The sequence below is a fragment of the Janthinobacterium sp. Bl 1 genome (assembly GCF_058215535.1).
On record NZ_CM177086.1, the window covers coordinates 4727957 to 4782906 of the forward strand.

Genomic DNA, 54950 nt, shown 5'->3' on the forward strand with positions numbered 1-54950 from the left:
CCAGGCTGGCCGAGGTGCAGGCCGAACCGGACGACACGGCGATATCCTTGATCGCCATGATCAGCGACTCGCCTTCGACGTAGTTGAAGCTCACGTTCAGGTTGTGCGGCACGCGGTGATCCATGTCGCCGTTGATGTAGACTTCCTCGATCTCCTGCAGGCCCTTGGCCAGGCGGTCGCGCAAGGCCTTGATGCGGCCGATTTCGCTGTCCATTTCTTCCTTGGCGATGCGGAACGCTTCGCCCATGCCGACGATCTGGTGCGTTGGCAGGGTGCCCGAGCGCAGGCCGCGCTCATGGCCGCCACCGTGCATCTGCGCTTCCAGGCGCACGCGCGGCTTGCGGCACACGTACAGGGCGCCCACGCCTTTCGGGCCGTAGGTTTTGTGCGCGGTGAAGGTCATCAGGTCGACCTTGGTCTTTTGCAGGTCGATGACGACCTTGCCCGTCGCTTGCGCGGCGTCGCAATGGAAGATGATGCCTTTCGAGCGACAGAACACGCCGATCTCGTCGATCGGCTGGATCACGCCGATTTCGTTGTTCACCAGCATGACCGACACGAGGATGGTGTCCGGGCGCACGGCCGCGGCCAGCTGCTCGACGGTGATCAGGCCGTTGTCCTGCGGTTCCAGATACGTCGCTTCAAAGCCGATGCGTTCCAGTTCGCGCACCGTGTCGAGTACCGATTTGTGCTCGGTCTTGACGGTGATGATGTGCTTGCCCTTGGTCTTGTAGAACTGTGCCGCGCCCTTGATGGCCAGGTTGTTGCTTTCCGTCGCGCCGGATGTCCAGATGATTTCGCGCGGATCGGCGTTCACCAGGGCCGCCACGTGGCCGCGTGCCTCTTCCACGGCTTTTTCCGCCGTCCAGCCATACATGTGGCTGCGCGATGCCGGATTGCCGAACTGCTCGCGCAGGTAGGGAATCATCTTGTCGGCGACGCGGGGATCGATCGGCGTAGTGGCCGAGTAATCCATGTAGATCGGGAAATGCGGTGCGGTTTCAAAGTGCACTTGGCCTACGTTTTTTTCTGGGGCGTTCATCAATAACTCCTGCAATCAGCAACTTAGTATTTTGTAATATTCAACCGATGGCGGCGTGGTTACGATGCATCACCATCACGCTTTGTTCGGCAATCTTTTGTCTCTGCTGGTCGACCAGGTCCTGCAAGGACACAGAATCCAGATAATCGACCATTTTTTCGTTGAGTGTGGACCACAATTCATGTGTCATGCAGCGCGCACCCGTAGCCGCGTCGGCGCCGTGGCAATGTTCCTTGCCGCCGCACTGCGTGGCGTCCAGCGGCTCGTCGACGGCGATGATGATGTCGGCCACCGTCACCTTGTCCGCACGGCGCGCCAGGCTGTAGCCCCCGCCCGGACCACGGATCGATTCGACGATCTCATGGCGGCGCAGCTTGCCGAACAGCTGTTCCAGGTAGGACAGGGAAATCGACTGGCGCTGGCTGATGCCGGACAAGGTGACCGGACCTTTACCCTGGCGCAGGGCAAGATCGATCATCGCAGTCACGGCAAAACGGCCTTTTGTAGTCAGACGCATACATCCTCGGTTCAACTAGTTTAAAATATTGCGGCTTTTCAACTTCTCAAACCCTGAGTAGTTGAATGATTTAGTCAAGTATAACAAATTCGGCGGGGTTTGTCAGAGCGCCCCTCGATGACCACAGGGCTGGCAGGGGCATGGCCGGCCGCGCCGGGCGCGGCGGCATCAGGAAAACAACAGTACCGCTCAAGCACGTAAGGCGCTGCGCACTTTCATCAACTCGAAACCGAGCAAGTTCAAGCCGTCCCAGCTGGCGGGATCGTCGATGCGCGGATTGTCCGACGCCAGGCCCACACCCCAGATGCGGTCGACGGGACTGGCTTCGACGATGACCCGCTCGCCCGTGCCCAGCAAAAACTTGCGCAGCGCGGCCTTTTGCGAAAACTTGGCAAAGTTGCCATCGAAGACGATGCCGGCACGTGCCGCTTCCCACACCTTGGCGTCAAAGTTCGCCACTTCGCGCCCCAGTTTTTTCACTTCCGACGGCCGCGCGGCCGCCACGATGCGCGCTTGCACGGCCGTGTCGCCAAACAGGGCCGCCTTTTGCGCCATCATGTAGTGCTCGGCCGTCGCATACGTGACGCCGGCCAGGCTGAACGGTGACGGGAACCACTGGCTGAAGCAGCTTTTGTCGGGCACCTGCGGCTGCGCCGGCGTGTGGCCCCAGAAATACAGATAGTCGGGTACGCCGCCCGCCGCGATCCACGCCTTCAATTCTTCCACGTTACTGATTTGCATATTCCCCGCACTTCCGCCAGATGGCGTCAATTCAATCTCAAGCACGCAATAGTTGCATCGGGCCAAACAAGGCCTGCATGTCACGATTGCCGATAAAGGACAGATTATACGGATGTTCGGCCGTCACCTGCGGCAAGGACGCCGCCACCGGCAGGCGTTTGATGAGCTCGGCAATCTTGCCCCACAACACCAGCTGCGGCAAGGCCGCCCCGCCCTGCTGCGCCAGCGCTTCGAGCACCACCTGCAGGAAAGGCAGCCAGCCGCGCGCATCCTGCACGGGCGGCACGTGGGACCGGAACACCAGCGCCGCGTTGAGCAGCAGGAAGCCCTGCTCCGTCATCTTGCGCTGCAGGTCGGGCAGGGTCTGGATCACGCCGCTGCCCGGCAGTAGCGCGGCGGCCGCCACGGGCGCCATGGCCACGCCGGACGTGTCGCCGCCCTGCAGCTGGCCATCGGCCACCAGCAGCATCTTCATGAAGTTGCGCAGCGAAGTGGCGCGGTTGACGGGCTTCGACAGCCCCGTGGCCGACCACAGACTGCCGACGGCGCCATCCATGAAGCACACGCCCGTGGCACTGTCGGCGCGCGGATACGGCCCCTCGCCCACCAGCACGTAGCGCACCTGCGCCAGCGGCAGGGCAAAGGCGGCGAACAGCCGGCCCTGCGTGGGCAGGTAATCGTCGATGGCCAGCGCCGGCAGGTAGGCGGGATCGGCCGCCATCACGGCGTGCAAGCCGCGCAGCAGGATGGGACGCCAGGAAGCGTGCGCCAGGGACAGGGCATCGGTGATGCTGGCAGGAACGGTTGTTGCAGTCATGGCGCGTGAAATATTTGGGCAAACGCAAATTGTAGCGCACCGGTACGCCTGCATTGTTGAATGCACACCCCCCACATTTCACGACAATACCAATATCGCAACAACCGTATCAAAAATTGCATGCCACCTGCACCAATCGAGGCCGGCAATGCTAGACTGGTTTCCTTGGAACTTGAGCCACATCAAGAAATAGTGCTTACCGGATTCTTCAATCCACTAACGCTCATTGCGCCTGGGCAAGTTCTCAACACACTGCCCTGTCCATGCCCCGTCCCTACCTCACACGATTGCGCGCCGCGATACGCCTGCCCTGCCTGAGCTTTCTGTTATGGCTATGCGGCAACGCCCCCATCCATGCGCAAGACCTGGCGGAGCTCAGCGCACCGCGCTTTGCGCCAAGGCAAGTGCTGGTACTGTATTCGCTGGGCAGCGATGCCTCCTCGCAGTGGCAAACGCTGATCCACAAGGGCATGAGCGCCGAACTGGCCAACGAGAACTGGCGCCTCGCGCCCGGCATCTATGAGGAGCGGCTCGATTCCGTGCGCGTGGGCGAGCAGCCTGCCATAGCCGGGCTGGAAACCTATCTGCACACCAAGTACAGGATGGTGCAGTTCGACGCCATCATCACGGAAAACTACCTGGCGGCCCAGTTCCTGAGGCAGCACCCAAATCTGTTTCCCGGCGTACCCCGCTACTATGTAAATCAGGGACGGCAGGACTGGGTACCTGCCGACGGCATCAATCTCGATGTGCGCCACGATTTTGGCAAGGCCATCGCCGTCATGCTGCAAGTGACGCCAAGGCTGCGCCATATCGCCGTCGTCGGCGACGGCAGCGCACGCGGCCAGGCGTGGATCGCCGCCATCCGCACCGCCATTGCGCCCTACCAGGACCGGCTCAAGGTCGAGTTCTGGGATCACCTGAGCCAGGAAGAGTTGTGGCGCCGCACCGGCACGCTGGGAGAAGGCAGCGCCATCTATTTGCTGCCCGTCTACCGCGACGAACTGGGGCAGCGCACCACGCCGCCGGTCATGGCGCGCGACCTGGCCGCGCGCAGCGCCGTGCCCATTTTCACCAGCGTGGAATCGCTGATACTGCCCGGCGTGGTGGGCGGCTATGTCATCAGCGGCGAGAAAGTCGGGCGCACCATTGCGCGCATCCTGCTGGGCAGAACGCCGGACCCGGATGGCATGCAGGCGTACATCTTCGACGATGCGGCGGTACAGCGTTTCGGCTTGCGCAACCTGCCCGGCGAGGCGCGCATCCTGAACCGGCCACAGGGAGTGTGGGCGCAATATCACTGGCAGATCATCGCCGGGCTGTCGCTGATCGCGCTGCAAGCGGCGCTGATCACGGCCCTGCTGCTGGCCCAGCGCAGCCGCCGCGCCAGCGTGGCGGCCCTGCATGCGGAGCGCGACATGCTCGAGGAGCGGGTCTTGCAGCGCACGCTGGAACTGCTGGTGGCCAACTCCCGGCTGGAGCAGCAAGCCACGACCGACCCGCTGACGGGCCTGGGTAACCGCCGCATGATGACCCTGCGGCTGACAGAGGAGCTTGAGCGCGCCCAGCGCTTTGGCCACACGCTGTCGCTGCTGATGATCGATATCGACCACTTCAAGCGCATCAATGACGGCCATGGCCACGCCGCGGGCGACCGTGCCATCGCCGCCGTCGCGCAAGTGCTGCGCAGCGTCACGCGGGGCATGGATACGGCGGCGCGCTTTGGTGGAGAGGAATTCGTGCTGCTGATGCCGGAGACGCCGCTGCCAGTGGCGCTGGAAGTGGCCGAGCGCCTGCGCCTGGCGGCTGCCAGCTTGCGCGTGGAATGCGATGATGGTCAACTGGTCAGCCTGACCATCAGCATCGGCGTGACATCCAATACGCCGCAATCGACCGCACCAGCCAGGCGGGAAGCGGACCACTTGACCGATCTGCTGATCCGCGCCGACCAGGCCCTGTACCGCGCCAAACATGGCGGACGGGACAGGGTTGAGTGGAGCTGAAACTGCTCCCCTTGTTGACCGGATGCCCTATTCGGCGTCAGGTTGCTGCGACGGATGCGCGGCGGCAAACGCGGGCAGGCCGGCGCAATGCGCATGGATGCGCGCCACGCGTGGGTATGGCGCCAGGTCGATGGCGAAACGCTGCGCATTGAATACCTGCGGCACCAGGCAGCAATCGGCCATCGTCGGGCTGTCGCCATGGCAGAACAGGCCCGTGCCGGCAGGGTCGCCCTGCGCCAGCAGCGCCTCCACGGCCGCCAGCCCCTCGGCCATCCAGTGGCGATACCACTCCTGCTTGGCCTCATCCGACAGCCCCAGGGTATTTTTCAGGTATTTCAGCACGCGCAAATTCGTCAGCGGGTGGGCATCGCAGGCGATCGCCAGCGCCAGCGCGCGCACCCTGGCCCTTCCCAACGCGTCCGTCGGCAGCAGCGGCACGGCTGGACGCGTCTCGTCGAGGTACTCGAGCATGGCCAGCGACTGCGTCAGGATGGCGCCCTCATCATCGAGCGCAGGCACCAGAGCCGACGGGTTGACGGCGCGGTAGGCGGGCAGCAGCTGCTGGCCGCCATCCTGCAGCAGATGCACGGGGATGCTGTCGTAGGCGATGCCTTTGAGATTCAAGGCAATGCGCACGCGGTAGGCGGCCGAACTGCGGAAATAGGTGTACAGCTTCATGGGGCGCCCTCCCCTCAGGCGCGGCCGGCGTACAGGGCCACAGTCTGCTCGATGCTGCCGAAGATGCTGGCGCCGGCCGCGTCGCGCATCTCGATGCGCACCGTGTCACCGAACTTCAGGTAGGCCGTTTTCGGCGCGCCGTGTTCGATGGTTTCATACATGCGCACCTCGGCCAGGCAGCAATAGCCCACGCCGCCGTTCTCGATGCTCGAGCCAAACAGGTTGCCCTGCTTGTTCGACACGGTGCCGGAACCGACGATGCTGCCGGCGCCCAGTTCGCGCGTCTTCGCCGCATGCGCGACCAGCTGGGCAAAATTGAAGGTCATGTCCTCGCCCGCATTCGGCTTGCCGAACGGTTTGTCGTTCAAGTCCACCAGCAGCGGCAAATGCAGCTTGCTGTCCGCCCAGTCGGCACCCAGTTCATCGGGCGTGACGGCGACCGGGGAAAACGCGCTGGCCGCCTTCGACTGGAAAAAGCCGAAACCCTTGGCCAATTCGCCCGGGATCAGGTTGCGCAAGGAGACGTCGTTGACCAGCATGACGAGGCGAATGGCTTTCGCCGCGTCGTCCACGCTGGCGCCCATGGCGACGTCGCCCGTAATCACCGCCACTTCCGCTTCCAGGTCGATGCCCCACTCTTCGGACAGGGCGAAGATCGGGTCGCGCGGGCCGATAAAGCTGTCCGAGCCGCCCTGGTACATCAGCGGGTCCGTGTAGAACGAGGCCGGCACTTCCGCGTTGCGCGCCTTGCGCACCAGTTCCACGTGGTTGATGTAGGCGGAACCGTCGGCCCACTGGTAGGCGCGCGGCAGCGGCGAGTGGCACAGCTTTGCATCAAACGGCTGGGCGTCCGGCGCCTGGCCCACGTTCAGGTCGGCGTAGGCCTGCTCCAGTTTCGGTGCGACCGCGTCCCAGTTGTCGAGCGCGGCCTGCAAGGTGGGCGCAATGGCGGCCACGCGCTGGTACTGGCGCAGGTCGCGGCTGACGAGGATCAGGGCGCCGTCGCGGCTGCCGTTTTTCAGAGTTGCGAATTTCATGATGTTCCTTGTTCGGTGTATTAGTCAGAAAGTGTCGGTCCGGTGCGCTCAGGCGTCGGCTGGCGCGTGCATCCAGGCGGCGTGCTTGGGCGCGCGGCGCGTCTGCGACCATTCTTCCAGCATTTCCCATTTGACGGCGTCCAGTTTGGCCATCATCTCCGGCGTGCCCACGTTGGCCGCCAGCTCCAGGCGGTGGCCGTTCGGGTCGAAGAAATAGATCGACTGGAAGATCGCGTGGTTGACGGGACCGAGCACCTCGATGCCGCCGGCGACCAGGCGCTCCTTGGCGGCCAGCAGTTCTTCCATGCTGCCCACTTCCAGCGCCAGATGCTGCACCCAGGCCGGGGTATTGCGGTCGCGGTCCATCGGCGGCTGCGTCGGCAGCTCGAAAAAGGCCAGCACATTGCCATGGCCCGCGTCGAGGAAAACGTGCATGTACGGGTCCGGCGCCTTGGTCGACGGTACCAGGTCTTCGGCGATGGCGAGGACGAAATTCATGTTCAAATGCTTGACGTACCACTCGACGGTTTTCTTCGCGTCGATGCAGCGGTAGGCGACGTGGTGGATTTGCTTGATCTTCATGTGCTTGTCTCCAATGGATGGCGCCGTGGGCGCGTTGGCTGGCCTGTTTTTCAGCTTTTCACCATTAGAATCGAGTTACAGCTATCATACAAACAATTTTTAACCATTGATTTATCGGATTATCTTATGAGTCCCAGCCTGCGGCAAATGCGCGCCTTCGTGGCGCTGGCCAAGACCGGCAGTTTTACCCTGGCCGCCGAATACCTGCACGTAACGCAATCGGCCTTGAGCGGCTTGATCAAGGAACTGGAAAGCGTGCTGGGCGTGCGCGTGGTCGAGCGCAGCACGCGCAAGACGCAGCTGTCGGAAATCGGCCGCGAACTGTATCCGCTGTTTGAAAAGATGATCGAGGACCTCGACGGCGCCATGGCCGGCATTGCCCAGCGCAAGGCCCTGAAAACGGGCATGGTGCGCATCGCCGCGCCGCAGATGATGGCGTGCACCCTGCTGCCGGAAGTGATCGCCGCCTACCGCCAGGCCCACCCGGACGTGCAGCTGCGCCTGGTCGACTGCCCGGTGGAGAATGTCTCGGCGCGCGTGTTCAGCGGCGAAGTCGATTTCGGCATCGGCCCCGAACGCGATCCGACGGCGGAAATCGCCGCGCAAGCGCTGTTCGAAATGCCCTTCGTGCTGGTCTTCCCCGAGCAGCACCCGCTGCAGCAGAAGGAAAGAGTCACCTGGGCAGACGTGGGCGACTACCCGTTCATTTCGCTGCAGGGCCAGTTCACGGAACGCCTGCTGCGCGACATGCACGGCGCGTTTCGCGAGTTGTCGCTCAACCCGTATAACGAAGTGACCTTCATGACGACGGCGCTGGCCATGGTCAGCGCCAACCTGGGCATCACGGTCTGCCTGCCGTACGCGGAACCGATGGTGAAACTATATCAATTGCACATGCGCGCCCTGCACGAGCCGGAATTGACGCGGCGCTTTTTCGTCTACACGAAGACGGGCCGTTCGCTGTCGCCGGCGGCCGAAAGCTTCATGGCCTTCCTGTTCCGCTTTGTCGAGACGCACGAGTGGAACGTGGGAGCGGCCAGCGGCGCGGCACGCGACGCCCTGCCGGCAGGCGGCCCGGCTGGCGCCGCTTTATAATGGCGCATCGCACTTTGCCGCCTACGCCATGACCCAGCCTGCCCAGAACGACCTGTCCGCCATCGACGCCGCCACCATCGCCATCAACCAGCGCATGAACAAATTCGACGGCCATGCACAGGTCTGGCTGTTCGGCTATGGCTCGCTGATCTACAAGGCCGATTTCCCCTACATCGAGCGCCGCCCCGCCAGTATCGCCGGCTGGACGCGGCGCTTCTGGCAGGGATCGCACGACCACCGGGGCACGCCGATGGCGCCGGGCAGGGTCGCCACCATCGTGCCGCAGGCTGGCGCCGTGTGCGACGGCATGGCCTATCTGATCACGCCCGAAGTCTTCGCCCACCTCGACCACCGCGAAAAGAACGGCTACCTGCGCCTGGCCACCGACATCACCTTCGAGGACGGCGGCAAGGTCGAAGGCCTGGTGTACATCGCCAACGAGGAAAACGCAGCCTTCCTCGGTGCCGCCCCGGAACTGGACATCGCGCGCCAGATCGCCCGATCAAACGGCCCCAGCGGTCCTAACAGCGAATACCTGCTGCACTTGGCCAGCGCCTTGCGCGAGCTGGGCAAGAGCGATCCGCATGTCTTTGCCATCGAGCAACATCTGGCGCAGATGCAGGCACCTGCACAGGATAACGCTGCAGGATAATGCTACACGCTAGCCCTACACGATAGCGCCGCAGCGCCTCCGCCCCAGCAGCGGTAACGACGACTTAACTTGGCTTAACTTCTTAAAACAAATCCAGCTGTCCCGCATTGCCCCTTTTGCCTTTGTTTCCCAACGGCGGCACCACCAGCGGCCGGCGGAACTGCGTGCAATCGAGCTGCTTGAAGCGGCCGCCCTTGCCATGCAGCCCCAGCCGGTGCACGGCCTTTTCAAAGCGCTGGCGGATGAGGTCGGCCCACACGCCTTCGCCCCGCATGCGCGCGCCGAACGCGCTGTCGTAATCCTTGCCGCCACGCATTTCGCGCACCCGGTTCATCACGCGCTGGGCACGTTCCGGGAAATGTGCTTCCAGCCATTGCTGAAACAGCGGACTCACTTCCCACGGCAGACGCAGCACCACGTAATGGGCATGGATGGCGCCAGCGTCGCGCACGGCTTCGAGCAGCTGCTCGATTTCCGGTTCCGTCACGAACGGGATGATGGGCGCGATGCTCACGCCCACGGGGATACCCGCCTCCGTCAGGGTGCGGATGGTGCGCAGCCGCCGCGCCGGGGCGGCCGCGCGCGGTTCCAGGGTGCGCGCGATGGCCGGGTCGAGCGTGGTGACAGTAACGGCCACGGCCGCCAGATGCCTGGCCGCCATGGGTGCCAGAATGTCGATATCGCGCTCGATCAGCGACGATTTCGTGATCAGCGCCACGGGGTGGTCGCACTCCTGCAGCACTTCCAGCACGCGCCGCGTCAGCTGCCGCTCGCGTTCGCACGGCTGATACGCATCGGTATTAACGCCGAGGGCGATCGGTTCGGGCACGTACGACGGCCTGGCCAGCTCGCGCCGCAACAGTTCAGGGGCGTTCACCTTGGCGTAGATCCGGCTTTCGAAGTCCAGGCCCGGCGACAGGCCCAGATAGCTGTGCGTGGGGCGAGCAAAGCAATAAATGCAGCCGTGTTCACAGCCCCGGTACGGGTTCAGCGAGACATTGAACGGCAAATCGGGCGAAGCGTTGCGCGTGAGGATGGTGCGCGCCTGCTCGTCGCTGACCTGCGTCTTCCAGCCCGGCGCCACCTCTTCCCCGGCTGCCTCATCCTGGCCGCCCACGCTCCAGCCATCATCGAAACCGGCGCGCGCGTGCACCTCATAGCGCCCTTGCAGGTTCGAGACGGCCCCGCGCCCCTTGTGAGCTTTCAGCGATTGCGGCGGCAGCATGGCTTGCCCGGCGAAGCTGTCATCGTGCTCTGGAATGATTGCTTTCATGAACGGCCCCATCAACTGTATATACGTACAGTATACTATGCCGCTGTCCGGCCAATATCAAGGGCTGCCATGGTGCTATTTCAAGCTTTTTCACCCTGAGGCATGACATAACTCAACTGCTGCGCGACAAAACCGTCAAATGCCGTGATCAGGGGAACGAAGCGGGCCGCATCCTGCTCCAACTGCATCAAGGCATAGCACGTTGCTTCCAGAGTCGATAACTGATCTGGCGCGTGCGCCTTGCGGATCAGGTAATGGGAGGCGGGCGTATCGCGCAGGGGCAGACGCGGCAACTGTTGCAAGGGGGGATTCAGATACAGCATCTTGCGGCTTTTGCGCCAGGTGGCGTCCAGCACCACCAGCCGCAATTGGGTGGGATCGAGCAAGGTGGCGGGGTCGAGCGCTGGCGGCGGCGCGATGCCCAGCGAACGGTCGCCTGGCGTATCCGGGTACAGCAGCACATTGTGCTTGCCGGCCAGCAGCCCGGCGAGAACATCGGGGGCAAACTGCTCGCCCGTCAGCATGCGGCTGTTGGGCAGGCTCAGGTGCAGCAAGCGGGCGCTGCCCTTGGCATTGTGGACTTCCAGCGGATGCTGGAGGATCAGCACTTCCACCGCGTGGGAAACGGGGGCGATCCAGCGGCAGATGCAACTGGACACGGCGCGCAGGCAGGCCGGGCAGCGCGCCCGTTTGGCGGGTTCCGCCAGGGAGGACGATGCAGCGGGTAGGCTGGAGGCATGGCCGACGGTATTACTGGACGGATGGCTGGAGGTACGGCGGGTGGTCATGGCGGAGCGCGTTCGCGGCTGTCTTCAAGCCGCGATTGTAGCGCCCACGCCATGCCAAAGGGAGTTTGCGCTTAAAACTCTTCCCACTCGTCGGCGCCGGATGCCACCGGTGCCTTCGGCGCGCGTGCACGCACGGCGTCCGCTTGCGCAGCCTTGCCCGGCGCGGGTGCCGCCATGGCTGGCACCGGCGCGCGGTGCCTTGCGGGCTGAATGGTGGGCCTGGTGACAGGTCGCGTCGCAGGTCGCATGGCAGCTGGCGCAGACGCCGTCACGGACGGGCCAGCACTGGCCGCAACATAGTGTTGCGTTGCGTCGAGCTTGAACACGCCCACCACCTCGGCCAGCTTGGCCGCTTGCTCCTGCATGGATTCGGCCGCCGCGGCCGCTTCTTCCACCAGGGCCGCGTTTTGCTGCGTCACCTGGTCCATCTGGCCGATGGCCCGGTTGACTTGCTCGATGCCGGTGCGCTGTTCATCGCTGGCGTCGGTGATCTGGTTCATGATCTGCGTCACATGGCTGATGCTTTGCACGATCTCGTCCATGGTGCGGCCCGCCTTGTCCACCAGTTGCGAACCGGCCTCGACCTTTTGCACGGAATCGTCGATCAAGCCCTTGATTTCCTTGGCCGCCGCGCTCGAGCGCTGCGCCAGGTTGCGCACCTCGGAAGCGACGACGGCAAAACCACGGCCCTGCTCGCCAGCCCTGGCCGCCTCCACGGCCGCGTTCAAGGCCAGGATATTCGTCTGGAAGGCGATGGCGTCGATGACGCTGATGATATCGACGATCTTGCGCGAGGAATCGTTGATCGAGCCCATGGTGCTGACCACTTCCGACACCACCACCCCGCCCTTGCTGGCGATCTGCGAAGCGTCGATGGCCAGCTGGTTGGCGCTGCGCGCATTGTCCGCGTTGAGTTTCACGGTGGAGGTCAGCTCTTCCATGGACGATGCCGTTTCTTCCAGCGAACTGGCCTGCTCTTCCGTGCGTGACGACAAGTCCAGGTTGCCGGCGGCAATTTCGCTCGACGCCGTGCTGATCGATTCGGTGCCGGCGCGCACCTGACCCACGATACTGACCAGTTTATCGTTCATATTTTTCAGCGCATGCATCAATTGCCCTGTTTCATCGCGGCTTTCCACGACGATATGGCTGGTCAGGTCGCCAGCGGACACGGCTTCCGCCACCTCGACGGCACGCGTGATGGGGCGCGTGATCGAGCGCGTGATCCAGTACGCGCAGGCGATGCCGAGCAAGATGGCGACCACGCCCAGCGAGATCAGCAGCAGACGGCCGCTTTCATAGCGCGAACGGATTTGCGCGGCCGATTCATCGAGCAATTTGGCTTCCAGCATTTCCAGTTTCTTCAGCGCCGCCAGGTAGATGTCACGCTTGGCGGCCATGTCGCCTTCGTACAGGCGCTTGCCCAGCTCCAGGTCGCCCGCATTCTTGGCCTTGAACACATTCTTGCGCACTTCCGTGTAAGCCTTGCGCGTGCTCAGCACGTCCTGGTATAGCGCTTGCTCTTCGGCGCTCAGCTGGCTCTTGCCGATATCGTTCTGGATTTCCGTGGCGCGTGCCGACGAAACCGCCATTTCCTTTTCAAATTGCTTCTGGTGTTCGGGATCGCTGACCTTCCAGGCGGCCGCTGTGCGCGCCGCGTTCACCTCAATGACTTTGGTCCATTCACCGATCAGGCGCTCGTTGCGCACCTTGACATTGACGAGCGCATCGGTTTCCTTGCTGGCGCTTTGCATCTGCACGATGCCCACCACGGTCAGGCTGGTCAACAGGAGCAGGACGGCGGCAAAACCTCCACCGAGACGTACGCCGATTTTGAGGTTTTTCATTGCGTGATTCCTATCTGAAAAAACAATGCACAGACGCCACGAAACCGACTGACTGCTACGTATCAATATAGCAGTCATCCGCCGTGCGGCAATCACGAACGGTGGCGCGACGGACACTTCGCCACCGGAATGGCAGCGCGCCGCAGCGCACTACTTTGGAGCAGATTGTGAGTGAATCAGAATGGTATTGCAAGAAATAACATGCAGAAAAGCAACAACCAGAAGGTCGTATGCCGCCACGAACGGGCGGCAGGCAAACAAGATCAGTTTTGCTTCACATAGATCAATTTTGACGTATCGAAACCCAGGCTACCGGCTTTCTCGATCAGGCGCTGCTGCAAGGCAGGGTCCATGGTTGGCGTGCGCGACAGCAACCAGAAGTAGGATTTGTCGGGGCCGCTGATCATGGAATAGCTGTAATTTTGCTGGTCGAGGTCGAAGACGATGTAGGAACCATAGAAGGGACCGAAAAACGACACTTTCAGATAACCCACGTCTTTCTTGTCGACGAAATACGCCTTGCCTTCCGCGTCCTTCCAAACAGCGTCCGCATCCTTGTAGCCGCGGTTGAGCACTTTCAGGCCACCATCCTGGCGCAGGCTGTAGTCGGCCGTCACGTGGCTCAGGCCCCGTTCGAACGAGTGGTCCAGACGCGCGATCTCATACCACTTTCCCAGATAGCGGGTCGTGTCGAAGTTGCTAACTGGCACAATATTCTCGGGCCGGCCCACGCACCCGGCCAGCACAAGCACACACAGGAACAGCAGTTTTTTCATGTTTTTCTCCATCGGGTGAAATCAGGCTTGCAAGGTCAGGGTTGCAGTGCGCGATCGACGATGCGGCGGATCGCGCCATTGTTTTGCATGCGCACGATGGCGGCATTGAATTGTTCGATAAAGTCATCGCGATAAGGGTAGGCGGCAGGCCGGCGCTCCGTAAAACCCAGGTGTCCCTGCTGGCTGGCCAGCTGCGCCGTTTCCTGGATCGCCTGCATCGGCGTGCCCGGCGGCCCCTCGCGCCGGATGCGCTGCAGTTCCCACTGCGCCGACAGGCGGTCGCTGACGTAACAATCGATACGCCCGCGCATCAGCTTGAGCAAATTCGTGCGCGTGCCCTTGGCCGTATCGAACACGATGTTGGCCGCTTGCACGGCTGCCCTCTGCTTTGCATCGCCCAGCAAAAAACCCGCATTCACGCCGATGTGCAGGCCGCCGTAATCGGCGGGCCACTGCCGCAGCGTGCGTTTGGCCAGCACATCCTGGTTGCACAGCACCACCAGCTGCTCCATCAGCAGCGGCACGGAATAGCGCACGTACGGCCGCTCGCTGCGCCACGAATACGGCGGATACAGGGCAAACGCCTCGCCCGTCTGCAGCATCAGCACGCCCCGCTTCCAGGGTATGGGACGCAGCTGCACCGCATACTGCGGCATCGATTGCACGGCTTCGCGCACGATCTCCGTGTAGATGCCTTTCAGCTGGCCGTTGTCGACGTAGGAGTATGGCGGATAATCGTCGTCGCCATAGATCACCAGCGGCGTCGGCCCCTCGGCCCGCGCGCTGGCCGCGATGAACAGGCATAGCGCGGCAGGCAGGATGAGCATTCTGGACATGCCCGAAGAGTAGCATGGAAGGGGCAACCACCATCACCCGTTTGCGCTGTTCGTGCCCAGCATTTCGTCGAGCTGCGCCAGGGTGCTTGAATCCTTCACGACGGCGCGCAGCCACAGGTGCAGCGGCAGCTCGCCCCAGCTGGCAGCCTTGTCGGCCAGGTAGGCGACGGGGCTGTGCGGCTCCGTGCGGCGGAAAAAGTCGGCCACCTGGCGCAGCTGGGCCAGCGCCTGCTGGCGCTGCACGATGGCGCCCCCGCCCCCGCTGGCGTCCTGGCCGGCGGCGGGCGGCGCGCCGGCAAAGTCCGCGCCAGGCGACAGCGGCGCGATGAAGTGAATGGCGTTTTCCAGCGCTTCGCGCGCGGCGCGAAAACTCGGGCCATCAACACCGAAACGCGCATCGACGCTGCGTTCGAACGCCAGCAGCGACTGCATGCAGTATTGTGCATCGGCCAGCAAGCCGTCGGAAAATGCGCGCGCGTTCCTTTGCCGCGCCGCCTCCATCTGCGCCAGGGTCGCCCCTTCATCATGGCGCGTATCGCCCCAGCCCTGCTCCGCCGCGCCCTGCGCCAGGCTGGCGGCCGCGCGCTGGCGCGCCGTATCGAAATCCTGCAGCGAATACAGTCCGTTGGCGCCGTCGGTCAGCGGGATCTCGCGCAACAGTTGCGGCGTGCGCGACAGCAGCCAGAAGACATTGCCGATGCGCTGTTCCTGGTCGCCCTCCTCCTCCGGCGGATACAGGCCATCCCAGTAACGCTCGCACAGGCCGGCCAGCAGCGCGTAGCCATCGCCCAGGCCACGGAAGTGGCGCGTTTTCGCGTGCGCCTCGGCCAGCCACACGGCCACGCGCAAATCCTTGCTGTGCGTGGCGATCAGCTGTTCGCAGCGCGTCGCCACGAAAGGCCAGTCCGCCTCCTTCAGCGCCGTCACCCACTCGCCCTGGTCCAGGCTGGGGTCGTCGTGCTGGCGCGCGCGCGCGATGGCGTCGAGCTCCTGGCTGAAGGTGATGTCGTCGCCGCAGGGGCTGACGGCGCTGACGGGATGCAGCAACTGCTCCAGATTGAACATGGCGCTCTCCGGAAGGTGGATTATCGGATCGTGTACTTGAACTGCCCCTGCTTGTTCGCGCTGACGCGTATCGACGCGACCGGCTCTCCTTCGGCCATGCGCGCCAGCACCGCTTCGGCGATCGCCGGCAGCAGGCTGCCGTTGAGGATCTGGTCGACATTGCGCGCGCCCGAATCGACCTCGGTGCAGCGCGCCAGCACGGCGTCGACGAGGCCCGCGTCATGGCTGAACTGCGCCTGGTGGTTGCGCGCGATGCGCTGCCCGATGCGCGCCAGCTTCAGGTGGATGATCTCGGCCAGCACCGCGTCGTTGAGGGGATAGAACGGCAGCACCTTCAGGCGTCCCAGCAAGGCTGGCTTGAAGTGCGCCACCAGTTGCGGGCGCACCAGTTCTTCCAGCGCGGCGGGCGTGGGCAAGTCTTGCGCGACCCGGTTCAGACAGGCGGCCATCATGGCGCCCGAACCCAGGTTCGAGGTGGCGATGATGATGGTGTTGCGAAAATCGACTTCGCGCCCTTCCGCATCATCGAGCACGCCCTTGTCGAACACCTGGAAGAACAGCTCCAGCACGTCGGGGTGCGCTTTTTCCGCTTCATCGAGCAGCACCACGCTGTAGGGCTGGCGCCGCACGGCTTCCGTCAGCACGCCGCCTTCGCCATAACCGATATAGCCGGGCGGCGAGCCTTTCAGGCCGGCCACGCTGTGCGCTTCCTGGTATTCGCTCATGTTGATCGTAATGAGCTTGCGCTCGCCGCCATACAGCAGGTCGGCCAGCGCCAGCGCCGTTTCCGTCTTGCCCGTGCCGGACGGCCCCGTGAACAGGAACACTGCTTGCGGCTTGTTCGGGTCGTCCAGGCTGGCGCGCGCCGTGCGCACGCGCTGCGCCACTGCTGCGATGACGTGATCCTGTCCCAGCACCCGTTCGCGCAGCGCCCCATCGAGGGTCAGCACCGTGCGGATCTCGTCCTTGAGCATTTTCCCCAGCGGGATGCCGGTCCAGCCGGCGACGATGCCGGCGACCACCTGCGCATCGACTTCCAGCGGCGACAGCGGCGCCTCTCCCTGCAGCGCCGCCAATTCTTCCTTCAGCGCCAGCAGGCGCGCCGCGCCGACCTCGCCCGGCCGCTCGCCGCGCAGCTGCGCGCGCAAGTCGCCGATCTGCGTCACCAGCGCCTTTTCGCGCTCCCAGCGCTGCGCCAGCGCCGCGATCTGCGTCTGTCCTTCTTCATGCTCGCGCCGCAGCTGCGCCAGGCGCGCGGCACCGGCTTTATCGGGCACTTCGCCATCGGCCGCCTCGCGGCTCAAGGCGGCGATTTCCGCGCCGATGCGTTCCTGGCGCCGGTGCGCGTTTTCCAGTTGCGCCGGAGTGGCGCACTGGCCCAGCGCCACCTTGGCGCACGCCGTATCGAGCACGCTGATGGCCTTGTCGGGCAGCTGGCGTCCGCTGATGTAGCGGTGCGACAGGCGCACCGCCTCGACGATGGCGGCGTCGCGCACGCGGATGCCGAAATGGCGCTCCATCAGCGGCGCCATGGCGCGCAGCATGGCGCAGGCGATGTCCTCGCTCGGTTCTTCCACCTTCACCACCTGGAAGCGCCGCGCCAGAGCCGCATCCTTTTCAAAATACTTTTTGTACTCGCTCCAGGTGGTGGCGGCGATGGTGCGCAAGGCGCCGCGCGCCAGCGCCGGTTTCAGCAGATTGGCTGCGTCGTTCTGCCCCGCCTGGCCGCCGGCGCCGATCATCGTGTGCGCCTCGTCAATGAAGAGGATGATCGGGTGCGGGCTTTTCGTCACCTCGTCGATGACGTTTTTCAAGCGGCTTTCAAACTCGCCCTTCACGCTCGCGCCGGCCTGCAGCAAACCCATATCGAGCGCGTGGATGTGCGCGCCCTGCAGCACCTCGGGCACGTCGCCGGCGGCGATGCGCAAGGCCAGGCCTTCCACCACGGCCGTCTTGCCCACGCCCGCCTCGCCCGTGAGTATCGGATTGTTCTGGCGCCGGCGCAGCAGGATATCGACGGCCTGGCGTATCTCCGTCTCGCGCCCGATCACGGGATCGAGCTTGCCGTCGCGCGCCAGCTGCGTCAGGTCGGTGGTGAACTGGTCCAGCGCCGGGGTTTTGCTGGCCAGGGCCGCAACAGGATCGTCAGGTGTATCGGAACGTTGCGGCACTGCCGCACGTTCCTCCTCGGAGCCGGCCGTCAGCTTGTCCGGATGGTGTTTCAGCTGCTCCACGCTGAAGCGGGCGAACAGCTTCGAGCCACGGTACGCGAGCTGCGACAGTTCCGGCTCCGTCAGCAGCGCCAACAGCAGATGGCGGCTGCGGATGGGGCCTGGCTGCGCCGTATCGAGCGAAGCGATCAGCCAGGCATGCTCGAACAGCAAGGGCAGATGGGGAGAGAACACGGGCGTGCGCGCGCTGCCCGTCCTGAAGCCGCCGATCTCGCGGCGCAGGTCCGCTTCCAGCGCCGTCAGGCTGATTTCGCTGCGCCGCGCGATGGTGACGAAATCGCTGCGCTCCTGTTCCAGCAGCGCCAGGAACAGGTGCTCGATATCGACTTCATACTGGCCCAGTCCCACGCAGATGGCGGCCGCGCGGGTGGCGGCCGTGCGCGCCGTGTCATTGAGTTTGGCGATCAGGGTTTTCAGGTTATTGCTCATGCGGCGGCTCCCTTGCGGTTGATCGAATAGCGCAGCGACGATGGCTGCAGCACGGCGTCGAAATTGACCATCTCGCCGCCAGCCTTCACGGCCAGGGTGCCGCTGATGACGAAGCCGACCCGGTTGATGGCGCCCGCTTCGCGTTCCAGGCGGGCGCGCACATTGCGCAATCGCGGTTCGTGGCGTTCGATGGCGGCCTTCAGCGCGGCGCAGATGCGGGCGCGGTCATCGCTGCTGGACAAGCACACGCCGGCGAAATCGATCAGGCCATAATTGACGATGGAGGCCGCGCATTCCGGATAGGCGTCGAGCGCGCCAGGCGGCAGGGCCACGCGCGTGTTGAGCAGTTCTTCCAGGTCGCGCGCCACCGCATCCTTCAATTGTTCCAGCGACAGGCGCACCGCCACGCCGCCCGCCGCCGCACCGCCGTCGCCCATCAGGCGGTCGAACAGGCCAGGTACATAACTGTCCATGCGCTCTCCTGAAAAGTCGGCACGGCGCGCGGGCGTTGGTGGCCGCCGCGCGCCGCGCACCATCGATCAAGCCACGCGGTTCGCGGCCAGGTCCCAGCCGCCCGAGGTATTGCCGCCGGCGCCGCCCGTCACTTTTTGCTGCGTGTATTTCCACTTCACTTTCGAGAACTTGAAGCCGACGTGTTCACCGAGGATGTCGCCCTCTTCCACGTTCGGCGTCACGGCGCCGATCAGCACATTCTCGATTTCAATTTCAAAGTACTTGACGCGCTCGCCCTGGCCGTCGGCGCGCATGAATTCGAAGCGCGCCTTGGGAATCGTCTTGCCGGCCGAGCAGGTCTGCAGCAGCACCGGCGAGGCCAGGTCGGCCAGCTTGGAGATGACGATGTCCTTGTGCTCGCAGCGTTCGGCCGTGTGGCCGCCGCCCGTCGACGCGGTGGCGGACTTCGGCTGTTCGACGCTCCAGCTGACCGATTTGCACTCGATCCAATCCTTGTGCTTGTCATCGGTGGACTCGCCCTTGATGCCGTCTATCTGCAGATATACATCGATTGCCATGGTGTGCTCCTGTGGTTGAAAGATGGGTGAATCAGGAATTGGTCGACTTCGGCAACTCCGCGACCAGTCGGAGCGAAACGGATAATTCATCGAGCTGGAAGTGCGGCCGCAGGAACGACACGGCGCGGTACACGCCGGGCCGGCCCGGCACTTCGTGCACCTGCACGGACGCCTCGCGCAGCGGGAACTGCGCTTTCTGTTCCTGGCTGGCGTTATCGTCGAGCAGCACGTACTGCATCAGCCAGCGGTTCAAAAAATCTTCCACGTTGGAGGCGGCGGCAAAGCTGCCGATCTTGTCGCGCATCATGGCCTTCATGTAGTGGGCGATGCGCGAGACGGCGAAGATGTACTGCAGCTGCGACGACAGCACCGCGTTCGCATTGGCCGCGTCGCTGTTGTACTTGCGGCTTTTCTGCGCCGACTGGGCGCCGAAAAACGCCGCATACGCCGTGTTCTTGCAGTGCACCAGCGAGATGAAGCCCAGGTCCGACAATTCCTTTTCGCGGCGGTCGGTGATCGCCACTTCGGCCGGGCATTTCAGGGCCACGTCGCCCTCGTCCGTCTTGAAGGTGTGGGTGGGGAGGTCGTCCACCAGGCCGCCGCCCTCCACGCCGCGGATGGCGGCGCACCAGCCGTAGTCGGCAAAGGCGCTTGTCAGCTTGCAGCCGAACGCATACGCGGCGTTACACCACAGGTATTTGTGATGGTCGCTGCCGTCGACTTCCTCGACAAAATTAAAACCTTCGACCGTGGTGCCATCGACGGGATTGAACGGTAGCCGGCCCAGGAAGCGGGGCAAGGTCAGGCCGACGTAGCGCGCATCCTCGGACTCGCGGAAGGCTTTCCATTTCGCGTACTCGATGGTGTCGAACACCTTGGCCAGGTCGCGCGGCTTGCCCAGGTCGCCGTAGCTTTCCAGGCCAAACAGTTCCGGCGCGGCCGAGGCGATGAACGGCGCATGCGCGGCGGCGGCGATGTGCGACATCTGCTCGACGAAATAGATATCTTCCGGCTGGCGCGAGATGGAAAAATCGCCCAGCAGCGCGGCGAACGGCGCGCCGCCGAAGGTGCCGAATTCCTCTTCATACACCTTCTTGAACATGCTGCTCTGGTCGAACTCCAGCGCGGCCTGGAAATCCTTCACCAGTTCGCGCTTGGTGGCGTTGAACATGCGGATCTGCAAACGCGTTCCCGTATCGGAATTGCCGACCAGGTAGTGCAGTCCCGTCCAGCTTTGTTCGAGCTGCTGGAACGGCGCCGCGTGCATGATTTCGCTGAGCTGGGCCGAGATCAAGCGGTCGATCTCCGCCACGCGTCCGTCCAGCGTCGCCGACAGGCTGCTGGACATCAGCACCGTGCCGTCGAGCACCTGCGCCACCAGCTCGGAGATCAGATCGCGCGCGCGCGCATGTTCGGCGCCGGACTTGGCGACGCGGCTTTGCTCGACGATCTGGTCGAGCAAGTCGGTGGCGGCCGGCGCATTGGCGGCCGATACTGCAAGTGCTTCTGCCTGGGCGCTCATCTCAATCCTCCTGCGCCGGGAACTGCGGCTTCAGGGCGGCCAGGCTGTCCGTGTTGTTCAGCACTTCCGTCAGCAAGTCTTCCAGCTTGTCGTTGCCGGCCAGCTTGTTGCGCAGGTCGGCCAGCTTGGTGCGCGCCTCGAGCAGCTTGCGCAAGGGGTCGACCTGGCGCACCACCGATTCCGGGCGGAAGTCATCCATCGAGCGGAAATGCAGGTCGACGGCGAACGCGCCGCCCGCCTCGCTGAGGCGGTTCGGCACGGCGAAACGGGCCACCGGCTCCACGCCGGCCAGCACTTCGTCGAAGTTATCACTGTCGATGGAAACGAACTTGCGGTCCTTCAGACGTTTTTTCTCGCTGTCCGGATTGCCGCCAAAGTCACCGAGCACGCCGACCACGAAGGGCAGCTCCTTGTTTTCAATCGAGTCGCCAATCTCGACGTCGTAGGTCATTTGCACGCGCGGCGCGCGTACCTTTTGCAAGCGTTTTTGCACGCTGTCGGACTTGGGCATGTCGCTTCCTTTGCAAGGGAATGGTGGGGATGCTCGCTTATTTCAGGCCGCTGAACGGGTCGGCCGTGCTGCCTGGCGCCGCCGCGCCCTTCGCTGCCGGCGTGCCGGAGCCGGATGCGGAAGCGCGCTTGCCGGCCGCCGGCGGGCGCTTGGCCGGCGGCACCAGCACGTCTTCGCCGATGCTTGCGCGCAGCAGCTTGGCCAGGTCCTGCGCTTCCGAGCGCAGCGAGCCATTCAGATTGTTTTGCCGCGACAGGTCGGCCAGCGCCTTGCCGGACAAACGCAAGCCGCTGACGGCGACGATGCTGTTGGCCACCTTGTCGTCCGGGTCGCGCTCCAGCGCTTCGAGCGCATGGCCGATGGCGTCGCCGTACTGGCCGCGGTCGAACTTCATCTGCGCCATTTGCAGCCATGGCGCCTTGTCGGCCGGGTAGCTGGTGCCGCCGCGTTGTAGCAGGGTCATGGCACGCTCGTACTGGCCGGCGCGCGCCGCCGCATCGGCGTCGCTCATCACTTGCGCCAGGGTCGGTGCGGCAGGTTTTTGGGACGCCGGCTGGTCCGGCGTGGCGCAGGCGGCCAGCAGCAAGGCGCTGGCGAGGCAGGCAATACGGGGCAAGATGCTGACTGGCTTCATCGGGGCACTCCTTCACGTGGAGGACGCTACCGCTGGGAAAGATGGGCGGCGCCTTGGTGGAGACTATTATTGATCGGCAATTTTTTGCCAAATTGAGATTAATCAGCAAAGAAGAAGTTCCACATCACAGCCGCGTACAGCGCCATGAATCCTGATCTGGCGCAGTAATTGTCTTGATCGCAGGCCGATCTTGCGCCAACGCAAGCAGGCCGCCAGTGCATGCGCTTAAATGACTGCAACACTTTTATTTCCACCCTTCAATTTACAAAGGTCGCCCATGCCATTTGACGCCATGCTCCGCCCGGCCCGCGCCACCGCGCTACTGTTGCTGGCGTCGTCGCAGGCCGGCTGCGCAGGCGGCGCCATCGGCACCCTGGCCAACGCGGCGCTGCAAATGGCCGGCGTGGCCAAGCCGCCGCCGGAACTGCCCGACGCACAAAAGCCGCCGCGCAATGTCAGCATCCGCCTGCATGCGGCACAGCGCCTCAACACGGATGCCGATGGCCGGCCGCTGGCCCTGGTGGCGCGCATCTACAAGCTGCGCCAGAGCGCCGCCTTCGAACAGGCGCCGTACGACAGCTTCCTCGACACGCAGCGCGAAAAGGCCGCGCTGGGCGCCGACCTGATGGAAGTCAAGGAGGTGCTGCTGGTGCCGGGCCAGCGTTACGAAGTACAGGAAAAAGTCAGCAAGGAAGCGTATTTCATCGGCGTCGTGGCCCTGTTCCGCGCGCCGGCAGCGCAGCGCTGGCGCGCCACCTTTGCCGCCGCCGATGCGGAACGCGGCGGCATCACCGTTGGCCTGCACGCCTGCGCGCTCAGCATCAGCGGGGTGGCCGCGCTGTCGGCCCCGCGCTGCCAGTAACACGAACAGACACGCCACACATACGAGGAGAATCGAGATGGGCATGGCAGCGAAAGTCTTGTGGGGAGAAGGCCTGTTCCTGCGGCCGCAGCATTTCCAGCGCCAGGATCAATATCACGAAGCGCGCCTGCATCACACGGCCAGCGCGCTGCATCCCTACCTGTGGGGCGTGGCGCACATGGCGTGGGACCTGGCGGCGCTGAAGACGGGCACCCTGCGCCTGCAAGCGCTGTCGGCGATCTTCCGCGACGGCGAAGTATTCGAGGCGCTGGGCGACGGCGCGCCCGGCAGCGACACCCTGCCCCCGCCCGTGGATCTGGAAGCGCTGCCGCCGGCCGTGCAGGAAGTGACGTATTATGCGGCGCTGCCCATCCTCAACCGCGAAGGCATGAATTACACGCTGCAGGCATCAACGGCAGGCACGCCGGCCAGCACGCGCTTCGCGCACGCCATGCGCGCCACGCCCGACCTGTTCACTGAGTCCGCCGTGGCCGACGTGGCCTACCTGAAGAAAACCGTGCGCCTGATTCCCGACAGCGAAGCGCGCGGCTCCTACGACTGCCTGCCGCTGATCGCACTGCGGCGCACGGTGTCGGGCGGCTTCGAACCCGTGCCCTCGTTCATAGCGCCCAGCCTGGCGATCGCCGGCGCGCCGCGCCTGCAGGGCGTGCTGGAACACCTGCTCGACGCCTTGCAGGCGAAAGTGAGCGCGCTGCACGGCCACCATCGCGAACCGAGCCGCAACGTGATCGAGTTCCGCTCGGGCGACGTGTCCTCGTTCTGGCTGCTGCACACGGTCAGCACGGCCGCCGCCGCCCTGATGCACTATGTGCGCCATCCGGCCCTGCATCCGGAGCGCCTGTACGAGGCGCTGCTGGGCCTGGCGGGCGGCCTGCTCAGCTACTCCAAGCATTACACCCTGGCCAGCCTGCCCGCCTACGATCACGCGCAGCCGGGCGCCTGCTTCGACGCCATCGACGCGATCATCCGCGAACTGCTCGACACCGTCATCTCGTCGAAGTATTTTTCCATCACCCTGCTCGAAGACAAGCCGTCCTACTACCTGGGCAAGCTCGATTCGGGCAAGATCGACCAGCACACCACCTTGTACCTGGCCATTCGCGCCGCCATGCCCGCCATCGAACTGGTCGACGTGGTGCCGCTACGCGTGAAAGTGGGCGCGCCCGACGACGTGGAAAAATGCGTGCTCACGGCCATGCCCGGCCTGAAGCTGTCGCATGCGCCGCAAGTGCCGGCCGCCATTCCCGTACGCCCCGACACCTATTATTTTGCGATTGAAAACCGTGGCGTCCTGTATGAGCAGATGCTCAAGGCGCAGTCGATTTCCGTCTACGTGCCGGCCGGCATACGCGACCTGCAGCTGGAACTGATCGCGGTGACGGCATGAGCCAGCTCATCGAACGGCGCGCGGCGCCCTCCCTGCTGGGACAACGCGGTTCCGCCCCCGGCGGCACGGCCAGCAGGCATGCCGGCAGCGCCCTGCTGGACCTGATGCACGAAGGCTTTTATATGCTGTTCATGCTGAAGCACGGTTCGGCGCCCGGCGACGAGCAAAGCTTCATGGACCGCATCACGGCCTTCCTCGACGACTTCGAACGCGAGGCGAAAAAAATCCGCGCCGATGGCGACGATATCGAGGCGGCCAAGTATGCGTTCTGCGCGGCCGTCGATGAAATCATCCTGGCCTCGCCTTTCGCCCTGCGCAAACAGTGGGAGCGGCGCCCGCTGCAGCTGCTGATCTTCGGCGACCAGCTGGCCGGCGAACACTTCTTCGACCGCCTCGACGCCTTGCGCGGCAAGGGCGCCATGCGTGTGCAGGCGCTGCAGGTCTTCCACATGTGTTTATTGCTGGGATTCCAGGGCAAGTATGCGATCGACGGCGGCGAAAAACTCAGCTACCTGACGGCGCGCCTGGGCGACGAGATCGCCCACATCAAGGGCAAGAGCCGTGGCTTCGCGCCGCGCGCGGAACGCCCCGACCAGGTGGTCAACAAGCGTGGCAGCGACGTGCCGCTGTGGGCGCTGTCGAGCTTTTTCGCCCTGCTGGCCATCTGCGCCTACCTGGGTCTGAAAACGCATCTGACGCGCGGCACGCAAACGACCCTGGCCGCGTATGCAGACCTGGTCAAGCTGGCGCCACGGCCGGCTCACCTGACCATCACCCTGCCCTGAACACCTCACAAAACCTACTGCGCGTCGGTATAGGCGGCCTGCGATGCTCACCGTGCTCTAGCACGGTTGCGCTTCTCGACCGCCTCTCCCTTCCGCTCGCTACGGTTTTGTGAGGTGTCAACCCAATCTACTGCGCAATCCTGAACTCGATGCGCCGGTTTCGCGCCCGGCCATCGGCCGTGGCGTTGCTGGCCACGGGGCGGTCCGGCCCCTGGCCCGACACCAGCACCGAATCAGCCGCGATGCCCTTGCCGGCCAGGTAGGCGCGCACGGCTTCGGCGCGCGCCTGGCTCAGGGCCACGTTACTGGCGCGCAGGCCCGTGTCGTCCGTGTGACCGATCACCTCCACCTTGCGTCCGCGCAGCTTGAGCATGACGGCCGCCATCTCGTCGAGGATCGCCAGGCCGGCCGGCGTGATGGTGGCCTTGCCGCTGTCGAATTCGACGATGCGTTTATCGAGCGCCGCATCGAGCAAGCCCTGCTCGGCCTCGGCCGCCCTGACCCGCAAGCCGTTGTTGACGATGTAGGTGGGATTGAGGCTGGTGGCGATGTCGCTGGCGATCTGCTGGCGCTGCGCCTCGTTCGCCACCTCGCCGCGCACGCTGACGTTGTTGCCGTCGACGGTGATCTGGCCCCGTGAAATGAGCTTCAGGTTCGGCGCGATCAGCTTGTGCACGTAGGCGTTCCAGTTGGCCGGCACGGCCACGTTGCCGATGGTGATCTGGTCGACCACGCGCTCGGCGCCATACAGTTCGCGCAGGCGGGCCAGCACGGCCGCCTTGCCCGCCTCGTCGGCCAGAGTGCCCGTGACGAGGATCTGCCCCGGCATCGGCGTCTGGGGTACTTGCGCTTGCGCGCGGCAGGGAACGGCCGCGGCAAGCAGCAGGAAAATGGCAGGTGATTTCATCGCGGTCCTTCAGGCAAAGGTGTCGGCAAACATGGCGCAGGCCGAGCGCAGCGACAGCTGCTCCTGCTGCAGGCAAGCGGAAAACTGGCGCCGCGCCGCGCCGTGTCCCAGCTGCTCCTCGACCCAGTCCAGCTGGTCGAACACGATCAGCCGTTCGCTGCCCGCCTGCGGGTCGATCAGCGCGCGCAAGCCATCCGGGTCGGCGCCGCAAAAGCCGATCACCAGCACGGGCGCCTCGTCGAGGTGGGGAAAAAACAGCGCGAGTTCGAAATCGGCCTGGCGCAGGAAAGGCGCGATCAGGTGCAGCCAGAAACTGGCCACCAGTTCGCGCTGCTGCCCGTCTTGCGGCAGCGGCAGCACCAGGCTTTTCTCCAGGCGCGGCAAGCCGCTCTGACGCACAGGCCGCAGCAGCAGGCCCAGGCCCAGCAGCAATTCGCGCACCGTCACGGGGAAGGCAGGCGAAGCGAGCATCGCTTGCAGGCCATGCACGGTCTGCGCCTGCAAAAAGGCGGCCAGCCGCGCCGCATGGCAGGCTGCGGCCGGTTCGACTTCGACCACGTTGCCGGCCAACGCCAGCAACGCCGGCCCCGGCTCGGTGCTGGCCACGATACCCTGCGACAGCTGCTCCACCCGCTGCCACAGGGGCGCCAGCGCCAGCGGGCTGCAAGCAACAAAGGCTTCGGCGTCATCGACTTCGAGCGCGCCCATGGCCATGAAGGGAAAGCGCCGCAGCGACTGGTCGTTGCTCGCTTCCAGGCGTCCGGCGATGGCGCGCCGGCTGCGCGTGCCGACGAAGGCAAAGCGCAGCGGCGGCAGGGCGTCGTAATTGAGCTTCCAGCGCGGTTCCACCGTCAGCGCGGTCATGACCTGCGCCAGCCAGTCGTCAAGCAGCTGCACCAGCGCGTGATTGTCGCAAGCCTTGATGAAATCGCCGCGCGCGGGGATCTTGCCAAAGTAGCCGAGGCGCACCTGCTGCGCCGCGCGCATCATGGCGCCACCCCGGTCGCCGCAACTGCGGCGATGACTGGCACGGGAACGCCCGGCATGCCGACGATCGTCTCGGGCAGCTGCATGCCGCGAAAGCCCTGATCCTGCACCGCCGTGGCAGATCCGGCGCCTGTCGTCTCGGCGCTGCTGGTGATCTTCAGGTTGACCGCCACGGCCACGTCGCCGCGCGTCCAGCGCAGTTCGAACACGCCGCCATCCTTGCGCTTCTTGGCCGCCGCATCGATCATGCGCTTCAAGCCGAATTGCCCCGGCTCGTTGAATAGTTCCACCGTGCGCCCGTCGAAGGTGACGGCCGTGATGCGCGCGCCTTGCTGGCCCGCCGCGCCTTGCGGCCCCGGATGGACCATGTTCGTCCACTGCGCCGGCGTATTACGATAGCGCAGCTGCTGGCCGTCGATTTCCACCGTGTATTCCAGGGTGCCGGGCGCGGGCGACGGCTGGATCTGGAACACGGTTTGCGCCGCCGTCGAGGTGGCCGCCACGCCGCCCGCACCCAGCGGCGCAATCCAGCCGGGAAAGCGCGCCACCACCTGCGGCGCCAGGCTGATGCCCATGTCGGCCCAGGTGCGCGGCGCCAGCACGTCGCCACGCCGCACCACCAAGGGGCCCATGGATGTGGTGACGAATTTCGCCACCAGGCCTTCCGGACCGAAGAACTGGCCGATCTCCAGGTTGCTCGCCTCGATGCGCGCCGTGGGCGCAAACGGATATTTGTTGGCCAGCGATTTCTGGAACGGTTCGTACACCTGCGCCGCCCAGGTCTTGTTGATATCGAGTTCGGCCGGCGTGACGATGACGGCAAAGGTCTGCATCAGCGGGCGCACGAGGATGGGGCGTATCGCCTGCTTCTGCGCGTCGCTCATCCCCGTGAGCACCTGCTCGTCGACCAGTTTGAGGGCGTCGGCCAGTTCGGAGCCGCTGCCCTCCAGGGTCTGCTGCATGAACTGGCGCGCGCCCGGCCCCGCGTCGCCCTGGTTCTTCAGCTGGTTCAAACGGCTGCGCAGTTTCGACAGCGCTTCCAGGTAGGCGCGCATCAGCGAGGCATTGTTGTCCCTGGCCGCCACCAGCTTGCCCACGCCGGCAAATTCGCGCCCCACGGGGCCCATCGGTTTATCCAGGCGGGCCGGGTCAATCTGCGCATTGAGGCCGGGATTGGCCGTCAGCTGCGACGGCGCGCGACGCAGCACGGTTTCCTTGAACCAGGCGATGATGCCCCGCTCGGCCTTGCGCAGTTGCGCATTTTGCAGGGCCGGGTTGTCCCACGAGGTTTCCTCGTAAATGGTCGTCAGCAGCTTGGCGATCGGCGACGACTGCGGATCGCCCAGGCGGTTCATTGCCTGCACGGCGCCGTCAAAACCTTTCAGGTCGGCGACGGCCACGCCCTGCACAAATTTTTGCCACTCGCGCGCGTAATCGGCCTTGTACATGGCCACCAGATTTTTCTCGATCTGCTCCGGACTGCCTTCCAGGGTCAGGTCGTCGGTGGAGGCGCTTTTCAGCACCCAGTCGGCGCTTTGCAGTTCGCGGTTGGCGGCGTCGCGAAACGCGCCCTCGACGAACTTTTCCCAGGCCTGGCGCGTAAAGGCGCCGGAGACGGCATAACTGCCCGCAAGCAGGGCCTGATCCTGCTCGCCGACGATGCGCGCCACCGTCATGCCGGGAAAACGCGTCGAGGCGCGTGCCTTGACGTCGGCATACACGCGCTCGCGCGCCGGCATGCCGCGCACGACGCGGCGCAGATTTTCGCGCGCCTGGTCGACCAGCGCCAGCTTCTGTTCGATGCGCGGCCAGGACGGGTCGCCGATCTGCGCCAGGTAAAACGTCAGCAGCCGTTCGGCGCTGCGTATCATCTGCTCGCGCGGCATGGCGCCCCGGTTACCCTCCAGCCAGCCGCGCCAGAAGCGCGTCATCTGGTCGTTCAGGTGGCTGCTTTCCGCATGCGTTTTGTCGGCCAGCATCAGATAGGTTTTCAACGCGTTGTAGGCGTCCTCCACATTCGTCGCGCTGGCCGCCTGGTACTGGACATTGCGCGGGGCGGAAGGCGTTGCGAGCGCAGCGGCCGGCGTCTGCGGCGTGCGCGCCGTGGGCTGCAGCTGGTCGGCGCTGGCATTCATCTCGAACAGCAAGGCTTCCAGCGCACCCGCCACGGGGGCCAGCATGACCTGGCGCGCGCCGGCAAAATACTCCTCGCGCAGCTTGCGTTCGAGCAGTTCACCCTGGTACAGGCCCAGACGCAAGGACCACGGCCGTTGCGTGCGGTACGCTTCCAGCTGCTCGATGCGGTCTTGCAATATCTCGAGCGCTTCCAGACGCGACTGCAAGTCCAGGCGCCGCTCCTGCAACTTGACCACTTTATTTAAATCGGCCTCGACATTGGCCACCAGTTGCCGGTTGCCCAGGTAGGACCAGCTCCAGCCGCCCAGGCAGGCGCCCAGCGACACCGTGGCGGCGAAGAACACGGCATATTTGAAGCGCAGCTTGGCCCGGTTGGCATAGTTGGCCACCAGGTGCTTGTCGGCAAAAATCACCTTGCGAAACAGCTCCAGCAGGAAATAGCCATGCTGGCGCGCACCGGACGGCGCGGCAGCCGGGGCCGGCGCGAAGGCCAGGTCGAAGCGGCGCGCCACCTGCTGCGAGGAAGCGCTGACGGGCTCGCCCTCCTGCAGCGCGCTGGTGAAATAGAAGCCGCGGAACACGGGCTGGAACTGGAACGGGTTTTCCTCGAACAGGGTAGCGATGAAGGCGCGCAGGGCCGGCTTGATGGCGGCAAATTCCAGCGGAAAGGTGAATACGCCGGGCGCCATCGTCTTGCGTTGCCGGTGCGCCATGTTGGCCAGGCTCAGCTCCGTCAAGCCATCGTGCAATTCATCGAAGCTCTGGTCGAAAAACGCCAGCAAGTCGGCCGTGGGCAACTTGCGCTGGTAGGGCATGGTGGCGCCCCATACGCGCTCGCGCTCGCTGCGCTCGGCATCGGCGAAAAACTCCGTAAAGCCGGCGATCAGGTCCGCCTTGGTAAACACGATGTACAGGGGTGCAAACACTTCCAGGCGTTCGATGACGTCCTGCACGCGCTTGCGCAGGCTGCGCGCCAGTTGCATGCCGACATCAGGATCGCCGCCCAGCTCGGCGATGCTGACGGCGATGAGGATGCCGTTGATGGGCGCCTTGCGCCGGTATTTTTTCAGCAGGTCGAGAAAGCCGAACCACTCGCCGCGGTGCTCGTCGACGACGGAGTAGCGCCCCGCCGTGTCGAGCACGATGCCGTCCGTCGTGAAAAACCAGTCGCAGTTGCGCGTGCCGCCCACGCCTTGCACGATCTTGCCGTCGGCGAAGGGGAATTGCAAGCCCGAATGCAGGATGGCGCTGCTCTTGCCGGCCGCCGGATTGCCGATGATCATGTACCACGGCAATTCGTACAGGGCGGCGGCGCCCGACTTGAGGCCCAGCTTGGACGTCTTGATGGTCTCGATGGCAGCCAGCATGCCCGTACGCACGGCGTCAAGTTCGCCCTGTTGGGTGTTGCTGGCCGTTGAGGACGAGGCCGCCTGCGCGGCGGCGATCTCGGCCTCGTTGAGGATGGCCTGGCCCAGCGCCTGGGCATCGCGCCGCGCACGGCGCCGGCGCCACAGCCACAGGCCCAGCCAGGTGGCAAAGGCCAGCAGCAGCAAGATCAGGGCCCAGATCAGCGCCACTTCGAGCACCTCGGCGCCCAGGTACAGGAACACGGCCAGCGCCACGAAGCCGAGGATGGTCAGTTGGCGGCTGTCGGTGAGGAAATGCCAGATTCGTCGCAGCATGATAAGCCCAGGGTGAGGTCGCAAAGCAAGGCGGATTCGGCCCATGCTGACAGCAATGGCGCGCGCCTTTGTTGACATACGACAAGTACCGGGCGCCAGCGCGCGGCAGGCAGCGGCAAGCCATTGATGCTACGCAAGCAAACTTGCAGCTGTGAAATTCGGGGTGGTGCGCGGCGCTAGAATGGCTGGCGCGGCTTACTTGCCCAGCACGCGCGGTTGCGGCAATTCCGTGTGGCCAAAATCCATCATGGTCCAGCGTCCGCCCCAGCGCAGGCCCACCGATTCGGCCGTCACGCCATATAAACGGTAGCCGCGCATGGCCCAGGCATTTTTCTCAGAAATGATGAGCTTTCCTTCATGCATGAATGCGCAATCGGCCGCCAGGCCATACTGGTGATAGCTTTGAAACGCCTTCGCGTTCGTCACGTTCGGGCCGGCCGCCGCCAATTGATCCTGGCGCGCGGGGCTGCGATAGCCTTCCAGCAGGACCATGTCATAGCCATGCACGTCCTTCATGATCTTGAAGACCAGCAGCAGACGCTGCGCGAAATCGTGGTCGAGCAATTGCCAGTTGCGGCTGGCGCCGCCCAGCAGCGGGCGCAGCTGCGTTACTTCCGCCGTGGAAAACAGCAGCGGCGGCAAGGTCGGTGGCGGCACCAGTTGCTCGCCCTTCAGCAAGTCGCTGACCTGGTCGTTGATGACGTGTTGCTGGTCGGCATAGCCGCGCAGGGCGATGCGGTCGCTGGACAGCCAGGCCAGCAGCGGCGGCACGATGACCAGCACGCTGCCTGCCAGGCTCAGCCAACGATGCCGCCACAGCAGTTGCCAGACGCGCGCCATGCCCGAGCCCGTGTGTTGCTGCACGCGCTGCCACTGCGCGCCGCCGCCCCGCTGCAACCCCTGTGCACGCCGCTGCATGCGCCAGCCCAGGTTGACGAGCGTGTGCAGCACGATGGCGCGGCCGCCGGGAAACAGCAGCATCCAGCAGGCAAGACAGGCAAGCAGAAAATACATCAGGACCAGGGCGACGAACATGGGGCGCTCCGTGACGGGAATCGGCGGGGCCGGGCAATCCATTGCTCGGCGGTATCGCTAGATCGTAGGCGTCCGCGGCCCGCATGAGCGCGGTTTACATCAAGGTCAGTCGAATTTGATCCACTGCGGAGGTGATATTTTGTCTTTACTGAAAACCGGGGATGGCCAGGCGCGCGGTCCTGACCTGCTGAGCAAGGCCGGCGCGGCTGGTGCGCGCATCGAAGGCAAGGGTATCCTGTCGCAGCTCGAACACGGCGTCGCCGCGCCTGTGGCCAAGCCAGCCCTGCGCTGGCGCCCCGGCTGGCGGCACGGGGCCGCTGGCGCGCTGTGCCTGGCGGTGCTGATCACGGCCGTGCTCGCCTACGACACGGACGCCCCGCCACTGCCGCTGGCGCCCGCCATTGCCACGGCGGCGCCCGCAATACCGGCGCCAACGGTGCTGCAACAGGCAACCTCCCCGGTGCAGGCGGCCACCATCGTCAATACGGCGGGACCGCCCTTGCCCGAGGTGGCAGCCTCGAACGCGCCGCGCAAGGTGCTAGCGCCCGTGCGCCAGGCGGTCGCCCGTCCACAAGGGGGGAAGCCGGCTGCCGCGCCCGGCGACAGCGACGTTGCCTTGCTGACGGCGATGGTGGCCCATGCGCACCGGCAGGCAGGCACGGCAGTGCCCGTGCGCGACGTGGTGCTGCGCAAACAGGAAGAAGAAACGGCGGAACTGTTGCAGCGCTGTCAGCAGTTGGGCCTGATCGAAGGCATGCTGTGCCGTTCGCGCATCTGCTCGGGCCGCTGGGACAGCGATCCCGCCTGCCATTGAGCGTCGGGGTGAACCTCAGACGCGCTCGGACACTTCGATCAGGTTGCGGTCCGGATCGCGCAGATACACGGAGCGGATGGGCCAGTTGGCGCCCGTGCGGGCCACCGGCCCTTCCTCGATGGCAATCCCCAGCGCCGCCAAATGGGCGATGAACACGTCAAGCGGGACGGCGGCGATGAAGCACAGGTCCAGCGAACCGGGCGTGGGCAAATCCGCCTTGGGCAGGAATTCCTTGCCGGCCTCATGCAGATTGATTTTTTGCGCGCCAAACTTGAAGGCATGGCGGCCGACGCCAAACGTTTCCAGCCGCATGCCCAGCACGCGCGTATAAAAATCGATGCAGGCCGCCTTGTCGCGGGTGGTCAATACCAGGTGGTCGAGGTGGCCTATCATGCCGTTCTCGGGTGAGTGGCCGCGTCCATGCGGCCTTGCAAAAAGCCTTCCATCAGCGCCAGCAATGCCTGTGGCTGCTCCTGGTGCGGCGTATGGCCGCACTGCTCGACCATGGCGGGCATGGCGTTGAGCGCCTGCGCCACGATGGTGTCGACCTGGGCCGCGCTGCCGTACTGGTCCTCGCTGCCCTGCACCACCAGCGCCGGACATTCGACGGAGGGCAGCAGATACTCGATGTTCCAGAACTGGAAGCCATAGCTGAGCCATGTGTCCGACCAGGCCTTGAAAATCGTTTCCGTCTTGTCGCCATGGTATTTCGCCAGCGCGCGCAGCTTGCCCGCGCCGAATGCCGCGTCCGCCTCGCGTATGCCATCGAGCGTGATGCCTTCGACAAACACATGCGCCGCCTCGGTGATGATCCCGCGCAAGCGCGGCGGCTGCTGCGCCGCATAGATCAGGGCGATGCTGCCGCCATCGGAGTGGCCGACGAGAAAATGGTCCTGTCCCGGCAGCAGTGCCGCCAGCACTTGCGGCAGCTCGCACAGCGCGTAGTCGTGCAAATAATGGAGCTGGCGGCGCGCCGCCAGCGGCGACGACTGCCCATAGCCGTGGCGGTCGTACAGCAAGCCGCGGCATCCCGTCGCCTGGCATAGCTGCGCGGGAAAATCTTTCCACATCGCACAGCAGCCGAGCCCCTCATGCAGGAATACCAGGCAGGGCTTGGCGGGGTCGCCTTCGATCAGTTCGTAATAGATATCGGTTTCGGCACTCAGGTTCAGTATCGGCATGGGCTAGGCTCGCAACGGGTTCCGTATCGGCAGGTCGGCTGGGCCTATTGTGCCATTGTCCTGCACGGCATGCGTGGCGCCCCCGTAAAAATAGCCTGCTGGAAAAGTTCTTGCCGCTTGCCTGCAAGGTGTTTGCGCCAGCACAAGCGAGCGCCGCTTTTCCAGCGGCCCAGCGCGCTTTCTACCCCTGTGTATGCCTAGAATGAATTACTCCAACAGCATGGAGCAGGCGGCTACCTTATCAGCCCGGACGTGACACTGGCCGTCACGGCAACACAGATAGGGCGTCTTGCCGCACAACGACAGGCGCGGTGTCCAAACTATCGATGAGGAGTACATCATGGAAATGAAAGTAGAAAATCACACGGGCAGCAACCTGGCCCCGGAAACCACCGACCTGCCGCTGGAGCAGGACGGCCAGGCCTCGCAAGACGCGGCCGCACAGGACCTGAACCTGAGCGCCGCCGCCTTCACCACCTACTACACGTGGACGGCCAATGGCGTGCATCCTTCGGTCAACTTCGCCAACGCCAACGTGAAGGCCAATTCGCGCGTATTGCTCAACATCAGCGAATATGGCGCCACTCCCCAGAACCGCTTCATCGGCGCCGCCCGCATGGCCGTGTACAACATCGCGCCATATAACGGCGGCTTCCGTGCCTGGGTGGATATCTCGTGGGGCAGCCCGCTCAAGGTGCGTTTCGACGTGTTTGTCGATCCCTGATCCGGGAACACGGCGCGTGCCGTTGATGCGCTGAAGCGATGGCTAGCGTGAACGGGAAACCGTGTGCGCATGACAAAAAAGGCCACGTGTTGCCACGTGGCCTTTTGCTGCTGCTTGTTCTGGCTCCCCGACCTGGACTCGAACCAGGGACCTGCGGATTAACAGTCCGTCGCTCTACCAACTGAGCTATCAGGGAAAGGAGGCCGAATTATATACGTCAAAATTTCCCATGTCCAGTTGTTGCTGCATGGCCAGCAAAACTGGCCGCCAGGGAGCAAGCCTCGCCGGCTGGCTGCGCCCGTCTGCGTGGCGCCACGCAAGATAGTAGAATAGCCAGGCCTTGCCGACACGCAAGGCGCACAACGGCATGCCGGCAGCGGAGCGTCGACCACGCCCCCGCGCAGACATGCGCTTGCAAGGCGCACCTTGCCCCTGGCTTACTGCTCTCACCCGACATGACAGAATCAAGCGCAACACTGGTGGACAATCCCGGCAGCGGCGACAGCTCGGCGGACATTGCCGCGCATATGGCGGCCGCCATCGTGGCACGCCAATTGCCACCCGGCACGCGGCTGCGCGAAGAGGCGCTGTGCCGGCTGTACGGCGTCAGCCGCACCAAGATCCGCGCCGCCCTGCTCATCCTCTCCAAAGACAAACTCATACGCATGGTGCCCGACAAGGGCGCCTTCGTCAGCCAGCCGACCGAAGCGGAGGCGCGCGACATCTTTGCCGCCCGGCGCATCATCGAGGCGGCACTGGCGCGCGAATTCGTTGCGCGGGCCAAGCCTGCCGACTACAGGATGCTCGAGCGCCACCTGAAAGCGGAACGCCAGGCGCTGGCCCAGGCGACGCCGCTGCGCTCGCAACTGCTGGGCGACTTCCACGTCTTGCTGGCCGATATCGCCGGCAACGCCGTGCTGCGCGACATCGTGCGCGAACTGGTGGGCCGCAGTTCGCTCATCACCATGCTGTACCAGTCGGGCCATGATGCCGCCTGCTCGTGCGACGAGCACGGCCGCTTTCTCGAGGCTGCGCGCAGCGGCGACGCGGACCTGGCGGCGCGCCTGATGGTCGAGCATTTGGCGCACGTGGAAGCGGCCCTGCGCTTCGACGGCAGCGCCGGCGAGGCCAAAAAAGACCTGGTGGCGGCGCTGCTGATGTAGGCTGCGCCATCAAAAAAGGCCGCCGGTGCGGATGCACGGGCGGCCCTGTCATTGCGGCGGCAAACCCGCTATTCGCCCACGCTATTCGCCCAAGTAGATAAACTTGAACAGGAAGATGGCGGCGATGATGTAAGCCACTACGGACACCTGCTTGCCCTTGCCCGTCAGCAGTTTCAATACGGCATAGGTGATGAAGCCGAAGGCGACGCCGCTGGCCACAGAATACGTAAATGGCATCATCAGCGCCGTGATGGCGGCGGGAATGCTTTCCGTGCTGTCATCCCAGTCGATGAAAGTCAATTCGCGCAACATCAAACAAGCCACGTACAGCAACGCGGGCGCCGTCGCGTACGGCGGCACCGTGTGCGCCAGTGGGGCGAAGAACAGGCTGCCCAGGAACAGCAGCGCAACAGCCACGGCCGTCAAGCCCGTGCGTCCGCCCGCTTGCACGCCGGCCGCGCTTTCCACGAAGGCCGTCGTGCTCGACGTGCCCAGGCAGGCGCCGGCCGCAATGGCCGTGCTGTCGGCCAGCAAGGCCTTGTTCATGCGTTCCATCTTGCCGTCTTTCAGCAGACCGGCACGGTTGGCCACGCCCATCAGGGTGCCCGTCGCATCGAACAGTTCGACCAGGAAAAACACCAGCACCACGTTGACGATGCCGATCGACAGCGCGCCCATGATGTCTAGCTTGAACAAGGTCGGCTCGATGGCCGGTGGCGCCGAGACGATGCCGTTGAACTGGTTGCCGCCAAAGAAGAAACTGGCAATCGTGATGGCGAGGATGCCGATCAGGATGGCGCCCGGCACTTTCAGGCGGTCCAGCGCGACGATGATGAAAAAGCCGAGGATGGCCAGGATGGGCGCCGCCTGGTGCAAGTCGCCCAAGGCGATGATCGTGGCCGGGTTCGACACCACCACGCCGGCGCTTTTCAGGGAAATGATGGCCAGGAACAAGCCGATACCCACGGTGATCGCCGTGCGCAGCGCGGGCGGGATGCTGTTGATGATCATCTCGCGCACCTTGAACAGGCTCACCAGGATAAACAGGCAGCCGGAAATGAAAACGGCGCCCAGCGCCACTTCCCAGCTCATGCCCATGCCCTTGACCACCGTGTACGAGAAATACGCATTCAAGCCCATGCCCGGCGCCAGCGCGATCGGGTAGTTCGCGTACAAGCCCATGATCAGGGTGCCGATGGCGGCCGCCAGGCAGGTGGCGACAAAGACGGAGTCTTTCGGCATGCCCGCGTCGCCGAGGATGGACGGGTTGACGAAGATGATGTAGGCCATCGTCAGGAACGTGGTCAGGCCGGCCAGCAGCTCCGTGCGCACATTGGTCCCGTTGTCCTTCAGTTTGAAATAGCGTTCCAGGAACTGCATGATTAACCCCTTGTTTTGGTAAAACCGCGCGCCTGGTCTTGGCCAAGCGCATTTTTTCTTGCAACTAGTTACTTGGTCGCTGCGCCAGCCGGCTTGAAGGCCCACCAGCGGCTGCCCGCGAAATTCCAGACCAGCCCGATGCCCGTCGCCAGCACCTGCGCCAGCCAGTAATACCAGCCCAGCTGGTGTACCAGCAGCCACATCAGGCCCGTATTGATGCACCAGCCGATGCCCAGCAAGGTGAAATATTTGCTGGCCGCCTCGCCATGGCCCTTGTCGCTTTTAAACGTGAAAAAGTAATTGAGGATGTAGTTGACGACGGAACCGAGGATGTAGCCGATGCCGGACGCGGCGGCGGCGCTGATGCCGGCCCATTCCACGCCGCCCCACAGCACGCTGTATTGCACGGCCGTGCCGGAAGCGCCGACGGCGGCGAAACGTAGAAATTGGTGATGCAGGGAATGGGACATTGTCACTTTTCAAATAGGGCGAACACTCTCGCCAGGATCGGGCCAGAATAAAAAATGGCTACGATTGCTCGTAACCATTTTTCAGCCTGCATTTTACTGCAAGTTGCGCCCAACGTTCATATTCGCCGCCGTTTCGACACTTATTCCTTGCGTTGGCGGCGCCGGCGCAACCACACAAACAGCGCGATCAGTAGCAGGATGCCAACGATGCCGCCCGGCAGCATGAACGGTTGTGCACGCGCCAGCACGGGTTTCTCGCCACCGCTGCGCGCCTGCGCCACGTAGGCCGGCGTGACGGACACGTCCGGGTTGCCATACTGCTTCAGCACGTAATTGGCGATCGACGCGATCTGCTCGTCCGTCAAGGGCTGCACGTAGGAGCGCTGGTCGAAACGGGGCATGAACGCTTCGTGCTCTTCCCCTTCGATCTTGCGCTCGACGCCAAACAAGATGGCCGACACCAGATTGGCCGGCGTGTTGCCTCCGGTCGCCGTGTTGTTGAACAGCGCTGGATAGCTTTGTCCCATGCTGCCGGCGCCGCTGGCCGAATGGCAGCTGGCGCAATAGCCGGAAAACAGCACAGCGCCGCTGTTGAGCGAATGATGCTCGGTGGAAGCGGCCATGCCGCGCAGCAGCGGTTCTTCGCTGGCGGCGCTGCCATGGCTGAAGGCAGCCTTGGTCTGGCCCGGTGCGCGCACGGGCGGCACCGTGCGCAGCCACGCGACGATGGCGGCCACGTCGTCGTCGCGCAAAAATTGCAAGCTGTTCTGGATGGCTTCGGCCATGCCACCGGCCGCCTGCCCCTTGCCTTCCACGTGGCCCGTCTTCAGGTAGGCGGCGATTTCCGCATCCGTCCACGCACCGATGCCGCTGACCTTGTCGGACGTGATGTTCGGTGCATGCCAGGAACCGAGCGAGGCGCCGGCCAGGGTCTGGCTGCCGATTTCCGCCATCAGCGCATTGCGCGGCGTATGGCAGGCGCTGCAGTGCGCCAGGCCTTCGGCCAGGTAGGCGCCGCGGTTGATCTGCGCGCTCTTCGTTGCGTCCGGCACGAAGCGCTTATTGTCGAGGAACAAGGTATTCCAGCCCAGCATCGACAGGCGCACATTGAACGGGAATGGCAATGCCGTCTGGCGCGCCGGCTCGTCGACGGGCTTGACGGCCTGCATGAAGTAGTAATACAGGTCGCCCACGTCCGCATCCGTCAGCTGCGCATAGCTGGTGTAGGGCATGGCCGGATACAGGTGGCTGCCATCGGCGCGCACGCCTGCACGCAGGGCGCGCGCAAAGTCGGCTTCCGTGTAGTGGCCGATCCCGCCTTTTTTCGATGGCGTGATATTCGTCGCGTAGATCGTGCCCAGCGGCGAGTCGATGGCGTAGCCGCCCGCATACGGCTTGCCGCCCGCTGCCGTATGGCACGCCATGCAGTCGGCGGCGATGGCCAGGTAGCGGCCCCGCTCCAGGCGCGCATCGGGCTTGGCGGGCACGGGCACGGCCGGGCGGTCCGGCGTCAGGGTGACGGGCGGCGCCGGTGGCGCCGCGTGCGCGGCCAGCGGCAAGCCGGCCGCCAAAGTCAGACTCAGCAATAAACGGCGCATCATGCAGCCTCCCTTGCCAGGGTGCGGGCGATGTCGTCGGCAGCGCGCAAACCGAGCGCGGCCATGCTGAGGGTGGTGTTGACGACGCTGGCCGACGGCATGGCGCCGCCGCCCGGCAGCCACAGGTTGGCGTGGTCGTGGGCGCGGCAATTGCCGTCGACCACGGAGTCAAGACGATTCGAACCCATGATGACGCCGCCCATGATGTGGTTATTCGCGTTCAGGCTGTCGGTGATATGGAATTCCACGGCGCCGAACAGCTTGCCGATGTGCTTGAGCTGCGCATGCGCGGCCTTCGCGCCATCGCGCACGTAGTCGCCCACGTCATAGTAAATGTCGGGGCAGGCCAGGCCCAGCGGGTCCTTGCGCGTCTTGCTCAGGGTCAGGCGGTTGTGCGCTTCGGGCAGCGGTTCCAGGCTGATCGACAAGTCCACGCCAAACGCGGCGCGGCGGCGGATCTCGTCGTCGAGGTCCTTGCCCACCAGGCCCAGCTTCAAGGACTGCTGGGTAGCAGGCCCGACACGCGTGATGTTATTGAGGATCATCTTGTTGGCCGAATATTGAGCACGGAAGGCGCCGTCACGCGGGCCCACCAGGCAGCTGCTCTGCGCGGGGCCACGGCCCGTCCAGATCGGCTCATTGGCGAGGAAGGTACAGTGGAAACCCGAGTGGTCCATCATGTTGCGGCCCACCTGGTCCGAACTGTTGGCGATGCCGTTCGGATTGTTCTTGTTCGCCGCCAGCAGCAGCAAACGCGGCGTCTCGATACCGTTGCAGGCAATCACGAAAGCCTTGCCCGTCGCCATGTGCGACTGTTTCTTGGCGTCATACCAGTGCACGGCCGTCACTCTGTTGTTGTGGTCCGTGTCGATGCGGTAGACGACGGCCTCGGCCAGCACGCCAGCGCCCTTCAGCTCGGCCCGCTCCACGTGGTGGATGCCGTTGTACATGGCGCCAATGGGGCAGATCGGCTGGCAATTGTTGTTGCCGCAGCAGGTGGGACGGCCTTGCCATGGGCGCGTCGAACGGCCTTGCGGAATCGGCACGGAACGGTAGCCGTGCGGATTGACCACTTCGGCGAAGCGCTTGTCGCCATAGCCCCAGGGCACCATGTCCATCGGGTACGGCGCGCTGCGCTCGCTCGGCGATTGCAGGGCCGGATCGTTGGGGCCGGCCACGCCCATTTCCTGCTCGGCGCGGCAATAGTACGGTTCCAGTTCATCGTAGGAAATGGCCCAGTCGCGCCCTACCCCGTAATCGCTTTTCATGCGCATGTCGGACGGCAAATGGCGCCAGCACGACGCGGCCCAGTGCCAAGTCGTGCCGCCCACCGTGCGCAGATAGCCCTGCTGGAAACTGCTGCCGTTGGGACCGGATACTTCCACATAGTTATTCTTCGGGAAATACAGCGGTGCGGGCGCGTTTTCCGCTTGCGGATACAGGCCCTGGAAGTCGGAACCGACGCGGTTTTCGAAGGGCATGTTGCGCCAGTTTTCCACGGCTTGACCACGCTCGATGCGCAGGCCCGCTTCCAGCATGATCACGGAGTGACCCTGCGCGGCCAGCTGGTCGGCCATCATGGCGCCGACGACACCGGTGCCGACTATGACGACATCGGCGACGACGTCGCCATTACTCTTGAATTGGGGTGATTTCATTTTGCTTGCTTGCCTTTCGGTTCAGGGGTGCCGGTGGTGGCCGGCGCGGGCACGGGTTTCGGTTCCACGGGTGCGGAAACGCGCACGGCCGGCGGCGCCTTCAGCCACCACAGGGGACCGTAATTGCAGTAAGTCGGCACGACCTGGCCATCGGCCACCGTGCGGTACATCAAGGCCTCGGCGTAGGCGACGACGATGGATTTCGTGCCCTGCGCCGCGTTGCCGGCAACAGTGCCCGTGTACCAGGCGGCGACGATGGCCAGCGCCAGCTCGCGCAGCCCCGCATCGGCGGCGCTGGCGGCCGCCAGCAAGGTCTTCGCTTCCTGGCCCGTGACGAGCAGCGCGCCCAGTTGCGGCAAGCGCTCAGCGAAGCCGGGCACGTTCGTGCGCATGGCTTGCTCGATGCGCGCCGCCGTCGCGGCGGACAGATCGCGGTGGCCCGTGATCGTTTGCGACAGGGTGTAGAACAGCATGGTGGCGGGCGCCAGGCCGGCAGCCGGCGCGCTGGCCGGCGCCTGCATGGCGGCGGACAGGGGATTGCTCCAGAAACCGGCTTGCGCCAGCAAGGCGGCCAGGCCGATCAGGGCGTGGCGGCGGCTGATGCGGGGAAGGGATGAAACGGATGTTGCAGATGGTTCAGTGTCTGGATGGTTCATGAGACTCCCGCAAGACTTGTTGTTTTATTGACTTCGATGATTGCGCCGTAGTGCATTTGCGCATAGATGGAACCGGTTCCATATTATCCTACAGAAGTAAATAGTCTGCCAATGTAGTATTGCTACTGAGATATTGGCTGGTGCAATTCCTGTTTTTCACGCAGGTAAAACGCCAGCCCCGGCTGGCCGCCCAACCGGTAATGGAAGTCGAGTACGCTGCCGCCAGCCAGCGTGGGCTTGCCCGGCAAAGGCAGCGGCAGGTTCAGACTGCACTCATGGTCGCCCAGGACGATGTCGCCATGCACACGGATGCGCGTCAGCAAGCGCGGCGCCTGCTCCAGCACGTCAGGCAGGCGGATGCTGGCGGCCGGCAGCCTGTCGCCCTGCTCCCCCTGCCAGGCGCGCATGGCATCCGCATCGAGCGCAAACACGCGGCCCCAGTCCGTGCACGGCTCGCCAGGGCTGCGCCGGTCCAGGCCCAGGTGCACGGTGACGGCTGCCGGCAGCAGCGCCGCTGCGGGCGCTTGGGCGTGCAGATTGCGCAGGATGGCCACCTGCGGCTCCTTGCCCAGCGCCGTATTCATGGTTTCGCTGACGATCACGTCCGGCATGGCGCTGGCAGGAATGCGGTAGGCTGCCGCGTCGGCGCAGATGTACCCGGCGACGTGGCTATCCAGGCCCAGGGCTGCGATCAGTTCGCGCGCATAGTCCAAGGTCTCGGCATGCACGTCGAGGATAGTGAACTGCACGTCGCTCGCGTCCAGCACGGCCATCACCGGCAGGGCCAGCAAGGCAAACGGACCGCAGCCCGCATACAGCACGCGCACGGGCCGCCCACCGTTCACGTCCAGCCGCTCGCGCACGGCCTGCGCCAGCCCCTGGATGAAGGCGGCGCTGCGGTAAGGCTCGCGCGCGCACAGGCCCGCCTGCACGGGCGAGATGGCCCAGCCGCTGGGCAGGAAACTTTCGCCGTCGCGCAAGCCGTCCTGCCGGTCCATGGACAGGCGCGAATGGCGCTCGACGAGCAGGCGCAGCTGCACCGTTTCGCCGACCAGGCTGGCCAGCGAACGCTGCGGATCGCACAGCGCGGCCGCCATGGCGGCCAGTTCCGCGCGCGCCGAAGTCACGCGCAACTCCACGGGCAACTCCACGGAAAAGGCGGGATAAAGACAGAATGCATGGCGGCTTCCTTGAAATGATTGCAAGTGCGCGGAAAAATTGGCAGCATAGCAAATAAATAAACGCCTGCGCATTTGGCACCATCGCCCCCATCGCCACCACCTACCGGAGCACCGATGCACGACTTGCCGCTTTCCGCCCCCTACCAGTTGCGCGTCCAGCGCGACGACGACGATGGCTTTGCCGCCGCGCTGTACAGCTCCACGCGCGGCGACCTGCGCCAGATGCCGGCCGATCCCGCCGTCATCGAGCAGCTGATCGCCATGCAGCAGCGCATGCAAAGCCACGGCTATCGCCAAGCGTATCCGCACGCCGCATATCTGGTGCTGCAGCATGGCGACACGCCCATCGGGCGCCTGGTCCTGGACCGCCAGGATCAGGTGCTGCACCTGGTCGACATCGCCATCCTGCCCGCCGCGCAAGGCCAGGGCGCAGGCAGCGCCGTGCTACGCGGCTTGCAGGCGCAAGCGGGCGCGCAGCAATGCCGGATCCACCTTGCCGTCAACAAAAGCAACACCGCCGCGCGCGCGCTGTACCAGCGGCTGGGCTTCCGATTGCGCGGGGAAAACGAGGTGCAGGATCAACTGGAATGGAGCGCGCCATAGTGGCGGCGCCGACTCCACCTAGCACCTGGCTGCGGCTGCCGCTGCGCTTTGACGTGGCGCGCATGCAGCGCGAGAGCGACCAGTTCGCCACGGACGAGTGGATCCATCATTTCAATACGGGCGCCTACGACACGGGCTGGAGTTGCGTGCCGCTGCGCTCGCCGGGCGGAGCAGCTGGCGACATCATGCCCGTCGACGGCGCAGCCTATGCCGGCACGCCGCAACTGGCGCGCTGTCCCTGCCTGCGCGAGGTGCTCGCCAGCTTCGCCTGCGACATCCGCGCCGCGCGCCTGATGGCTTTGGCGCCGGGCGCCATCATCCGCGCCCACCGCGACGCCGGCACGTCGCTGGCCGATGGCTTGATCCGCATCCACATCCCCATCCACACTACGCCGCAGGTGCTGTTCAGCATCGACGGCGAGACTGTCCACTTTACGGCCGGCCACGCCTGGTACATGGACGCCAGCTGCCTGCACGCCGTGCATAACCGGGGTACGGCGCCGCGCATCCACCTCGTGCTCGACTGCGTCACCAATGCCTGGCTCGAAACGCTGTTCGCCTCGGCCGGTTTCGTGCCGAAAGCGGCCCATAAATATGGCGACCCCAGCATCAACGATGGCAATGTGCGGGCCATCATCGCCCAGCTGCGACTGTCGCCCTCGCCTGCCAGCCTGGCGCTGGCCAGCCAACTGTCCACCTTGGCCGACGGGAGCGCGCCATGAGCGCCGCGCCGGGCCTGGCCCAGCAGGAACGCTTGCTGGCCAAGGGCGAGACGGTGGCGTGGCACGAAGGCATGGACTTGCGCGGCTGGTATCCGCTGTATGTGGAGCGCGGCGAGGCGCTGGCGCACGCCGCCCTGTGCTGGCGCGCGCTGGGGGAAACGGTGTTCAGCGACGCCTTCTTTGTCAATACCCTGGCGCGCCAGCCGCATGAGGAGCGCCGCGTCTGCCGCACGCCGCTGGCCGCGCTGGCCACGATGGCCACGCTCGGCAATGGCTTGGCGCCCGACGCCTACATCTTCCACGTCTCGCGCTGCGGCTCAACCCTGCTGAGCCAGCTGCTGGCGTCCTTGCCGCAATGCATAGTCATGTCCGAGCCGCCCGTGATCGATTCGCTGCTGCGCATGTATCACGACAGCATGACGGCCAGCGCCGGCATCGCCCTGCTGCGCCAGGCCATCCTGGCACTGGGCCAGCGCCGCTCGGGCACAGAGACGCACTTCATCATCAAGTTCGACTGCTGGCACATCCACAGCCTGGACTTGCTGCTGCAGGCGTTTCCCGGCACGCCCTGCCTGTTCGTCTACCGCGAACCGCTGGCCGTGCTGGCCTCGCACCAGCGCCAGCGCGGCCCGCAAATGGTGCCCGGCATGCTGCACCCGGCACAGCTGCCGCTGCCCGCGCACCAGCTGGCGCCCGGCGATATCGATGGCTATACGGGCCTCGTGCTGGCCAGCCTGTTCCAGGCCGCCCTGCCCCATGCGGCGGCCGGCAAGCTGCAGTTAATTCACTACAAGCAATTGCCAGATATCGTGTTCAGCGATGTATTGACGCGCTTCGGCATCACCCCCACGCCGGCACAGTTGCAAGCGATGCGCGCGCGGGGCGGCGTGCATGCGAAATACGGCACGACCTACCAAGGCGACCCGCCAGTGGCCGCAGCCAACGGCCTGGCCGCCATCGCCGCGCAAGTACAGCCCGGCTATCTGGCGCTGGAAGCGTTGCGCACGGGGCAATAGTCACAGCGCGGCGGCATTGTCCTCGCGCCACTTGCGCACCATCTCGCTGCTGATTTCCCGTTCATAGCAGATGGGGGCGTAACCGCCCTTCCGGCTCCATGCGCTGCGCCCTCCGCAAGCGCTGCCATTCTTGGCGGCATTGTAGGGACAGGGGCAGCGGCCCGGATAGGCGGCGATCGACTCGGCGATGATCTGCTGCTTGACCTTCGCTTCGGTTGGCGGCTGGCGCCCTTGGCCGCCGGCAAGGGGCGCGTAGGCCGTGCCGGCGGCAAGCATCAACACCAGGGCGCAGAGATTCTTCATAGGAAAGTTGTTTTCATCGAGAGGCAGCGAACGTGCCCTGCAAGTATGACAGATGCTTTTCGACAAATCAGCGCCAAATGTCACGAGAACCATGGCCGCAATGCAAAAAGCCCAACCGTGAAGGCTGGGCTTTTCGATACTGCTGATGTTCTGGCTCCCCGACCTGGACTCGAACCAGGGACCTGCGGATTAACAGTCCGTCGCTCTACCAACTGAGCTATCAGGGAAAAGAGGCCGCATTCTATAGGGCAAATTTTCAGTTGTCCAGATTTACGCTGAAAAATTTATGCGCGCAGCCGCTCAGCCCGGATTTTCCCTGGGCTGATAGTCAAACACCAGCACCCGCCCCAGCCATGGCTTGAGCAAATCGACAAAGGCCAGGTGGGCCGGATGGGCCAGGTACACGTCGCGTGCGCTGGCGCCATCGAAGGTCAAGGTAAAGCAATCGGTAAAGCCGTCATCGAGGCCTTCCGGGCTGACGTTCGGCCCCCATTCGAATTGCAGCACGCCGGGGATGCGGTGTTTAAGCTGGGAAAATTCATAGACCAGCTCGGCATGCTTGGCAGGTGTGATGTCCTCAAGAAAATCACACAGGACGATATGGCGCAACGGGATAGAACAGGTCATGGTGGCAACTCTCCTATGGGCTTGCCTTCAGGATAGCGCAAAACGGAAAAGCACACAGGCAGAGGCCCGCCATGGCACAGATATTTTCTATATGCAACATGTTATTCGGATAATATCCCCCATGGACACCCCCATACCCGCAAGCATCCATTCATATCAGACCATGACAAAGCTACTGGCAGTGCTATTCATCACCTTGATGCCATTTTCCGCATGCAAAGCGCAAGCGCTTGCCATCGACGCGCTGCTGACTCCCGACATTGGCGGGATCAAGCAGTTTGTGGAAATCAAGACAGATGACTCAAAAAAACCTGTTCTGCTCTTTTTATCGGGCGGACCGGGAAGTTCGATGATGAAGAATGCGGATGCCTTCACCGCCATACTGAAAAACAGATTTACGCTGGTGCAGTGGGATCAGCGCGATGCGGGAAAAACCCTGACACTGAATCCGTCACCTAGCCAGCCTTCCGTCGCGCAGATGAAGCAGGACACGCATCAGGTCATCACGTTTCTTCAAAAAGAGCTCAAGCAGGAAAAAATATACTTGCTGGGCAGCTCCTGGGGCAATGTGCTCGGTTTTCATATCGTCGAACGGCATCCGGAACTGCTGCATGCGTATTTCGCCGTCAATCCCGTCATCAGCCAGCTAGCCAGCGAAAAGGAATTGCTGGCCAATTTGAAGGCGCATTTCCGGGACGATGCCACCGCCAGCAAAGAACTGGCGCAGGTGCATATCCCCTTTCAACAGGATGAAGACCTGTTCTATTTGCGCAAATGGCTTTTCCATCAGGAGGGAAAAACATTCGCGACCAGCGATGGCTTCAAGACCGGCTTTCTGCAATGGTCCAAAGCCTGGTCTCCCGTATGGAACGAAGTGATGCACATCGATTTGACGAAGACCTTGAAGAAAGTCGACTGCCCGGTCTATTTCTTCGTTGGCAAGAACGACATCCAGACGTCCACCCGCATCACGCAAGACTATTTTGAGCAGCTGCAGGCACCAAGGAAGGGGCTGTTTGTATTTGAACAATCGGGACACCAGATACACCAGGATGAACCGGAAAAATTCCAGCAGGCGATCATTGGGACCCTGCCGGCACCAATCGCGGCGCGCTGAAATGCAAAAAGCCCAACCGGTAAAGGCTGGGCTTTCTGCTGCTACATGTTCTGGCTCCCCGACCTGGACTCGAACCAGGGACCTGCGGATTAACAGTCCGTCGCTCTACCAACTGAGCTATCAGGGAAAAGAGGCCGTATTATATAGGCCAAACTTGGCGCTGTCCAGATTTCCATAGGGAAAATCTTATCGTGGCCCAAGCTATACGCGGGCGCCGCAAAAACAAAAAAGGCCACGTTTTTCAACGTGGCCTTTCGAATTCTGGCTCCCCGACCTGGACTCGAACCAGGGACCTGCGGATTAACAGTCCGTCGCTCTACCAACTGAGCTATCAGGGAAAAGAGGCAATATTATATGTCGCTTGTTCCATATTTGCAAGACTGATACTGCATCGCCACAAACACGGCCATCGCCGACTTTCTACCGCCATCAGCGCCGCACTTGCATGCAGCGCCGAAGAAGCAAGATATTAAAGTACTTTGGCGATCGCGTCAATGACGATGTCGATATTGCGCGAATTCAACGCTGCCACGCAGATACGGCCCGTGTCGACGGCGTAGATCGATTCCTCGCGCAAGGACGCCACCTGCTCCTTGGTGAGACCCGAGTACGAGAACATGCCGATTTGCTGGCGCACGAATTCGAAGTCGTGGCCTGGCGCCTTGGCTTTCAGCTTTTCCACGAAGGCATTGCGCATTTCGCGGATGCGCACGCGCATGCCGGCCAGTTCCTCTTCCCACAGCTGGCGCAGTTCCGGCGTGGCCAGGACGGTGGCGACCACCTTGCCGCCGTGTACTGGCGGGTTCGAGTAGTTGGTGCGCACGACACGCTTCAATTGCGACAGCAAACGGGCCGCTTCGTCGGCGCTCGAGGCGACGACGCTCAGGGCGCCCACGCGCTCGCCGTACAGCGAGAACGATTTCGAGAACGAGTTCGATACCAGCAGCGGGCCGCCCGCGTCGGCGAAGCGGCGCACCACGGCGCCGTCTTCGGCGATGCCGTTGGCGAAGCCTTGGTAGGCCATGTCCAGGAACGGCACCAGGCCGCGCGAGGTCACCACGCTGATGATCTGATCCCACTGGGCCACGCTCAGGTCGGCGCCGGTCGGGTTGTGGCAGCACGCGTGCAGCACGACGATGGAGCCGGCTGACATGGCGTTCAGGCTGGCCAGCATGCCGTCGAAGTTCACGCCATGGGTGGCGGCATCGTAGTAGGTGTAGTTATTGACGACGAAACCGGCGTTCTCGAACAGCGCGCGGTGGTTTTCCCAGCTAGGGTCGCTGATGTAGACTTGCGCGCCCGGCGCGAAGCGCTGCAGGAAGTCGGCACCGATCTTCAGTGCGCCCGTGCCGCCGATGGCTTGCACGGTGACGGCGCGGCGCTCTTGAATTACGGCGCTGTCGGCGCCAAATACGAGTTCTTGCACAGCCTTGTCGTAGGCGGCGAGGCCTTCGATCGGCAGATAGGTGCGTGGCGCCGCCTGTTCGATCAGGATGGCTTCCGCCTTGCGTACGCAAGCTAACAGAGGCACTTTGCCGTTGTCGTCATAATAGACGCCAACGCCCAGATTGATTTTGGCGGGATTCTGGTCCGCGTTAAATGCTTCGGTGATGCCCAGGATCGGGTCGCGTGGGGCCATCTCGATGGCGCTAAACAGACTGGCAGAAACAGTTGGGTTCGTCATGATAAGATTGGATTCGATTGGAAGCAGGTTCACAGCGGAGTTGTAGACAGCGCCCCAAAATACAACGCCAGGGCCGCCAGCAGAGCACTATTCTAACAAAGGTCTGATTCACATGCCCGAATTATCTACCGCCAGCGAGGCGGAAAGCGCAATTATCTCTTTCCCGGACTCCCCGTTCAAGCTGCACCAGCCCTTCCCTCCGGCCGGTGACCAGCCCACGGCAATCGACCAGTTGTCAGAGGGGATTGCCGACGGACTGGCCTTCCAGACCCTGCTGGGCGTGACCGGTTCGGGCAAGACCTACACCATGGCCAACGTCATCGCGCGCATGGGCCGGCCCGCCATCGTCTTCGCCCCGAACAAGACCCTGGCCGCGCAGCTGTACAGCGAGTTCCGCGACTTTTTCCCGCAAAACGCGGTCGAATACTTCGTCAGCTACTACGATTACTACCAGCCCGAAGCCTACGTGCCGCAGCGCGACCTGTTCATCGAAAAGGACTCGTCGATCAACGAGCATATCGAACAGATGCGGCTGTCGTGCACCAAGTCGCTGATGGAACGGCGCGACGTCATCATCGTCGCCACCGTCTCGGCCATCTACGGTATCGGTAACCCGAACGAATACCACCAGATGATTCTGACGTTACGCGTCAAAGACAAAGTCGCCCAGCGCGACGTCATCGCGCGCCTGATCCAGATGCAGTACACGCGCAACGAAGTCGATTTCGGCCGCGGCACCTTCCGCGTGCGCGGCGATACGATCGACATCTTCCCCGCCGAGCATGCGGAGCTGGCCGTGCGCCTGGAAATGTTCGACGACGAAATCGAATCGATCCAGCTGTTCGACCCGCTGACGGGCCGCGTACGCCAGAAAATCCCCCGCTTCACCGTGTATCCGGGCTCGCACTATGTGACTCCCCGCTCCACCGTGCTGCGCGCCGTGGAAACCATCAAGGACGAGCTGCGCGAGCGCCTCGAGTTCTTCCGCAAGGAGAACAAGCTGATCGAAGAGCAGCGGCTCGAACAGCGCACGCGCTTCGACCTGGAAATGATGGCGGAAATCGGTTTCACCAAGGGCATCGAGAACTATTCGCGCCACCTGTCCGGCGCGCTGCCGGGCGAACCGCCGCCGACCCTGGTCGACTACCTGCCGCCCGACGCCATCATGTTCCTCGACGAGTCGCACGTGCTGACGGGCCAGTTGAGCGCCATGTACAACGGCGACCGCTCGCGCAAGACGAACCTCGTCGACTACGGCTTCCGCCTGCCGTCGGCGCTCGACAACCGGCCCTTGAAATTCGAGGAATTCGAGCAGAAGATGCGCCAGACCGTGTTCGTCTCGGCCACGCCGGCCGAATACGAAAAGAACCATTCCGACCAGGTGGTCGAACAGGTTGTACGGCCCACGGGCCTGGTCGACCCGCAAATCATCGTGCGCCCGGCCAGCAGCCAGGTGGACGACCTGATGTCGGAAATCGTCGAGCGCATCAAGAAGGACGAGCGCGTGCTGGTGACGACCCTGACCAAGCGCATGTCCGAGCAATTGACGGAATACCTGGGCGACCACGGCATCAAGGTGCGCTACCTGCACAGCGACATCGAAACGGTGGAGCGCGTGGAAATCCTGCGCGACCTGCGCCTGGGCACCTTCGACGTGCTGGTGGGGATCAACCTGCTGCGCGAGGGCCTGGACTTGCCGGAAGTCTCCTTGGTCGCCATTCTCGACGCGGACAAGGAAGGCTTCCTGCGCTCCGAGCGCAGCCTGATCCAGACCATCGGCCGCGCCGCGCGTAACCTGAACGGCACGGCGATTTTGTACGGTGACCGCATCACGGACTCCATGCGCCGCGCCATCGACGAGACGGAACGCCGCCGCGCCAAGCAGATCGCCTTCAATACGGCCAACAACATCATCCCGATCGGCGTGAAGAAATCGATCCGCGAAATGATCGACGGCGTCTACAGCCCGCAGGAAGCGCGCGAAACCCTGCAAGTGGCGCAGGAAGCGGCCAAGTTCGAATCGATGAGCGAGAAGCAGGTCAGCAAGGAAATCAAGCGCCTGGAAAAACTGATGGTCGACCACGCCAAGAACCTCGAGTTCGAAAAGGCGGCGCAAGTGCGCGACCAGCTGCATATCCTCAAGCAGCAGCTGTTCGGCGCACCGGGTACCGATAATGTGGCATCGATACTGGGTAGGTCGGATTAGGGCCGCCGGCCCGTAATCCGACAACATTGTTGGCGCCGGTGGCGGTGTCGGATTACGCGGCCTTGCCGCTAATCCGACCTACCTGACTCGCCTTGACCGCACCAGCGCCTGCAGACCGCTGCCCATGCTTTGCCCTACTCCGGCAGCGAATAGTCGATGTCGTAAAAATGCTGGCCGTTTTCAATGCGGATGACCAGGGTGCCGCTGATGCCCGTCAGCTGCCCCGTGCCGGAATGCGGCACGATGACGATGGACAGCTGCTGCTTGCCATCGGCCATGGTGCCCGCATGCTGCGCCACGAAGCTGCCCTCCCTGCCCTGCAAGACGCCCGTGATGGCTTCCATGGCGACGTAGCCGGCCGCGCCCTTGGTGTCGGTGATGGCGCTGAGCATCTCCCCCTTGGCCGTGGCGACCAGGTCGCCGGCATAGACTTTATCGAGCAGCACCTTGCCCAAGGTCGTGCGCCCCGCGCGCTGCGGTGCCGCGGATGGCGTCATGGTGATGCTGAAACTTCCCGTGGCGTGCACTTGCATGCGATGATCTCCCTCTGCAGACGAGGCGGCGCCGGCCGGCGCCACCGATAGACAACATGCGGCCAGCACCAGGCCGGACAAGCTGTGTGATTTCATGATTCCCTTTCAATCGATGCGAGAGAACCAGCTTAAGACAGCGCAGGAGACAAATATTGGATAAAACCGACAGCACGCGCAATGTGCTCGCCGCGCGCGGCCAGGCGCCGAAGGGCATCGTCGACCCGCAGGCGGCGGCGCGCCGCATACGGCTGGCGACCTATGCGCCGGACACCGCGCTGGCGCCGTTCGTCGAGTACTTCTGGGTGGTCGAATGGGACAGGCGGGGCTGCGCGCCGGAGACGCAGCGCGTGCTGCCCTACCCGAACGCCCACCTGGTTTTCGACCTTGGGCGCACCGCCATCCATGGCGTCGTGCGCGGTGCCTTTGACAGGCCGTTGACCGGTGCGGGCAAGGTGCTGGGCGTGCGTTTCGCGCCGGGCGGCCTGCGCCCGTTCATCAGCCAGCCCCTGTCGTCATTCACCGACACGACCATCGCCGCCGATGCCCTGCTGGGCATGCCGGCAGGGGAAGCCGAGGCGCTGGTGCTGGGGCAAGCCGGCGATACGGCCATGGTGGCGCAGGCACAGGCGCTGCTGCTGGCCAGGCTGCCACAGGTCGATGACGCGGCCCTGCTGGCCGCCAGGCTGACGGCCGCCGCGGCGGCCCACAACGGCCCGGCGAGCGTGACGCAGCTGTGCGAGAAAATGGCCATCGGCGAACGCCGGCTGCAGCGCCTGTTCGCCAACTACGTGGGCGTGCCGCCGAAGTGGGTGATCCAGCGCTACCGCCTGCAGGAAGCGATCTGGCGCCTGGCGCAGCCCGATGCGCCCGACCTGGCCAGCCTGGCGCATGCGCTGGGCTTTTTTGACCAGGCCCATTTCAGCCGCAGTTTTGCGGAACTGGTGGGCAGCACGCCGCTTGACTATCGCCGCTCGCAGTTGGTAACAGCAGCCTAGCCCGCCGCTTTCACGTCGTCGATATACGCGCGGATGATGGCGGCGAAGTCCGCATCGGCCGTCAAGCCCAGCGCTTCGGCCCGCGCCGTGTCCCAGGCGCCGGGCCAGCTCTTGACGATGCGTTCGACGGCCGGATCGGGCGCATAGCTGATGCGCTTTGTTACTTCGCTGCCGGCCACTTCTTCGAGTGCGGCGATCATCTCGCCCACGCTCACGCTCAAACCCGGCAAGTTCACCGTGCGGCTGGCGCCGAACGCCTCGCCCGCCAGTTCATGGCCGGCGATCAGGGACGCGATGGCGCCGCGCGGCGACAGCAGCCACAGACGCAAATCGGTGGACACGGGGCAGACGGCCGCCTCGCCATTCAACGGTTCGCGGATGATGCCGCTGGCGAACGACGACGCCGCCTTGTTCGGTTTACCGGGACGCACGCTAATGGTCGGCAGGCGCAGCACGCGGCCGTCGACGAAGCCGCGGCGACTGTAATCGTTGAGCAGCAATTCGCCGATGGCTTTTTGCGCGCCGTACGAGGACTGGGGATTGAGCGCGGTCGTATCCTGCACCACGTCCGGCAGCTTGCCGCCGTACACGGCCACGGAACTGGTAAACACGACCTTCGGCTTGTGTCCCAGTTCGCGGCAGATGTCGAGCAGCAGTCGCGAGGCGTCGAGGTTGATGCGCATGCCCAGCTCGAAATCGGCTTCCGCCTGGCCGCTGACGATGGCGGCCAGGTGGAAGATCGAGCTGGTCTGCACATCGACGGTGGCGCGCATCAGCGTGCCGTCAGCGATGTCGCCCGTGACCACTGTCACGCGCGCATCGTTGAAGTCATGCGCGGCCACCACGTCGACCAGTACCAGCTCGCTGATCGTCTGCAACTGGCCGTGGCTGTCCGTCAGCTGGCCTTGCGCCAGCAACTGGCGCGCCAGGCGCTGTCCCAAGAATCCGGCGCCGCCGGTAATCAATACTTTCATTTTCATGCTCCTTGTTTGTTGTTGTAAGCGGCCAGCCAGCTCAGGCCATCCTGAGTGCGCCCGCGCGGACGGTATTCGCAGCCGATCCAGCCCTCGTAGCCCAGTTCATCGAGCAGTTTGAACAGATACGGGTAGTTAACTTCGCCATCGTCCGGCTCATTGCGGGCCGGGACGCTGGCGATCTGCACGTGGCCGATGCCGTCGAAGTTGTTCTTGAACGTCATGGCGATATCGCCCTCGACGATCTGCGTGTGGTAAAAATCCATCTGCACCTTGACGTTGGGCGCGCCCGACTCCAGGCGCAGCGCATGGCCTTGCGCCTGCGTGACGAGGAAGTAGCCGGGCATGTCGCGCCCGTTGATCGGTTCGATCAGCAGCTCAAGGCCATGCTCGCCCACGGCCTGGGCCGCGTACCGCAGGTTGGCCAGGTAAGTGGCGCGGTGCAGGTTGACGTCGGCACCCACGGGCAGCAGGCCGGCCATCATGTGCACGCGCGGGGTGCCCAGCGCCAGCGCATACTCGATGGCGCGCGCCACGCCGGCACGGAATTCTTCTTCGCGGCCCGGCAGCGACGCGATGCCCCGCTCACCGGCCGCCCAGTCGCCCGGCGGCAGGTTGAACAGCACATTCTGCAAGCCGTGCTCGCGCAGCCAGCCGGCCACTTCCTGCGGCGCGTGGTCATACGGGAACAGGAATTCGACGCCTTTAAAACCCGCTTGCGCGGCGGCGGCAAAGCGCTGCGGGAAAGGGACTTCGTTGAACATCATGGTCAAGTTGGCGGCAAAACGGGGCATGCGGTATCTCCTTGGGAATCTTATATGTCGAGTTTGAACGTGTGCTTCAGGTCCGCGATCTGCGCCGCGTCGAGCGGGCGCGTGGGCACGTCGCGCAGCAGCAGGAACAGCTTGGCCGTCTCTTCCAGTTCCTCGGCCGCATACACGGCCGCTTCCAGGCTCGTGCCCGATACGACGGGACCGTGATTGGCCAGCAGCACGGCCGAGTGCTTGCGCGCCATGGCGCCAATGGCGCCCGCCAGCGCCGGGTCGCCGGGCCGGTGATACGGCACCAGCGGCAAGCGCCCCACCTTCATCACGAAATATGGCGTGAGCGGCGGGATGCAGTCGTCATGGTTCAAGCCGCACATGCACGACACGGCGGCCGAATGGGTCGAGTGCAAGTGCACGATGGCGCCGGCGCTGCCCCGCTCTTCGTACATGGCGCGGTGCAGGAACGCCTCTTTTGACGGCGGTGCGCCGCTGATCAGATTGCCGTCCCAATCAAGCTTGGACAGCTGCGCGGGATCGAGCCGTCCCAGGCTGGCATTCGTGGGCGTGAGCAGCCAGCCGTCATCCAGGCGCACGCTCAGGTTGCCGCTGCTGCCAGCCGTCAAACCCCGCTCGAACAGCGACTTGCCGAAGTCGACGATCAGCTCGCGC

General features: G+C 64.2%; 53 protein-coding genes and 4 tRNA genes (2 of these 57 running past the window's edge). 15 read left to right on the forward strand and 42 right to left on the reverse strand.

Features of this window, described 5'->3' with window-relative positions:
• The 4 genes from AC4BCN_RS21320 to AC4BCN_RS21335 form a co-directional block, all read right to left on the reverse strand.
• Window positions 1-1042 carry the 5' portion of an IscS subfamily cysteine desulfurase gene (locus AC4BCN_RS21320; RefSeq protein ID WP_034750084.1) on the reverse strand. Its footprint begins 215 nt before the window's first position, so only the first 1042 of its 1257 coding nucleotides appear in the window; it begins with the start codon at window positions 1040-1042; the stop codon falls past the left edge of the window.
• Between the two features lie 40 nt (window positions 1043-1082).
• On the reverse strand, window positions 1083-1559 hold the full coding sequence (gene iscR, locus AC4BCN_RS21325; protein ID WP_034750086.1) for a Fe-S cluster assembly transcriptional regulator IscR: 477 nt from the start codon (window positions 1557-1559) through the stop codon (window positions 1083-1085).
• A gap of 189 nt (window positions 1560-1748) precedes the next feature.
• Window positions 1749-2300 (reverse strand): riboflavin biosynthesis intermediates N-glycosidase, encoded by a 552-nt coding sequence (gene ybiA, locus AC4BCN_RS21330; protein ID WP_034750088.1) that lies wholly within the window; start codon window positions 2298-2300, stop codon window positions 1749-1751.
• 37 nt (window positions 2301-2337) lie between these two features.
• Window positions 2338-3117, reverse strand: coding sequence for a uracil-DNA glycosylase family protein (locus tag AC4BCN_RS21335; RefSeq protein WP_490491699.1), 780 nt, complete (start codon window positions 3115-3117; stop codon window positions 2338-2340).
• A 263-nt stretch (window positions 3118-3380) separates the two neighbouring features.
• Here AC4BCN_RS21335 and AC4BCN_RS21340 point away from each other — a divergent pair, with 263 nt between their 5' ends.
• Window positions 3381-5120, forward strand: a complete 1740-nt coding sequence (locus AC4BCN_RS21340) for a diguanylate cyclase (protein WP_490491700.1) — start codon at window positions 3381-3383, stop codon at window positions 5118-5120.
• A gap of 27 nt (window positions 5121-5147) precedes the next feature.
• On the opposite strand, the gene maiA is transcribed toward AC4BCN_RS21340, so the two are convergent.
• The 3 genes from maiA to AC4BCN_RS21355 are packed head-to-tail and all read right to left on the reverse strand — an operon-like array spanning window position 5148 to window position 7417.
• Window positions 5148-5798 (reverse strand): maleylacetoacetate isomerase, encoded by a 651-nt coding sequence (maiA, locus tag AC4BCN_RS21345; protein WP_490491701.1) that lies wholly within the window; start codon window positions 5796-5798, stop codon window positions 5148-5150.
• Window positions 5799-5812: 14 nt separating this feature from the next.
• Complete coding sequence (locus AC4BCN_RS21350; protein WP_490491702.1) at window positions 5813-6835, reverse strand: fumarylacetoacetate hydrolase family protein; 1023 nt, start codon at window positions 6833-6835, stop codon at window positions 5813-5815.
• A gap of 48 nt (window positions 6836-6883) precedes the next feature.
• A complete protein-coding gene (locus AC4BCN_RS21355; protein WP_034750100.1) occupies window positions 6884-7417 on the reverse strand; it encodes a VOC family protein in 534 nt (177 codons plus the stop codon).
• 126 nt (window positions 7418-7543) lie between these two features.
• Here AC4BCN_RS21355 and AC4BCN_RS21360 point away from each other — a divergent pair, with 126 nt between their 5' ends.
• A complete protein-coding gene (locus AC4BCN_RS21360; RefSeq protein WP_490491703.1) occupies window positions 7544-8512 on the forward strand; it encodes a LysR family transcriptional regulator in 969 nt (322 codons plus the stop codon).
• A 61-nt stretch (window positions 8513-8573) separates the two neighbouring features.
• Window positions 8574-9164: a gamma-glutamylcyclotransferase gene (locus AC4BCN_RS21365; RefSeq protein WP_128143301.1), complete on the forward strand. Its 591-nt coding sequence runs from the start codon at window positions 8574-8576 to the stop codon at window positions 9162-9164.
• Window positions 9165-9246: 82 nt separating this feature from the next.
• On the opposite strand, the gene AC4BCN_RS21370 is transcribed toward AC4BCN_RS21365, so the two are convergent.
• From AC4BCN_RS21370 to AC4BCN_RS21425, 12 genes are all read right to left on the reverse strand, one after another.
• Complete coding sequence (locus AC4BCN_RS21370; RefSeq protein ID WP_490493622.1) at window positions 9247-10389, reverse strand: PA0069 family radical SAM protein; 1143 nt, start codon at window positions 10387-10389, stop codon at window positions 9247-9249.
• Between the two features lie 128 nt (window positions 10390-10517).
• A complete protein-coding gene (locus AC4BCN_RS21375; RefSeq protein WP_490491704.1) occupies window positions 10518-11225 on the reverse strand; it encodes a tRNA-uridine aminocarboxypropyltransferase in 708 nt (235 codons plus the stop codon).
• A gap of 71 nt (window positions 11226-11296) precedes the next feature.
• Window positions 11297-13072 (reverse strand): methyl-accepting chemotaxis protein, encoded by a 1776-nt coding sequence (locus AC4BCN_RS21380; protein ID WP_490491705.1) that lies wholly within the window; start codon window positions 13070-13072, stop codon window positions 11297-11299.
• A gap of 263 nt (window positions 13073-13335) precedes the next feature.
• The gene (locus tag AC4BCN_RS21385; RefSeq protein WP_128142450.1) at window positions 13336-13848 is read right to left on the reverse strand and encodes a lipocalin family protein; all 513 of its coding nucleotides are present in this window, start codon (window positions 13846-13848) and stop codon (window positions 13336-13338) included.
• Window positions 13849-13883: 35 nt separating this feature from the next.
• The gene (locus AC4BCN_RS21390) at window positions 13884-14684 is read right to left on the reverse strand and encodes a substrate-binding periplasmic protein (protein WP_139089927.1); all 801 of its coding nucleotides are present in this window, start codon (window positions 14682-14684) and stop codon (window positions 13884-13886) included.
• A gap of 33 nt (window positions 14685-14717) precedes the next feature.
• Window positions 14718-15749 carry a type VI secretion system protein TssA gene (gene tssA / locus AC4BCN_RS21395; protein ID WP_490491706.1) on the reverse strand — a complete coding sequence of 344 codons (1032 nt, stop codon included), beginning with the start codon at window positions 15747-15749 and terminating at the stop codon, window positions 14718-14720.
• Between the two features lie 20 nt (window positions 15750-15769).
• Entirely contained in the window at window positions 15770-18409 is a 2640-nt protein-coding gene (gene tssH, locus AC4BCN_RS21400; RefSeq protein WP_490491707.1) for a type VI secretion system ATPase TssH, read from the reverse strand.
• Window positions 18406-18882 (reverse strand): type VI secretion system baseplate subunit TssE, encoded by a 477-nt coding sequence (tssE, locus tag AC4BCN_RS21405; protein WP_490491708.1) that lies wholly within the window; start codon window positions 18880-18882, stop codon window positions 18406-18408. Before tssE ends, tssH begins: the two co-directional genes overlap by 4 nt.
• 66 nt (window positions 18883-18948) lie before the next feature.
• Window positions 18949-19440 carry an Hcp family type VI secretion system effector gene (locus tag AC4BCN_RS21410; RefSeq protein WP_034750126.1) on the reverse strand — a complete coding sequence of 164 codons (492 nt, stop codon included), beginning with the start codon at window positions 19438-19440 and terminating at the stop codon, window positions 18949-18951.
• Window positions 19441-19471: 31 nt separating this feature from the next.
• Complete coding sequence (gene tssC / locus AC4BCN_RS21415) at window positions 19472-20962, reverse strand: type VI secretion system contractile sheath large subunit (RefSeq protein ID WP_490491709.1); 1491 nt, start codon at window positions 20960-20962, stop codon at window positions 19472-19474.
• A 1-nt stretch (window position 20963) separates the two neighbouring features.
• On the reverse strand, window positions 20964-21473 hold the full coding sequence (gene tssB / locus AC4BCN_RS21420) for a type VI secretion system contractile sheath small subunit (protein WP_490491710.1): 510 nt from the start codon (window positions 21471-21473) through the stop codon (window positions 20964-20966).
• Window positions 21474-21510: 37 nt separating this feature from the next.
• Entirely contained in the window at window positions 21511-22107 is a 597-nt protein-coding gene (locus tag AC4BCN_RS21425; protein ID WP_485878334.1) for a hypothetical protein, read from the reverse strand.
• Between the two features lie 277 nt (window positions 22108-22384).
• Here AC4BCN_RS21425 and tssJ point away from each other — a divergent pair, with 277 nt between their 5' ends.
• From tssJ to icmH, 3 genes are read left to right on the forward strand one after another with little or no spacing between them, the layout of a single operon-like run.
• The gene (tssJ, locus tag AC4BCN_RS21430; RefSeq protein ID WP_490491711.1) at window positions 22385-22969 is read left to right on the forward strand and encodes a type VI secretion system lipoprotein TssJ; all 585 of its coding nucleotides are present in this window, start codon (window positions 22385-22387) and stop codon (window positions 22967-22969) included.
• A 37-nt stretch (window positions 22970-23006) separates the two neighbouring features.
• On the forward strand, window positions 23007-24377 hold the full coding sequence (tssK, locus tag AC4BCN_RS21435; RefSeq protein ID WP_490491712.1) for a type VI secretion system baseplate subunit TssK: 1371 nt from the start codon (window positions 23007-23009) through the stop codon (window positions 24375-24377).
• Window positions 24374-25162 (forward strand): type IVB secretion system protein IcmH/DotU, encoded by a 789-nt coding sequence (gene icmH / locus AC4BCN_RS21440; protein ID WP_490491713.1) that lies wholly within the window; start codon window positions 24374-24376, stop codon window positions 25160-25162. Before tssK ends, icmH begins: the two co-directional genes overlap by 4 nt.
• 127 nt (window positions 25163-25289) lie before the next feature.
• On the opposite strand, the gene AC4BCN_RS21445 is transcribed toward icmH, so the two are convergent.
• The 4 genes from AC4BCN_RS21445 to AC4BCN_RS21460 form a co-directional block, all read right to left on the reverse strand.
• Entirely contained in the window at window positions 25290-26069 is a 780-nt protein-coding gene (locus tag AC4BCN_RS21445) for an OmpA family protein (protein ID WP_490491714.1), read from the reverse strand.
• A gap of 9 nt (window positions 26070-26078) precedes the next feature.
• Window positions 26079-27059, reverse strand: coding sequence for a type VI secretion system-associated protein TagF (gene tagF / locus AC4BCN_RS21450; protein ID WP_490491715.1), 981 nt, complete (start codon window positions 27057-27059; stop codon window positions 26079-26081).
• A complete protein-coding gene (tssM, locus tag AC4BCN_RS21455) occupies window positions 27056-30874 on the reverse strand; it encodes a type VI secretion system membrane subunit TssM (protein WP_490491716.1) in 3819 nt (1272 codons plus the stop codon). The genes tagF and tssM overlap by 4 nt, the downstream gene beginning before the upstream one ends.
• Before the next feature lie 195 nt (window positions 30875-31069).
• Window positions 31070-31909, reverse strand: coding sequence for a M15 family metallopeptidase (locus tag AC4BCN_RS21460; protein WP_490491717.1), 840 nt, complete (start codon window positions 31907-31909; stop codon window positions 31070-31072).
• Window positions 31910-32048: 139 nt separating this feature from the next.
• On the opposite strand from AC4BCN_RS21460, the gene AC4BCN_RS21465 reads away from it, so the two are divergent.
• Window positions 32049-32723 carry a hypothetical protein gene (locus tag AC4BCN_RS21465; protein WP_490491718.1) on the forward strand — a complete coding sequence of 225 codons (675 nt, stop codon included), beginning with the start codon at window positions 32049-32051 and terminating at the stop codon, window positions 32721-32723.
• A gap of 15 nt (window positions 32724-32738) precedes the next feature.
• On the opposite strand, the gene AC4BCN_RS21470 is transcribed toward AC4BCN_RS21465, so the two are convergent.
• Window positions 32739-33116 carry a VOC family protein gene (locus AC4BCN_RS21470; RefSeq protein WP_490491719.1) on the reverse strand — a complete coding sequence of 126 codons (378 nt, stop codon included), beginning with the start codon at window positions 33114-33116 and terminating at the stop codon, window positions 32739-32741.
• Entirely contained in the window at window positions 33113-33904 is a 792-nt protein-coding gene (locus tag AC4BCN_RS21475; RefSeq protein WP_490491720.1) for an alpha/beta fold hydrolase, read from the reverse strand. Before AC4BCN_RS21475 ends, AC4BCN_RS21470 begins: the two co-directional genes overlap by 4 nt.
• 340 nt (window positions 33905-34244) lie before the next feature.
• Here AC4BCN_RS21475 and AC4BCN_RS21480 point away from each other — a divergent pair, with 340 nt between their 5' ends.
• On the forward strand, window positions 34245-34628 hold the full coding sequence (locus AC4BCN_RS21480) for a hypothetical protein (RefSeq protein ID WP_490491721.1): 384 nt from the start codon (window positions 34245-34247) through the stop codon (window positions 34626-34628).
• A 120-nt stretch (window positions 34629-34748) separates the two neighbouring features.
• Here the strand turns inward: AC4BCN_RS21480 and AC4BCN_RS21485 are convergent.
• Window positions 34749-34824: transfer RNA gene (locus AC4BCN_RS21485), tRNA-Asn, on the reverse strand.
• Between the two features lie 259 nt (window positions 34825-35083).
• On the opposite strand from AC4BCN_RS21485, the gene AC4BCN_RS21490 reads away from it, so the two are divergent.
• A complete protein-coding gene (locus AC4BCN_RS21490; RefSeq protein ID WP_070302264.1) occupies window positions 35084-35791 on the forward strand; it encodes a GntR family transcriptional regulator in 708 nt (235 codons plus the stop codon).
• Between the two features lie 81 nt (window positions 35792-35872).
• On the opposite strand, the gene AC4BCN_RS21495 is transcribed toward AC4BCN_RS21490, so the two are convergent.
• The 6 genes from AC4BCN_RS21495 to AC4BCN_RS21520 form a co-directional block, all read right to left on the reverse strand.
• The gene (locus AC4BCN_RS21495; protein WP_070302267.1) at window positions 35873-37171 is read right to left on the reverse strand and encodes an NCS2 family permease; all 1299 of its coding nucleotides are present in this window, start codon (window positions 37169-37171) and stop codon (window positions 35873-35875) included.
• A gap of 68 nt (window positions 37172-37239) precedes the next feature.
• On the reverse strand, window positions 37240-37641 hold the full coding sequence (locus AC4BCN_RS21500) for a GtrA family protein (protein WP_128142434.1): 402 nt from the start codon (window positions 37639-37641) through the stop codon (window positions 37240-37242).
• A gap of 140 nt (window positions 37642-37781) precedes the next feature.
• A complete protein-coding gene (locus tag AC4BCN_RS21505; RefSeq protein ID WP_490491722.1) occupies window positions 37782-39242 on the reverse strand; it encodes a c-type cytochrome in 1461 nt (486 codons plus the stop codon).
• Window positions 39239-40897, reverse strand: a complete 1659-nt coding sequence (locus AC4BCN_RS21510) for a GMC family oxidoreductase (protein ID WP_070302271.1) — start codon at window positions 40895-40897, stop codon at window positions 39239-39241. The genes AC4BCN_RS21505 and AC4BCN_RS21510 overlap by 4 nt, the downstream gene beginning before the upstream one ends.
• The gene (locus AC4BCN_RS21515) at window positions 40894-41553 is read right to left on the reverse strand and encodes a sugar dehydrogenase complex small subunit (RefSeq protein ID WP_490491723.1); all 660 of its coding nucleotides are present in this window, start codon (window positions 41551-41553) and stop codon (window positions 40894-40896) included. Before AC4BCN_RS21515 ends, AC4BCN_RS21510 begins: the two co-directional genes overlap by 4 nt.
• A 122-nt stretch (window positions 41554-41675) precedes the next feature.
• Window positions 41676-42680 (reverse strand): SAM-dependent methyltransferase, encoded by a 1005-nt coding sequence (locus AC4BCN_RS21520; RefSeq protein WP_490491724.1) that lies wholly within the window; start codon window positions 42678-42680, stop codon window positions 41676-41678.
• A gap of 168 nt (window positions 42681-42848) precedes the next feature.
• On the opposite strand from AC4BCN_RS21520, the gene AC4BCN_RS21525 reads away from it, so the two are divergent.
• From AC4BCN_RS21525 to AC4BCN_RS21535, 3 genes are read left to right on the forward strand one after another with little or no spacing between them, the layout of a single operon-like run.
• The gene (locus tag AC4BCN_RS21525) at window positions 42849-43337 is read left to right on the forward strand and encodes a GNAT family N-acetyltransferase (RefSeq protein WP_490491725.1); all 489 of its coding nucleotides are present in this window, start codon (window positions 42849-42851) and stop codon (window positions 43335-43337) included.
• Complete coding sequence (locus tag AC4BCN_RS21530; protein WP_490491726.1) at window positions 43322-44059, forward strand: aspartyl/asparaginyl beta-hydroxylase domain-containing protein; 738 nt, start codon at window positions 43322-43324, stop codon at window positions 44057-44059. Before AC4BCN_RS21525 ends, AC4BCN_RS21530 begins: the two co-directional genes overlap by 16 nt.
• Window positions 44056-45075: a hypothetical protein gene (locus AC4BCN_RS21535; protein ID WP_490491727.1), complete on the forward strand. Its 1020-nt coding sequence runs from the start codon at window positions 44056-44058 to the stop codon at window positions 45073-45075. The genes AC4BCN_RS21530 and AC4BCN_RS21535 overlap by 4 nt, the downstream gene beginning before the upstream one ends.
• Here AC4BCN_RS21535 and AC4BCN_RS21540 read toward each other — a convergent pair whose 3' ends face one another.
• The 3 genes from AC4BCN_RS21540 to AC4BCN_RS21550 form a co-directional block, all read right to left on the reverse strand.
• Window positions 45076-45378, reverse strand: a complete 303-nt coding sequence (locus AC4BCN_RS21540) for a hypothetical protein (protein WP_223278795.1) — start codon at window positions 45376-45378, stop codon at window positions 45076-45078.
• Window positions 45379-45529: 151 nt separating this feature from the next.
• Window positions 45530-45605, reverse strand: a tRNA-Asn gene (locus AC4BCN_RS21545).
• A 73-nt stretch (window positions 45606-45678) separates the two neighbouring features.
• A complete protein-coding gene (locus tag AC4BCN_RS21550) occupies window positions 45679-46005 on the reverse strand; it encodes a Dabb family protein (protein ID WP_034750182.1) in 327 nt (108 codons plus the stop codon).
• A 121-nt stretch (window positions 46006-46126) separates the two neighbouring features.
• Here AC4BCN_RS21550 and AC4BCN_RS21555 point away from each other — a divergent pair, with 121 nt between their 5' ends.
• A complete protein-coding gene (locus tag AC4BCN_RS21555) occupies window positions 46127-47122 on the forward strand; it encodes an alpha/beta fold hydrolase (RefSeq protein ID WP_490491728.1) in 996 nt (331 codons plus the stop codon).
• Window positions 47123-47173: 51 nt separating this feature from the next.
• Here the strand turns inward: AC4BCN_RS21555 and AC4BCN_RS21560 are convergent.
• The 3 genes from AC4BCN_RS21560 to AC4BCN_RS21570 all read right to left on the reverse strand — a co-directional run bounded on the left by AC4BCN_RS21560 (window position 47174) and on the right by AC4BCN_RS21570 (window position 48806).
• A tRNA-Asn gene (locus tag AC4BCN_RS21560) sits at window positions 47174-47249 on the reverse strand.
• 135 nt (window positions 47250-47384) lie between these two features.
• Window positions 47385-47460 (reverse strand) — tRNA-Asn (locus AC4BCN_RS21565).
• A 131-nt stretch (window positions 47461-47591) separates the two neighbouring features.
• The gene (locus tag AC4BCN_RS21570) at window positions 47592-48806 is read right to left on the reverse strand and encodes an amino acid aminotransferase (protein ID WP_490491729.1); all 1215 of its coding nucleotides are present in this window, start codon (window positions 48804-48806) and stop codon (window positions 47592-47594) included.
• Window positions 48807-48918: 112 nt separating this feature from the next.
• Here AC4BCN_RS21570 and uvrB point away from each other — a divergent pair, with 112 nt between their 5' ends.
• On the forward strand, window positions 48919-51012 hold the full coding sequence (gene uvrB / locus AC4BCN_RS21575) for an excinuclease ABC subunit UvrB (RefSeq protein WP_490491730.1): 2094 nt from the start codon (window positions 48919-48921) through the stop codon (window positions 51010-51012).
• A 134-nt stretch (window positions 51013-51146) separates the two neighbouring features.
• Here uvrB and AC4BCN_RS21580 read toward each other — a convergent pair whose 3' ends face one another.
• Window positions 51147-51641, reverse strand: coding sequence for a DUF3224 domain-containing protein (locus AC4BCN_RS21580; RefSeq protein WP_490491731.1), 495 nt, complete (start codon window positions 51639-51641; stop codon window positions 51147-51149).
• Window positions 51642-51697: 56 nt separating this feature from the next.
• On the opposite strand from AC4BCN_RS21580, the gene AC4BCN_RS21585 reads away from it, so the two are divergent.
• Window positions 51698-52540 (forward strand): AraC family transcriptional regulator, encoded by an 843-nt coding sequence (locus AC4BCN_RS21585; protein WP_490491732.1) that lies wholly within the window; start codon window positions 51698-51700, stop codon window positions 52538-52540.
• Here the strand turns inward: AC4BCN_RS21585 and denD are convergent.
• The 3 genes in view from denD to otnC are tightly spaced (at most 20 nt apart) and all read right to left on the reverse strand, a layout consistent with a single transcriptional unit that may run on beyond the window.
• On the reverse strand, window positions 52537-53514 hold the full coding sequence (gene denD, locus AC4BCN_RS21590) for a D-erythronate dehydrogenase (RefSeq protein WP_490491733.1): 978 nt from the start codon (window positions 53512-53514) through the stop codon (window positions 52537-52539). The two genes, AC4BCN_RS21585 and denD, sit on opposite strands and share 4 nt — an antisense overlap.
• Before the next feature lie 2 nt (window positions 53515-53516).
• Window positions 53517-54308: a 2-oxo-tetronate isomerase gene (gene otnI / locus AC4BCN_RS21595; protein WP_490491734.1), complete on the reverse strand. Its 792-nt coding sequence runs from the start codon at window positions 54306-54308 to the stop codon at window positions 53517-53519.
• A 20-nt stretch (window positions 54309-54328) separates the two neighbouring features.
• A protein-coding gene (gene otnC, locus AC4BCN_RS21600; RefSeq protein ID WP_490491735.1) for a 3-oxo-tetronate 4-phosphate decarboxylase crosses the window boundary here: on the reverse strand, window positions 54329-54950 show its 3' portion. Its footprint extends 23 nt past the window's final position; only the last 622 of its 645 coding nucleotides appear in the window; the start codon falls outside the window, past its right edge; its stop codon occupies window positions 54329-54331.

What these genes read in the sequence shown, in the direction of transcription:
- iscR (WP_034750086.1), bottom strand. Translation starts at nt 1,559, where the DNA reads ATGCGTCTGACTACAAAAGGCCGTTTTGCCGTGACTGCGATGATCGAT.
- ybiA (WP_034750088.1), bottom strand. Translation starts at nt 2,300, where the DNA reads ATGCAAATCAGTAACGTGGAAGAATTGAAGGCGTGGATCGCGGCGGGC.
- AC4BCN_RS21335 (WP_490491699.1), bottom strand. Translation starts at nt 3,117, where the DNA reads ATGACTGCAACAACCGTTCCTGCCAGCATCACCGATGCCCTGTCCCTG.
- AC4BCN_RS21340 (WP_490491700.1), top strand. Translation starts at nt 3,381, where the DNA reads ATGCCCCGTCCCTACCTCACACGATTGCGCGCCGCGATACGCCTGCCC.
- maiA (WP_490491701.1), bottom strand. Translation starts at nt 5,798, where the DNA reads ATGAAGCTGTACACCTATTTCCGCAGTTCGGCCGCCTACCGCGTGCGC.
- AC4BCN_RS21350 (WP_490491702.1), bottom strand. Translation starts at nt 6,835, where the DNA reads ATGAAATTCGCAACTCTGAAAAACGGCAGCCGCGACGGCGCCCTGATC.
- AC4BCN_RS21355 (WP_034750100.1), bottom strand. Translation starts at nt 7,417, where the DNA reads ATGAAGATCAAGCAAATCCACCACGTCGCCTACCGCTGCATCGACGCG.
- AC4BCN_RS21360 (WP_490491703.1), top strand. Translation starts at nt 7,544, where the DNA reads ATGAGTCCCAGCCTGCGGCAAATGCGCGCCTTCGTGGCGCTGGCCAAG.
- AC4BCN_RS21370 (WP_490493622.1), bottom strand. Translation starts at nt 10,389, where the DNA reads ATGCTGCCGCCGCAATCGCTGAAAGCTCACAAGGGGCGCGGGGCCGTC.
- AC4BCN_RS21375 (WP_490491704.1), bottom strand. Translation starts at nt 11,225, where the DNA reads ATGACCACCCGCCGTACCTCCAGCCATCCGTCCAGTAATACCGTCGGC.
- AC4BCN_RS21380 (WP_490491705.1), bottom strand. Translation starts at nt 13,072, where the DNA reads ATGAAAAACCTCAAAATCGGCGTACGTCTCGGTGGAGGTTTTGCCGCC.
- AC4BCN_RS21385 (WP_128142450.1), bottom strand. Translation starts at nt 13,848, where the DNA reads ATGAAAAAACTGCTGTTCCTGTGTGTGCTTGTGCTGGCCGGGTGCGTG.
- AC4BCN_RS21390 (WP_139089927.1), bottom strand. Translation starts at nt 14,684, where the DNA reads ATGTCCAGAATGCTCATCCTGCCTGCCGCGCTATGCCTGTTCATCGCG.
- tssA (WP_490491706.1), bottom strand. Translation starts at nt 15,749, where the DNA reads ATGTTCAATCTGGAGCAGTTGCTGCATCCCGTCAGCGCCGTCAGCCCC.
- tssH (WP_490491707.1), bottom strand. Translation starts at nt 18,409, where the DNA reads ATGAGCAATAACCTGAAAACCCTGATCGCCAAACTCAATGACACGGCG.
- tssE (WP_490491708.1), bottom strand. Translation starts at nt 18,882, where the DNA reads ATGGACAGTTATGTACCTGGCCTGTTCGACCGCCTGATGGGCGACGGC.
- AC4BCN_RS21410 (WP_034750126.1), bottom strand. Translation starts at nt 19,440, where the DNA reads ATGGCAATCGATGTATATCTGCAGATAGACGGCATCAAGGGCGAGTCC.
- tssC (WP_490491709.1), bottom strand. Translation starts at nt 20,962, where the DNA reads ATGAGCGCCCAGGCAGAAGCACTTGCAGTATCGGCCGCCAATGCGCCG.
- tssB (WP_490491710.1), bottom strand. Translation starts at nt 21,473, where the DNA reads ATGCCCAAGTCCGACAGCGTGCAAAAACGCTTGCAAAAGGTACGCGCG.
- AC4BCN_RS21425 (WP_485878334.1), bottom strand. Translation starts at nt 22,107, where the DNA reads ATGAAGCCAGTCAGCATCTTGCCCCGTATTGCCTGCCTCGCCAGCGCC.
- tssJ (WP_490491711.1), top strand. Translation starts at nt 22,385, where the DNA reads ATGCCATTTGACGCCATGCTCCGCCCGGCCCGCGCCACCGCGCTACTG.
- tssK (WP_490491712.1), top strand. Translation starts at nt 23,007, where the DNA reads ATGGGCATGGCAGCGAAAGTCTTGTGGGGAGAAGGCCTGTTCCTGCGG.
- icmH (WP_490491713.1), top strand. Translation starts at nt 24,374, where the DNA reads ATGAGCCAGCTCATCGAACGGCGCGCGGCGCCCTCCCTGCTGGGACAA.
- AC4BCN_RS21445 (WP_490491714.1), bottom strand. Translation starts at nt 26,069, where the DNA reads ATGAAATCACCTGCCATTTTCCTGCTGCTTGCCGCGGCCGTTCCCTGC.
- tagF (WP_490491715.1), bottom strand. Translation starts at nt 27,059, where the DNA reads ATGATGCGCGCGGCGCAGCAGGTGCGCCTCGGCTACTTTGGCAAGATC.
- tssM (WP_490491716.1), bottom strand. Translation starts at nt 30,874, where the DNA reads ATGCTGCGACGAATCTGGCATTTCCTCACCGACAGCCGCCAACTGACC.
- AC4BCN_RS21460 (WP_490491717.1), bottom strand. Translation starts at nt 31,909, where the DNA reads ATGTTCGTCGCCCTGGTCCTGATGTATTTTCTGCTTGCCTGTCTTGCC.
- AC4BCN_RS21470 (WP_490491719.1), bottom strand. Translation starts at nt 33,116, where the DNA reads ATGATAGGCCACCTCGACCACCTGGTATTGACCACCCGCGACAAGGCG.
- AC4BCN_RS21475 (WP_490491720.1), bottom strand. Translation starts at nt 33,904, where the DNA reads ATGCCGATACTGAACCTGAGTGCCGAAACCGATATCTATTACGAACTG.
- AC4BCN_RS21480 (WP_490491721.1), top strand. Translation starts at nt 34,245, where the DNA reads ATGGAAATGAAAGTAGAAAATCACACGGGCAGCAACCTGGCCCCGGAA.
- AC4BCN_RS21490 (WP_070302264.1), top strand. Translation starts at nt 35,084, where the DNA reads ATGACAGAATCAAGCGCAACACTGGTGGACAATCCCGGCAGCGGCGAC.
- AC4BCN_RS21495 (WP_070302267.1), bottom strand. Translation starts at nt 37,171, where the DNA reads ATGCAGTTCCTGGAACGCTATTTCAAACTGAAGGACAACGGGACCAAT.
- AC4BCN_RS21500 (WP_128142434.1), bottom strand. Translation starts at nt 37,641, where the DNA reads ATGTCCCATTCCCTGCATCACCAATTTCTACGTTTCGCCGCCGTCGGC.
- AC4BCN_RS21505 (WP_490491722.1), bottom strand. Translation starts at nt 39,242, where the DNA reads ATGATGCGCCGTTTATTGCTGAGTCTGACTTTGGCGGCCGGCTTGCCG.
- AC4BCN_RS21510 (WP_070302271.1), bottom strand. Translation starts at nt 40,897, where the DNA reads ATGAAATCACCCCAATTCAAGAGTAATGGCGACGTCGTCGCCGATGTC.
- AC4BCN_RS21515 (WP_490491723.1), bottom strand. Translation starts at nt 41,553, where the DNA reads ATGAACCATCCAGACACTGAACCATCTGCAACATCCGTTTCATCCCTT.
- AC4BCN_RS21525 (WP_490491725.1), top strand. Translation starts at nt 42,849, where the DNA reads ATGCACGACTTGCCGCTTTCCGCCCCCTACCAGTTGCGCGTCCAGCGC.
- AC4BCN_RS21530 (WP_490491726.1), top strand. Translation starts at nt 43,322, where the DNA reads ATGGAGCGCGCCATAGTGGCGGCGCCGACTCCACCTAGCACCTGGCTG.
- AC4BCN_RS21535 (WP_490491727.1), top strand. Translation starts at nt 44,056, where the DNA reads ATGAGCGCCGCGCCGGGCCTGGCCCAGCAGGAACGCTTGCTGGCCAAG.
- AC4BCN_RS21540 (WP_223278795.1), bottom strand. Translation starts at nt 45,378, where the DNA reads ATGAAGAATCTCTGCGCCCTGGTGTTGATGCTTGCCGCCGGCACGGCC.
- AC4BCN_RS21550 (WP_034750182.1), bottom strand. Translation starts at nt 46,005, where the DNA reads ATGACCTGTTCTATCCCGTTGCGCCATATCGTCCTGTGTGATTTTCTT.
- AC4BCN_RS21555 (WP_490491728.1), top strand. Translation starts at nt 46,127, where the DNA reads ATGGACACCCCCATACCCGCAAGCATCCATTCATATCAGACCATGACA.
- AC4BCN_RS21570 (WP_490491729.1), bottom strand. Translation starts at nt 48,806, where the DNA reads ATGACGAACCCAACTGTTTCTGCCAGTCTGTTTAGCGCCATCGAGATG.
- uvrB (WP_490491730.1), top strand. Translation starts at nt 48,919, where the DNA reads ATGCCCGAATTATCTACCGCCAGCGAGGCGGAAAGCGCAATTATCTCT.
- AC4BCN_RS21580 (WP_490491731.1), bottom strand. Translation starts at nt 51,641, where the DNA reads ATGAAATCACACAGCTTGTCCGGCCTGGTGCTGGCCGCATGTTGTCTA.
- denD (WP_490491733.1), bottom strand. Translation starts at nt 53,514, where the DNA reads ATGAAAGTATTGATTACCGGCGGCGCCGGATTCTTGGGACAGCGCCTG.
- otnI (WP_490491734.1), bottom strand. Translation starts at nt 54,308, where the DNA reads ATGCCCCGTTTTGCCGCCAACTTGACCATGATGTTCAACGAAGTCCCT.